The 54,589-nt window shown below is 68.5% G+C and carries 54 protein-coding genes and 1 pseudogene (2 of these 55 only partly in view); 36 read left to right on the forward strand and 19 right to left on the reverse strand.

Features of this window, described 5'->3' with window-relative positions:
* The 4 genes from RXV79_RS26220 to RXV79_RS26235 all read right to left on the reverse strand — a co-directional run.
* Positions 1-110: the 5' end (the start) of a thiolase family protein gene (locus tag RXV79_RS26220; RefSeq protein WP_316701122.1), read on the reverse strand. The gene continues 1,048 nt to the left of window position 1, outside the view; only the first 110 of its 1,158 coding nucleotides appear in the window; the start codon lies at positions 108-110; its stop codon lies off the left edge, out of view.
* 93 nt (positions 111-203) lie between these two features.
* Entirely contained in the window at positions 204-971 is a 768-nt protein-coding gene (locus RXV79_RS26225) for a fumarylacetoacetate hydrolase family protein (protein WP_316701123.1), read from the reverse strand.
* Positions 972-976: 5 nt separating this feature from the next.
* Positions 977-2,599: a GDYXXLXY domain-containing protein gene (locus RXV79_RS26230; protein WP_316701124.1), complete on the reverse strand. Its 1,623-nt coding sequence runs from the start codon at positions 2,597-2,599 to the stop codon at positions 977-979.
* Positions 2,592-3,581: a DUF2157 domain-containing protein gene (locus tag RXV79_RS26235; protein WP_316701125.1), complete on the reverse strand. Its 990-nt coding sequence runs from the start codon at positions 3,579-3,581 to the stop codon at positions 2,592-2,594. The genes RXV79_RS26230 and RXV79_RS26235 overlap by 8 nt, the downstream gene beginning before the upstream one ends.
* Before the next feature lie 136 nt (positions 3,582-3,717).
* On the opposite strand from RXV79_RS26235, the gene RXV79_RS26240 reads away from it, so the two are divergent.
* Together RXV79_RS26240 and RXV79_RS26245 are read left to right on the forward strand one after the other, a co-directional pair.
* Complete coding sequence (locus tag RXV79_RS26240; protein WP_316701126.1) at positions 3,718-4,158, forward strand: CBS domain-containing protein; 441 nt, start codon at positions 3,718-3,720, stop codon at positions 4,156-4,158.
* Between the two features lie 30 nt (positions 4,159-4,188).
* A complete protein-coding gene (locus RXV79_RS26245) occupies positions 4,189-5,106 on the forward strand; it encodes a YihY/virulence factor BrkB family protein (protein WP_316701127.1) in 918 nt (305 codons plus the stop codon).
* Here the strand turns inward: RXV79_RS26245 and RXV79_RS26250 are convergent.
* Both RXV79_RS26250 and RXV79_RS26255 read right to left on the reverse strand, forming a co-directional pair.
* On the reverse strand, positions 5,060-5,998 hold the full coding sequence (locus RXV79_RS26250; protein ID WP_316701128.1) for an NAD(P)H-dependent flavin oxidoreductase: 939 nt from the start codon (positions 5,996-5,998) through the stop codon (positions 5,060-5,062). The genes RXV79_RS26245 and RXV79_RS26250 overlap by 47 nt on opposite strands.
* Before the next feature lie 57 nt (positions 5,999-6,055).
* Complete coding sequence (locus RXV79_RS26255; RefSeq protein ID WP_316701129.1) at positions 6,056-6,928, reverse strand: LysR family transcriptional regulator; 873 nt, start codon at positions 6,926-6,928, stop codon at positions 6,056-6,058.
* An 86-nt stretch (positions 6,929-7,014) separates the two neighbouring features.
* On the opposite strand from RXV79_RS26255, the gene RXV79_RS26260 reads away from it, so the two are divergent.
* From RXV79_RS26260 to RXV79_RS26285, 6 genes are all read left to right on the forward strand, one after another.
* Complete coding sequence (locus RXV79_RS26260; protein ID WP_316701130.1) at positions 7,015-7,317, forward strand: DUF6506 family protein; 303 nt, start codon at positions 7,015-7,017, stop codon at positions 7,315-7,317.
* Between the two features lie 112 nt (positions 7,318-7,429).
* Entirely contained in the window at positions 7,430-7,591 is a 162-nt protein-coding gene (gene napE, locus RXV79_RS26265) for a periplasmic nitrate reductase, NapE protein (RefSeq protein ID WP_316701131.1), read from the forward strand.
* Positions 7,592-7,605: 14 nt separating this feature from the next.
* Entirely contained in the window at positions 7,606-7,929 is a 324-nt protein-coding gene (locus tag RXV79_RS26270; protein ID WP_316701132.1) for a chaperone NapD, read from the forward strand.
* Positions 7,910-10,402: a periplasmic nitrate reductase subunit alpha gene (napA, locus tag RXV79_RS26275; protein WP_316701133.1), complete on the forward strand. Its 2,493-nt coding sequence runs from the start codon at positions 7,910-7,912 to the stop codon at positions 10,400-10,402. The genes RXV79_RS26270 and napA overlap by 20 nt, the downstream gene beginning before the upstream one ends.
* A gap of 61 nt (positions 10,403-10,463) precedes the next feature.
* Positions 10,464-10,886, forward strand: coding sequence for a nitrate reductase cytochrome c-type subunit (locus RXV79_RS26280; RefSeq protein WP_413816714.1), 423 nt, complete (start codon positions 10,464-10,466; stop codon positions 10,884-10,886).
* The gene (locus RXV79_RS26285) at positions 10,883-11,539 is read left to right on the forward strand and encodes a cytochrome c3 family protein (RefSeq protein ID WP_316701135.1); all 657 of its coding nucleotides are present in this window, start codon (positions 10,883-10,885) and stop codon (positions 11,537-11,539) included. Before RXV79_RS26280 ends, RXV79_RS26285 begins: the two co-directional genes overlap by 4 nt.
* Before the next feature lie 3 nt (positions 11,540-11,542).
* On the opposite strand, the gene RXV79_RS26290 is transcribed toward RXV79_RS26285, so the two are convergent.
* On the reverse strand, positions 11,543-12,772 hold the full coding sequence (locus tag RXV79_RS26290) for a class I SAM-dependent methyltransferase (protein ID WP_316701138.1): 1,230 nt from the start codon (positions 12,770-12,772) through the stop codon (positions 11,543-11,545).
* 111 nt (positions 12,773-12,883) lie between these two features.
* Between RXV79_RS26290 and RXV79_RS26295 the strand changes: the two genes are divergently transcribed.
* From RXV79_RS26295 to RXV79_RS26305, 3 genes are read left to right on the forward strand one after another with little or no spacing between them, the layout of a single operon-like run.
* Positions 12,884-13,411 carry a carboxymuconolactone decarboxylase family protein gene (locus RXV79_RS26295; protein WP_316701140.1) on the forward strand — a complete coding sequence of 176 codons (528 nt, stop codon included), beginning with the start codon at positions 12,884-12,886 and terminating at the stop codon, positions 13,409-13,411.
* Between the two features lie 13 nt (positions 13,412-13,424).
* The gene (locus RXV79_RS26300) at positions 13,425-14,282 is read left to right on the forward strand and encodes an SDR family NAD(P)-dependent oxidoreductase (protein WP_316701142.1); all 858 of its coding nucleotides are present in this window, start codon (positions 13,425-13,427) and stop codon (positions 14,280-14,282) included.
* 13 nt (positions 14,283-14,295) lie between these two features.
* Entirely contained in the window at positions 14,296-15,282 is a 987-nt protein-coding gene (locus RXV79_RS26305; RefSeq protein WP_316701144.1) for a quinone oxidoreductase family protein, read from the forward strand.
* 9 nt (positions 15,283-15,291) lie between these two features.
* Here the strand turns inward: RXV79_RS26305 and RXV79_RS26310 are convergent, their stop codons facing one another.
* Entirely contained in the window at positions 15,292-16,326 is a 1,035-nt protein-coding gene (locus tag RXV79_RS26310; RefSeq protein WP_316701145.1) for a LacI family DNA-binding transcriptional regulator, read from the reverse strand.
* Between the two features lie 59 nt (positions 16,327-16,385).
* Here RXV79_RS26310 and RXV79_RS26315 point away from each other — a divergent pair.
* Positions 16,386-16,735 (forward strand): annotated as a pseudogene (locus RXV79_RS26315) (hypothetical protein).
* Here RXV79_RS26315 and RXV79_RS26320 read toward each other — a convergent pair.
* The 5 genes from RXV79_RS26320 to RXV79_RS26340 are packed head-to-tail and all read right to left on the reverse strand — an operon-like array spanning position 16,732 to position 22,297.
* The gene (locus tag RXV79_RS26320) at positions 16,732-17,445 is read right to left on the reverse strand and encodes an NUDIX hydrolase (RefSeq protein ID WP_316701146.1); all 714 of its coding nucleotides are present in this window, start codon (positions 17,443-17,445) and stop codon (positions 16,732-16,734) included. The pseudogene RXV79_RS26315 and the gene RXV79_RS26320 sit on opposite strands and share 4 nt — an antisense overlap.
* A gap of 8 nt (positions 17,446-17,453) precedes the next feature.
* A complete protein-coding gene (locus RXV79_RS26325) occupies positions 17,454-18,500 on the reverse strand; it encodes a bifunctional nicotinamide-nucleotide adenylyltransferase/Nudix hydroxylase (protein WP_316701148.1) in 1,047 nt (348 codons plus the stop codon).
* 8 nt (positions 18,501-18,508) lie between these two features.
* Positions 18,509-20,209, reverse strand: a complete 1,701-nt coding sequence (locus RXV79_RS26330; protein WP_316701149.1) for an NAD+ synthase — start codon at positions 20,207-20,209, stop codon at positions 18,509-18,511.
* Complete coding sequence (gene pncB / locus RXV79_RS26335; RefSeq protein ID WP_316701151.1) at positions 20,209-21,402, reverse strand: nicotinate phosphoribosyltransferase; 1,194 nt, start codon at positions 21,400-21,402, stop codon at positions 20,209-20,211. Before pncB ends, RXV79_RS26330 begins: the two co-directional genes overlap by 1 nt.
* Before the next feature lie 28 nt (positions 21,403-21,430).
* The gene (locus RXV79_RS26340; protein WP_316701152.1) at positions 21,431-22,297 is read right to left on the reverse strand and encodes a cysteine hydrolase family protein; all 867 of its coding nucleotides are present in this window, start codon (positions 22,295-22,297) and stop codon (positions 21,431-21,433) included.
* Between the two features lie 173 nt (positions 22,298-22,470).
* Between RXV79_RS26340 and RXV79_RS26345 the strand changes: the two genes are divergently transcribed.
* The 3 genes from RXV79_RS26345 to gshA all read left to right on the forward strand — a co-directional run bounded on the left by RXV79_RS26345 (position 22,471) and on the right by gshA (position 25,092).
* A complete protein-coding gene (locus RXV79_RS26345; protein WP_316701153.1) occupies positions 22,471-23,148 on the forward strand; it encodes a dienelactone hydrolase family protein in 678 nt (225 codons plus the stop codon).
* A gap of 11 nt (positions 23,149-23,159) precedes the next feature.
* Complete coding sequence (locus tag RXV79_RS26350; protein WP_316701154.1) at positions 23,160-23,477, forward strand: DUF2322 family protein; 318 nt, start codon at positions 23,160-23,162, stop codon at positions 23,475-23,477.
* Between the two features lie 88 nt (positions 23,478-23,565).
* Positions 23,566-25,092 (forward strand): glutamate--cysteine ligase, encoded by a 1,527-nt coding sequence (gene gshA / locus RXV79_RS26355; RefSeq protein WP_316701155.1) that lies wholly within the window; start codon positions 23,566-23,568, stop codon positions 25,090-25,092.
* Between the two features lie 24 nt (positions 25,093-25,116).
* Here the strand turns inward: gshA and RXV79_RS26360 are convergent, their stop codons facing one another.
* On the reverse strand, positions 25,117-25,677 hold the full coding sequence (locus RXV79_RS26360; RefSeq protein ID WP_316701156.1) for a GAF domain-containing protein: 561 nt from the start codon (positions 25,675-25,677) through the stop codon (positions 25,117-25,119).
* 131 nt (positions 25,678-25,808) lie between these two features.
* Here RXV79_RS26360 and RXV79_RS26365 point away from each other — a divergent pair, with 131 nt between their 5' ends.
* From RXV79_RS26365 to RXV79_RS26385, 5 genes are all read left to right on the forward strand, one after another.
* The gene (locus tag RXV79_RS26365) at positions 25,809-26,504 is read left to right on the forward strand and encodes a hypothetical protein (protein ID WP_316701157.1); all 696 of its coding nucleotides are present in this window, start codon (positions 25,809-25,811) and stop codon (positions 26,502-26,504) included.
* 102 nt (positions 26,505-26,606) lie between these two features.
* A complete protein-coding gene (locus RXV79_RS26370) occupies positions 26,607-27,098 on the forward strand; it encodes a hypothetical protein (RefSeq protein ID WP_316701158.1) in 492 nt (163 codons plus the stop codon).
* Positions 27,099-27,144: 46 nt separating this feature from the next.
* A complete protein-coding gene (locus RXV79_RS26375; RefSeq protein ID WP_316701159.1) occupies positions 27,145-28,542 on the forward strand; it encodes an ethanolamine ammonia-lyase subunit EutB in 1,398 nt (465 codons plus the stop codon).
* A complete protein-coding gene (gene eutC / locus RXV79_RS26380) occupies positions 28,539-29,321 on the forward strand; it encodes an ethanolamine ammonia-lyase subunit EutC (protein WP_316701160.1) in 783 nt (260 codons plus the stop codon). The genes RXV79_RS26375 and eutC overlap by 4 nt, the downstream gene beginning before the upstream one ends.
* A 135-nt stretch (positions 29,322-29,456) precedes the next feature.
* Positions 29,457-29,642, forward strand: coding sequence for a CsbD family protein (locus tag RXV79_RS26385; RefSeq protein WP_316701162.1), 186 nt, complete (start codon positions 29,457-29,459; stop codon positions 29,640-29,642).
* Between the two features lie 63 nt (positions 29,643-29,705).
* Here the strand turns inward: RXV79_RS26385 and gyrB are convergent, their stop codons facing one another.
* The 3 genes from gyrB to dnaA all read right to left on the reverse strand — a co-directional run bounded on the left by gyrB (position 29,706) and on the right by dnaA (position 35,084).
* Positions 29,706-32,219, reverse strand: a complete 2,514-nt coding sequence (gene gyrB, locus RXV79_RS26390) for a DNA topoisomerase (ATP-hydrolyzing) subunit B (protein WP_316701163.1) — start codon at positions 32,217-32,219, stop codon at positions 29,706-29,708.
* A 106-nt stretch (positions 32,220-32,325) separates the two neighbouring features.
* The gene (gene dnaN, locus RXV79_RS26395) at positions 32,326-33,432 is read right to left on the reverse strand and encodes a DNA polymerase III subunit beta (protein WP_316701164.1); all 1,107 of its coding nucleotides are present in this window, start codon (positions 33,430-33,432) and stop codon (positions 32,326-32,328) included.
* 233 nt (positions 33,433-33,665) lie between these two features.
* Positions 33,666-35,084, reverse strand: a complete 1,419-nt coding sequence (gene dnaA, locus RXV79_RS26400) for a chromosomal replication initiator protein DnaA (RefSeq protein ID WP_316701165.1) — start codon at positions 35,082-35,084, stop codon at positions 33,666-33,668.
* Between the two features lie 301 nt (positions 35,085-35,385).
* On the opposite strand from dnaA, the gene rpmH reads away from it, so the two are divergent.
* The 7 genes from rpmH to RXV79_RS26435 all read left to right on the forward strand — a co-directional run bounded on the left by rpmH (position 35,386) and on the right by RXV79_RS26435 (position 41,700).
* Positions 35,386-35,520 carry a 50S ribosomal protein L34 gene (gene rpmH / locus RXV79_RS26405; RefSeq protein WP_047486751.1) on the forward strand — a complete coding sequence of 45 codons (135 nt, stop codon included), beginning with the start codon at positions 35,386-35,388 and terminating at the stop codon, positions 35,518-35,520.
* Between the two features lie 54 nt (positions 35,521-35,574).
* On the forward strand, positions 35,575-36,030 hold the full coding sequence (locus tag RXV79_RS26410) for a ribonuclease P protein component (RefSeq protein WP_316701167.1): 456 nt from the start codon (positions 35,575-35,577) through the stop codon (positions 36,028-36,030).
* Between the two features lie 35 nt (positions 36,031-36,065).
* Positions 36,066-36,338, forward strand: coding sequence for a membrane protein insertion efficiency factor YidD (gene yidD, locus RXV79_RS26415; RefSeq protein ID WP_316704212.1), 273 nt, complete (start codon positions 36,066-36,068; stop codon positions 36,336-36,338).
* Entirely contained in the window at positions 36,335-37,984 is a 1,650-nt protein-coding gene (gene yidC, locus RXV79_RS26420) for a membrane protein insertase YidC (protein ID WP_316701168.1), read from the forward strand. Before yidD ends, yidC begins: the two co-directional genes overlap by 4 nt.
* Positions 37,985-38,009: 25 nt before the next feature.
* Positions 38,010-39,395, forward strand: a complete 1,386-nt coding sequence (gene mnmE / locus RXV79_RS26425; RefSeq protein ID WP_316701169.1) for a tRNA uridine-5-carboxymethylaminomethyl(34) synthesis GTPase MnmE — start codon at positions 38,010-38,012, stop codon at positions 39,393-39,395.
* 117 nt (positions 39,396-39,512) lie between these two features.
* On the forward strand, positions 39,513-39,980 hold the full coding sequence (locus tag RXV79_RS26430) for a Crp/Fnr family transcriptional regulator (protein WP_316701170.1): 468 nt from the start codon (positions 39,513-39,515) through the stop codon (positions 39,978-39,980).
* A 235-nt stretch (positions 39,981-40,215) separates the two neighbouring features.
* Complete coding sequence (locus RXV79_RS26435; protein ID WP_316701172.1) at positions 40,216-41,700, forward strand: alpha/beta fold hydrolase domain-containing protein; 1,485 nt, start codon at positions 40,216-40,218, stop codon at positions 41,698-41,700.
* A gap of 61 nt (positions 41,701-41,761) precedes the next feature.
* On the opposite strand, the gene RXV79_RS26440 is transcribed toward RXV79_RS26435, so the two are convergent.
* Positions 41,762-43,765, reverse strand: a complete 2,004-nt coding sequence (locus RXV79_RS26440; protein WP_316701174.1) for a cation:proton antiporter — start codon at positions 43,763-43,765, stop codon at positions 41,762-41,764.
* 110 nt (positions 43,766-43,875) lie between these two features.
* Between RXV79_RS26440 and RXV79_RS26445 the strand changes: the two genes are divergently transcribed.
* From RXV79_RS26445 to RXV79_RS26460, 4 genes are read left to right on the forward strand one after another with little or no spacing between them, the layout of a single operon-like run.
* Positions 43,876-44,877 (forward strand): KpsF/GutQ family sugar-phosphate isomerase, encoded by a 1,002-nt coding sequence (locus RXV79_RS26445; protein WP_316701176.1) that lies wholly within the window; start codon positions 43,876-43,878, stop codon positions 44,875-44,877.
* Positions 44,877-45,449: a KdsC family phosphatase gene (locus RXV79_RS26450; RefSeq protein WP_316701177.1), complete on the forward strand. Its 573-nt coding sequence runs from the start codon at positions 44,877-44,879 to the stop codon at positions 45,447-45,449. Before RXV79_RS26445 ends, RXV79_RS26450 begins: the two co-directional genes overlap by 1 nt.
* A 4-nt stretch (positions 45,450-45,453) precedes the next feature.
* Entirely contained in the window at positions 45,454-46,128 is a 675-nt protein-coding gene (gene lptC, locus RXV79_RS26455) for an LPS export ABC transporter periplasmic protein LptC (protein ID WP_316701178.1), read from the forward strand.
* Complete coding sequence (locus tag RXV79_RS26460; protein ID WP_316701180.1) at positions 46,125-46,904, forward strand: SDR family oxidoreductase; 780 nt, start codon at positions 46,125-46,127, stop codon at positions 46,902-46,904. The genes lptC and RXV79_RS26460 overlap by 4 nt, the downstream gene beginning before the upstream one ends.
* Positions 46,905-46,996: 92 nt before the next feature.
* Here RXV79_RS26460 and RXV79_RS26465 read toward each other — a convergent pair whose 3' ends face one another.
* Positions 46,997-47,488: an RNA-binding regulator gene (locus RXV79_RS26465; protein WP_316701182.1), complete on the reverse strand. Its 492-nt coding sequence runs from the start codon at positions 47,486-47,488 to the stop codon at positions 46,997-46,999.
* A gap of 202 nt (positions 47,489-47,690) precedes the next feature.
* Here RXV79_RS26465 and RXV79_RS26470 point away from each other — a divergent pair, with 202 nt between their 5' ends.
* From RXV79_RS26470 to RXV79_RS26490, 5 genes are all read left to right on the forward strand, one after another.
* On the forward strand, positions 47,691-48,470 hold the full coding sequence (locus RXV79_RS26470; protein ID WP_316701184.1) for a helical backbone metal receptor: 780 nt from the start codon (positions 47,691-47,693) through the stop codon (positions 48,468-48,470).
* An 11-nt stretch (positions 48,471-48,481) separates the two neighbouring features.
* Positions 48,482-49,120, forward strand: a complete 639-nt coding sequence (locus tag RXV79_RS26475; protein WP_316701185.1) for a MarC family protein — start codon at positions 48,482-48,484, stop codon at positions 49,118-49,120.
* A gap of 80 nt (positions 49,121-49,200) precedes the next feature.
* Entirely contained in the window at positions 49,201-50,562 is a 1,362-nt protein-coding gene (gene creD, locus RXV79_RS26480) for a cell envelope integrity protein CreD (protein WP_316701187.1), read from the forward strand.
* Positions 50,563-50,652: 90 nt separating this feature from the next.
* Positions 50,653-52,320 carry a GMC family oxidoreductase gene (locus tag RXV79_RS26485; RefSeq protein WP_316701189.1) on the forward strand — a complete coding sequence of 556 codons (1,668 nt, stop codon included), beginning with the start codon at positions 50,653-50,655 and terminating at the stop codon, positions 52,318-52,320.
* A gap of 22 nt (positions 52,321-52,342) precedes the next feature.
* Positions 52,343-54,589, forward strand: partial view of a putative bifunctional diguanylate cyclase/phosphodiesterase gene (locus tag RXV79_RS26490; protein WP_316701191.1) — the 5' portion only. The gene runs 27 nt beyond the window's last position; the window shows 2,247 of its 2,274 coding nt (coding positions 1-2,247); it begins with the start codon at positions 52,343-52,345; its stop codon lies beyond the right edge, outside the window.

Below are 54,589 nucleotides of genomic sequence, written 5' to 3' on the forward strand. Positions count from 1 at the left end.
GTGGCGGCCAGGTCGTCGGGGCGCACACCGACGAGGCGGCCCTTCTTCGCGAAATGGAAGGGGGTGCGGGCATAGCCGGCGATCACGGCGGAAGTAGCGGCAGCAGTCATGTTCAGCTCCAGAGTGGCATTACATGACGATCATCATACAAAAGATGGTGCGAAGCAACATGCCGCCTTCGCGACACATTCCTCAACGGGGAATCAGAGCTGGACGGCCGTTTCGCCGATGCCGTCGAACAGCACCCGCACCGCATCGCCGGCCTGCGCCTCTAGCGCGCCGCACCAGGTGCCGGTGGTGACCACCGTGCCGGCCGGCAGCGTGGCGCCGTCGGCGGTGGCGTGCCGCAGCCAGGCCGCGAGCACGTAGGCCGGGTCGCCCAGCGTGTGCGTGCCGCGGTACTCATGCACCGCGCCGCCGATGTGCACCTCGCAGCGCTGCTGCGACCAGTCGCGCTTCGCGTCGAACGGCACCCACGCGCCCAGCACCAGCGCACCGTGCGATTGCAGGTCGGCCAGGCGCAAGAGCGGCGGCGCCTGCACCGACTGCACCCAGCGCGAGTCGACGATCTCGATGCTCACGCACATGGCGTCGACCAGCGCCGGGGCGTTCGCCTTGTCGAGCGTCGCCGCCAGGTCGGCATCGACCGCGCGGCCGAGCCGCAGCGCGATCTCGGCTTCGATGAGGCGCAGGCGAAAGGGCCACGGCCGGGCGTCGGCCGGGCTTTGCCACACGCCAGTCGGTGGCAGCGGCGAGTGGCCGAGCCCGGCACTGCGCGAGGCGCCACCCGACTTCCAGTTGAGCGCCACGCCGTCGGCGTCGAACCAGCCCAGCTCGTTGGCCACCGCCGTCTGCACGAGGTAGGCGTCGTCGGGCGCGACGAGGGCTTTCGCAAGCGGCGCGGCATCCGCCGCTTGCAAGGTACGACGGGCGTTCAACAGCGCTTCGACAACGGCATCGGTCGCAGACATCTCTCTCACTCCTTCACAGACTTGATCGGGCGCAGCGTCTCGTCGGCCATGCCCACCAGCAGCGCACGCCCATCGGGCATCACGCGGAACTCGCCGAAGCGGGCCTTGGCCCACAGCTCGGCCTCACCCTCGCGGAAGAACCACGCATCGCTCACGAGGATCCAGCCGCCGCCCTTGGGCGTCAATTCAAACAGGAACTCATCCGGCCCCAGCACCTCCCCGGGCCGGGCCACGCGGTGCAAGGCGGCCACACCCCGCGCGTCGCGCCGGGCCACCACCTTGGGCCGCTCGGCGGTGGCCGAGGGCGGCGCATCGAGCAGCGCCACCGGCACGATGAAGTTGAGCCGCATGTAGTCGCCCTGCATCAGCGAGCGTGGGTCGACCGGCGCGAGCGCCACGAACACCGGCTGGCCGCGCGCGATCAACTCCTGCTTCTGCCAGATGGCGCTGGCCGCAACGAGCAAGGTGATCGCCGTTGCGCCACCCACGTACCACGCATGCCGGCCGAGTGGCGCGCGGGCCACCTCAGCCGCCGGCTCGCGCGGCGCGCGCAGCCACCATACCACCGCCCCCACCACCGCCCCCACGGCCACCAGCACCAGAGCCTTGGTCGCGAGGTCCCAGGCCAGCGCGTAGTAGAAGGCGCCGACGATCCATGCCGCCGCCACGCCGGCCAGCGCCGCCAGCCGCCAACGCCGCTCGACGAGCAACACCGCCAGCGCGAAGAGCGCCCCGCCGAGCGTCGCCATGAAGAACGACAGAGCCGCCGCACACACCGCGACGGCCACGAGCGCCGGGTGGCGTGCCCCCCGCCACGCACGCCAGACCCACGCCACGGCGAGCAAGGCCAGCACGGCGCTCGCGCCCCGCAGCACCTGCATCACCCCCGGGCCCCGCCCCGCCGTGGCGCCCACCTCGCGCGCCACCTCGCCCGCGAGGCCTCCCCCCATCACGCCGCCCACGAGGAAGGTCATGCCGGCGAGCGCCGCCAGGCCGACCAGCACCGTGAGCCACCAGCCCGAGAGCAGCGATTCGAGCGCCGCCCCGCGCCGCCGCCACACGCCGGGCCACCACGGGGCCGTGCAGGCGATGGCGAGCAGCAGGTGGCACACCGTCCACATCAGCTCGGCCGAGTGCCAGCGGAACCATCCGCGCGGCTCCACCAGCGAGAGCCCCACCAGCGAGGCCGCCGCCACACCCAGCAGTGCCTGCAGCCACGCCTGCCGCAGCCCGAGCGCGAGGCCGATGGCCACCGCCGCCATCGCGAGCGAGGCTGCCGCATGCGGCAGGTGCTGGTAGAGGCCGAAGCCCAGCGCCCCGCCGCCCACCAGCACGCCGGGCACTGCCAGCTGCTCGATGAAGAGCGGCACCTGCGCCGAGCGCAGCACCACGGCCGAGCCGACGAGCAGCAACACGCCCACGAAGTAGGGGCCGACCGGGTTGTTGAGGATGGGTCCGAGCAGCAGGCCCACCACGCCCAGCAGCGGCAGTGCGGCGAGCCACGCGCCCAGCGCCGTCAGCAGCACCACCGGCCAGGGCCGCTGCTCGCCCCCGGGCCGTGCGGCGCCCTCGGGCAGCAGCCGCTCGGCGCGGGCCCGCGCCACCGTCTCGTCGAGCGCGTCATGCATGGCCCGTCTCCTGCGCGTGCTCGGTCGCATGGCGACGCGAGAGCTTGAGCACGCCGCTCACCGTGGCCGCCAGCAGCCCCGCCGCCACCATGCCCAGCACGAAGAGCGAGCCGATCGCCTCGCCGCGCATGTCGCGGAACAGGAACCTCGCCAGACCGCACACCAGCAAGGTGTTGAGGCCGAGCGCCACCGCACTGAGTGCGAAGACGTCGAAGCTGTGGCGCTGGGCCGCGAGCACCGCGGCCACGCCGAGCACCAGCAGGCCGAGCGCGTAGTGCGGTGCCACGTCCTGGTGGAAGAGGCCCCCGAGCGCGGTCGCCGTGACCATCACCACCGCGAGCGTCGCGGCGCTGCGCAGGCCCCACAGACCCGCGCCGGTGACGCGCCGCATCGGCGCGCTCAGGGCCGCCACGGTGCAGAGCGCGGCGATCCAGGCGAGGCCGTGCACGGTGAGGTCACCGGGCTCGACCCGCCAGCGGTGGCCGAGGTGCGCATGGGTCCACAGCGAGATGGCCACCATCACCACCAGCGACCACGGCGCCCACAGCACGTCGCTGCGCGCACCCAGGCAGAGTGGCACGCCGAGCGCCGCCCACAGCGCGAAGAGCTGCCACGGGTCGGCCCCGGTCTGGTAGGTCTGGCCGAAATAGGCGAACAAGGCGCCGATGCCGAGGAACGCCAGCAGCCCGAGCGCCGGCCGCGCGCCGGGGCGCAGCGCAGCGCCCAGGCCCGTCACGCCGACCAGCGCCATCAGGAGCGCGAAGCGGCCCATGCGGCCGAGCGTGTCCCAGTTGGCGGCGATCCACATCACCACGCCCAGGCCGGTGAGTGCGGCGGCCACCACGGCCAGGCCGCGCGGCAGCCAGCGTGCGAGCTGCGCGGGTTCTTGCCCCGCACCGCCGAGTGCCAGTAGGCGGCGGCGCTGCGGGTCGTCGAGCCCGTGGGTGTCGGCCAGGGCCTGCAACGCCCATCGAAGGTTCATGCGTCTGTCCTCCAGCTTGGTGGCGCGCATCTTCGCAGAGGCTGTCGGAAGGCTCCCACACCACCCGGCGGCCCGCGCCGACTGACCGGCGCCGAAGCGCTTTCCATACTGGCCCGACATTCCACGAGGAGACCTCATGCCCAAGATCGCTTCCGTCATCACCCGCAACGTCGTGGTGGTGCGCCCCGACGAAACCCTGCAGCGCGCGGCCGAGCTGATGAGCCGGCTCGACGTGGGCGCCCTGCCCGTCTACGACGGCCAGGGCCTGGTCGGCATCGTGACCGACCGCGACATCACCGTGCGCGCCACCGCCTACAACAAGCGCCCCGACGAGACGCTGGTGGGCGACGTGATGAGCGAGCAGACCCTCTCGTGCACCGAGCACGACGAGATCGACGATGTGGCGCACATGATGGGCGAGGCCCAGGTGCGCCGGCTGCCGGTGCTCAACCGCGAAGGCGAGATCGTCGGCATCGTCTCGCTCGGCGACCTCGCCACCCGCCAGGAGGCGGAAGACCTCGACCACACGCTGCGCGACATCTCGCAGCCGAGCGACCAGGCCATTCAGCTGGCGTGACGTGACCGGCATCGCGGAGCGCGTCTCACCATGAAGCTCGCCGCGATGTGGCAACTGGCCAAGAAGGCCGCGGTCTCCTGGCAAGACGACTACGCGCCCAGCATGGGCGCGGCCCTCGCTTACTACACCACCTTCTCGGCGGCGCCGCTGCTCTTGATCGTGGTGTCGGTCGCGGGCCTGGTGTTTGGCGCCGAGGCTGCGCGCGGCGAAATCTTTGCGCAGCTGCGGGGCATGCTCGGCGAAGAGGGTGCGGCCGCCATCCAGGGGCTGCTCGAGAGCGTGTCGAAGCCGAAGGAAGGTGTCTTCGCCACGCTGGTCGGCGTGGTGGTGCTACTGGTGGGCGCCACTACCGTGTTCGCCGAGCTGCAGGACGCGCTCGACCGCATCTGGCGTGCGCCGGTGCGCCAACGCAGCAGCGGGCTGTGGTCGCTCCTGCGTGCGCGCGTGCTCTCGTTCGGCATGATCATGGGCATCGGCTTCGTGCTCATGGTCTCGCTGGTGGTGAGTGCGGCGCTGTCGGCGCTCGGCAACTGGTGGGCGCCGCTCTTCGGTGCGTGGGAGGTGACGCTGCAGCTCGTCAACCTGCTGGTGAGCTTCGGCCTCGTCACGCTCATCTTCGCGATGATCTACAAGATCATGCCGCGCGTGAAAGTGGAGTGGCGCGATGTGTGGATCGGCGCAGCCGTCACCTCGCTGCTCTTTTCCATCGGCAAGCTCCTGATCGGGCTCTACATCGGCAAGAGCGGCATCACCTCCGGCTTCGGCGCGGCCGGCTCGCTGGCGGTGGTGCTGGTGTGGGTGTACTACTCGGCGCAGATCTTCCTGCTCGGTGCCGAATTCACCTGGGTCTATGCACACAGCCACGGCTCGCGCCGCGGCGAGCCGACGCCCGAGCCTGAGATCAGCCGAACGAACGAGCCGCGGCAAGCCCGCCCAGCCGCGACGTGATCTCGAAGAACTGCGCCACCGTCTCGTCGATGATCTCCTGCGCGGTCTTCACGCGGTCGATCAACGCGGCGCTCTGGCCGGCCAACGCGGGCGCGGCCTCCATGTCGCCCTCGAAATAGACGCCGCGGATGCCTTTGAGTGCATCCGGCGCCATCACACCTTCTTCGTAGATCGCGAGCGTGCGCTGCGACTTCAGCGCGCGGATGCACGGCGTCGACTTCTTGTTGAGCACCAGCGTGCCGGTGTCCTTCGCGTCGACGATGGCCTGCTTGTAGTTGGCATGCACCGGGCTCTCGGCACAGCTCACGAAGCGGGTGCCCATCTGCACCGCCTCGGCGCCGAGTGCAAACGCCGCCGCCATGCCACGCCCGTCGCAGATGCCGCCGGCGGCAATCAGCGGCACGTCGGTGCGCGCACGGATGGCCTGCAGCAGCACGAGGGTCGACACCTCCTCCGGGTTCTTGAAGCCGCCGCCCTCGGCGCCTTCGACCACCAGGCCGTCGATGCCGGCGTCCACGCATTTCATCGCCGCGTCGACCGTGGGCACCGCGTGGTAGACGGTGATGCCGGCATCCTTCAGCGGCGCGATGAACTTGGCCGGGCTGCCGGCCGAGGTCGTCACGAACTTGACGCCGCTCGCGCAGACGAACTTCAGCATCGCGTCGTCTTTCAGGAAGCGGATCGGCAGGTTCACGCCGAACGGCAGCCCGGTGGCGCGCATCTTCGTGATCTCGGCCTGGCAGTTCTCGGTTTCGCCTGACGACGTCTCAATGATGCCCAGGCCGCCCGCGCGCGAGACGGCCGAGGCGAGCGGGGTGCGGGCGATCCAGCCCATCGGGGCCTGCAGGATCGGGTAGGTGGCGCCGGTGTGCGCGAGGACTCGGTTTGTCATGCCGGCGATTCTGGCGAGGCACCTCGCCCTCACCTGTCGCCTGCGTTACCCGGCCGCTCAGGAGACCATCATCAGCCGGTGCGCCAAGGGCGAGGGAGAACCCTGGTGCACGCAATGGATCTGCAATCGCAAGGCAAAGGCCTGCGGCAGCTCGCGCAGCACCACCGGCGCGCCCGCGGGCGGCACCAGGCTCTTTTGCACGAAGGCGAGCCCGAGGCCGGCCGCCACCAGGCCCAGCGCGGCGGCGGGGTCGGCGGCTTCGTAGCGCACGTCGGGCGTCCAGCCGAGGTGGGCGCAAGCGGCGAGCAGCTCCTCGCGCGCCGGCCACGAGAGCGGCGCCACCAGCGGCTCGCCGCGGAGGTCGAGCGCCTCGGCCGTGGCGAGCGTGTGGCCTGTCGGCACCGCCAGGCGAAACGGCTCTTCCAGCAGCAGGCAGCTCGCCAGGCCCGACTCGAGCGGCGGCGCGGCGTAGGTGTAGCCGAGGTCCAGCTCGCCACGCTGCAGTGCCGCAAATTGATCGGCCGAGGCGAGGCTGCGCAACTGCAGCCGCGCCCCCGGCACCTGCTGCTGCAGCGCCTGCAAGGCCTTGCCGATCACGCCGGCATGCACCGCACCGGCCACGTAACCCACCACCAGCGTGCCCAGCTTGCCGCGGCCGGCGTCGGCGGCGCGCTGCTGCACGCGCTGGGCGTGCGCCAGCAGGGCCCGCGCCTCGGCGAGGAACTCGCGGCCGGCCGGGGTGAGCCTCAAGCGCTTCTTCTCGCGGGTGAAGAGCGTGAGCCCGAGCCGCGACTCCAGCTGCTGCAGCTGGCGCGACAGCGGCGACTGCGAGATGTGCAGCAGCTCGGCCGCCTGGCCGACGTTCTCCGTTTCGGCCACCGCAACGAAGTAGCGAAGCTGCTGCAGGTCCAACACGGATGAGACGCCCATGGTCTGAACTCAGTCCCCAACGGTCTTGGACGCGAGTATCAGCGTTCCCAAGAATGGTGCCTTCACAAGCTTGGGAAGGATTTCACATGGCGCTCAGCAAGTTCGGCTTCATCGTCACCGGCGCACAGCTCGACCCCACCCGCCACCGCCAGGTGATGCAGTCCCCCGCGTTCGAGATGCTGTCGGTGGGCGTGTCCTCACCGTCGCAGGCCCTGGCGGTCGCCCAGGCGATGGTGGCCGACGGGGTGCAGCTCATCGAGCTGTGCGGCGGTTTCGGCCCGAAGTGGACGGCGCAGGTGCTCGAGGCGGTGGGCCACCGGGTGCCGGTCGGGTCGGTGTCGTACGGGCCGGAAAGCCTCGACGCGATGCACATGCTTTTCAAGAATTAGCAAGAAAACCCGCGTCCGCACGCACAACCCTGGTGCGAACGCGCGTTTTGTTGACGGTGCGCAAGCGTGCGCACCACAGTTCACGCGACAGTGCCCCAAAAGGAGAAGCTGCGTGAGCGATACAACTTCAGAGGCCCTGACCCGCAAGCAGGAGCGGCGAAGCCTGATCTTCCTGTCGGTGGTGATGGCCCCGGTCCTGGCGGTGGGCATCGTCGCGGGCTACGGCTTCCTGGTCTGGGTCTACCAGATGTTTGCCGGCCCGCCGGGCGGCTGAGGGTGGAGCCCCGCATGGTCGCCGCCGACCCCGAACTCCACATCACGAGCCTGGTGGTGCATGCCACCGCGAAACGCGCCCCCGGCATCGCCGCGGCCCTCGACGCCCTGCCCGGCGCGCAGGTGCACGCCGTGACCGAAGGCGGCAAGCTCGTCGTCACCCTCGAGACCGACACCGCCGACGAGATGCTCGGCCAGATCGGCCGCATCCAGCGCCTGCCCGGCGTGCTGAGCGCGACCGTCGTCTACCAGGCCATCGACAGCCTCGAGGCCATGAACCAGTTGATTGAACCGAACAACGAAAGAGAAGGGGTGCCCGATGGCCATCGTCCGTCGTGATTTCATCCGCAACACCGCCGCGGCCACCGCCGCGATGGTGGCCGGCGTGCCGCTGCCCGGCAACGCCCAGCAACCCGCCGCCCCCAACGACCCGAGCGTGAAATGGTCCAAGGCCCCCTGCCGCTTCTGCGGCACCGGCTGCGGCGTGACGGTGGGCGTGAAAGACAACCGCGTGGTCGCCACCCACGGCGACGTGCAGGCCGAGGTCAACAAGGGCCTCAACTGCGTCAAGGGCTACTTCCTCAGCAAGATCATGTACGGCGAAGACCGGCTGACCAAGCCGCTCCTGCGCATGAAGAACGGCCAGTACGACAAGAACGGCGAGTTCCAGCAGGTGAGCTGGGACATGGCCTTCGACACCATGGCCACGCAGTGGAAGAAGGCGCTCAAGGAGAAGGGCCCGACCTCGGTCGGCATGTTCGGCTCCGGCCAGTGGACGGTGTGGGAAGGCTATGCGGCGCTCAAGCTGATGAAGGCGGGCTTCCGCACCAACAACATCGACCCGAACGCACGCCACTGCATGGCCTCGGCCGTGGCCGGGATGATGCGCACCTTCGGCATGGACGAGCCGATGGGCTGCTACGACGACATCGAAGCGGCCGACGCCTTCGTGCTCTGGGGCTCCAACATGGCCGAGATGCACCCGGTGCTGTGGACCCGCGTGACCGACCGGCGCCTGTCGGCCGCGCACGTGAAGGTGGCGGTGCTGTCGACCTTCGAGCACCGCTCGTGCGACCTGGCCGACATCAACATGATCTTCACGCCGCAGACGGACCTGGCCATCCTCAACTTCATCGCCCACCACATCATCTCGACCGGGCGTGTGAACCGCGAGTTCGTCGACAAGCACACCACCTTCAAGGTGGGCAACCCCGACATCGGCTACGGGCTGCGCCCCGAGCACCCGCTGCAGGTGGCCGCCAAGAACGCCAAGGAGCCGGGCGGCGCCAAGGCGAGCAGCTTCGACGAGTTCGCCAAGTTCGTCTCGACCTACACACTCGACTACACCGCGAAGCTCTCGGGCGTGCCGGCCAACCGGCTGCTCGCGCTGGCCGAGCTGTACGCCGACCCGAAGGTCAAGGTGATGTCGTTCTGGACCATGGGCTTCAACCAGCACACCCGCGGGGTCTGGTGCAACAACATGGTCTACAACATCCACCTCCTGACCGGCAAGATCTCGACGCCTGGCAACAGCCCCTTCTCGCTGACCGGCCAGCCGAGCGCCTGCGGCACCGCGCGCGAGGTGGGCACCTTCTCGCACCGACTCCCGGCCGACATGGTGGTGGCCAACCCCGAGCACCGCAAGCACACCGAAGAAATCTGGAAGGTGCCGCAGGGCACCATCCCGACCACGCCGGGCTTCCACGCCGTGCTGCAGAACCGCATGCTGAAAGACGGCAAGCTCAACGCGTACTGGGTGATGGTCAACAACAACATGCAGGCGGGCGCCAACCTGTCGCAGGAAGGCTTCCCCGGCTACCGCAACCCCAACAACTTCATCGTCGTCTCCGATGCCTACCCGACGGTGACCGCCGTCGCGGCCGACCTGATCCTGCCGACCGCGATGTGGGTCGAGAAGGAAGGCGCGTATGGCAACGCCGAGCGCCGCACGCACTTCTGGCACCAGCTGGTGAACGCACCCGGTGAAGCGAAGAGCGACCTGTGGCAGCTGATGGAGTTCAGCAAGCGCTTCAAGATCGAAGAGGTGTGGCAGGCCGAGCTGATCGCCAAGCAGCCGTCGGTGAAGGGCAAGACGCTCTTCGAAGTGCTGTTCCGCAACGGCCAGGTCGACGCCTTCCCCACCTCGCAGATCGAGGCCGGCTACGCGAACGACGAATCGAAGGCCTTCGGCTTCTACGTGCAGAAGGGCCTGTTCGAGGAATACGCGACCTTCGGCCGCGGCCACGGCCACGACCTGGCGCCGTTCGACACCTACCACCAGGTGCGCGGCCTGCGCTGGCCCGTCGTCAACGGCAAGGAGACCCGCTGGCGCTACAAGGAAGGCAGCGACCCGTATGTGAAGGCCGGCACCGGCTACCAGTTCTACGGTCACAAGGACAACAAGGCGGTCATCTTCGCCCTGCCCTACGAGCCGCCCGCCGAGGCGCCCGACAAGGAGTACCCGTTCTGGCTGTCGACCGGCCGTGTGCTCGAGCACTGGCACTCCGGCTCGATGACGCGCCGGGTGCCCGAGCTGCACAAGGCCGTGCCCAATGCCGTCTGCTACATGCACCCGGAAGACGCGCGTGCCCTGGGCGTGCGCCGCGGCGACGAGATCAAGCTGAGCTCGCGGCGCGGGCAGATGAACTCGCGCGTCGAGACCCGCGGTCGCAACAAGCCGCCGCGCGGCATGGTGTTCGTGCCCTGGTTCGACGCCAGCCAGCTCATCAACAAGCTGACGCTCGACGCCACCGACCCGATCTCGTTGCAGACGGACTTCAAGAAGTGCGCCATCAAGATTGCGAAGGTGTGATGCCATGAGACGCCTGCTTTCCCTCCTGCTGGCCACGGTGCTCTCGCTGCCGGCGGTGCCGATGGCGCAGACCGCGGCCTCGGCTCCGGCCAGCGCGCCACTCGGCCTGACCGACGCCGCCCGCGGCCCCACGCCCATCGACGGCACCACCAAGCCACCACGCCTGACCAACAGCGTCAACGACGACCGCCGCCTGCCGCGCAACTACGACATGCAGCCGCCCGTGGTGCCGCACCGGGTCGATGGCTACCAGATCGACAAGAACTTCAACAAGTGCATGGACTGCCACGCGCGTGACAAGGCCGAATTCAGCGGCGCCGTCCCGGTGAGCAAGACGCACTACATCGACCGCAACGGCCGCGTGCTCGACCGCATCTCCACCCGCCGCTACTTCTGCCAGCAGTGCCATGTGTCGCAGGAGCCGGTGGCCCCCATCACCGGCAACCGTTTCCAAGGTTTGACGCCCCAGAGGACCACACCGTGATCAACCTGCTCAAGCGTTACTGGCACGTCATCTCGCGCCCGAGCGTTCACTACAGCCTGGGCTTCCTGACCATCGTCGGCTTCATCGGCGGCATCGTCTTCTGGGGCGGCTTCAACACCGCGATGGAAGCCACCAACACCGAAGCCTTCTGCACCGGCTGCCACGAGATGCGCGACAACGTGTTCGCCGAACTCAAGACCACCATCCACTACACCAACCGCTCCGGCGTGCGCGCCGTGTGCAGCGACTGCCACGTGCCGCACAACTGGACCGACAAGATGGCCCGCAAGATGCAGGCCTCGAAGGAGGTGTGGGGCAAGGTCTTCGGCACCATCGACACGCCCGAGAAATTCCAGGCCAAGCGGCTCGAACTCGCGCAGCACGAGTGGGCGCGCCTGAAGGCCAACGACTCGCTGGAGTGCCGCAACTGCCACCAGTACGACTCGATGGACTTCACCCGCCAGAGCCAGCGTGCGCAGGCGATGCACAGCACCTACCTTGCCAACAAGGAAAAGACCTGCATCGACTGCCACAAGGGCATCGCGCATCGGCTGCCGCACATCCCGCCCGGCCAGGGCCCGAGCGACACGCCGGGGCAGGTGGTGCCCACGCCGCAGAGCGCGGCCGCCGCCTCGGGCGTGGCGGCGAAGTGAGGCTCAGGCGGGCAGCAGCCCGTCGGCCTTGAGCAGCGTCTCGAGGCACTGCTGCTGCACGCGGTAGAAGTCCTTCACTTCGCGCACCTGCTGCAGCACTTCGGCGTTCGACTTCGGCTGCGCCCGCTTCACCGCGAGGATCATCTTGTTCTTCTGCGTGTGCTCCAGCGACACGAACTCGAACACCTGCGTGTCGTAGCCACAGGCGTCGAGCAGCATCGCGCGCAGGCCGTCGGTCAGCATCTCGGCCTCCTGGCCCAGGTGCACGCCGTGCTGCAGGATGGGCGCGAGCGGGTGCGGGCTCAGGAGCTGCGGGCGCAGCTCCTTGTGGCAGCAGGGTGAACAGAGAATGATGTCGGCGCCCGCACGCAGGCCGAGGTGGATCGCGTGGTCGGTCGCGGTGTCGCAGGCGTGCAGCGCGATCATCACGTTGAGCTTGTCGGGCTGGTAATGGCGCACGTCGCCTTCTTCGATGCGCAGGCCGTCGAGCTTGAGTTTTTCGATGGCGTCATTGCAGAGCTTCACCATGTCAGGCCGCAGCTCCACGCCCGTCACCTGCGCGTCGACATGCTTGGTGTTTCGCAGCCAGTCGTGCAGCGCGAAGGTGAGGTAGCCCTTGCCGGAGCCGAAGTCGATCACATGCAGATGCTTCGCGTCGGCCAGCCGCGAGCGCTCCAGCGCGTGCGCAAACACCTCGACGAACTTGTTGATCTGCTTCCACTTGCGCGCCATCGCCGGCACCACCTGGTGGTCGCGCGTGGTGACGCCGAGTTCGACCAGGAAGGGCCGGTTCACGTCGACCCAGCGCTGCTTCTCGCGGTCGTGGCCCGAGGCCGCCGCCTGCGGCGCCGTGGCACGGTGGGTCGCCATCGTGGCCCGCCCCTTCTTGCTCACCGCGAGCTGCACTTCCTCATCCCCATGGAAGAGATGCGCGTTGCCGAACTGCGTGCCGACCAAGCCCAGCAGCAGCGCCCGGCCTTCGTCGAGCGGGTGGTTCTTGGTGATGTCGCGCGTGGCGTGTGTGTAGACGAGCGAGAGCACCGGCTCGCCGCGCAGCATCACACGCCGCGCTGTCACCCGCTGCAGGTCGCCCGCCGCGGCCAGCGGCTTGGCCAGCACCAGCTTTGCGAAGTCGTCACGCGCCAGCACCTCGCCCAGGCGGGCCGCAAAGCGCTGGAAGTCCGCCTGCTCGTGCAGCGTGGCGGTCGATGACGATGGGTGGGGTGCGCTCATGGCGCCGATTGTGTCCCGCAGCGGACAGCCCCCGCTCGGGCTTGCCCGCAATGAAACGTTTCACTCCTGCGGTAGCATCGCGGCCAGAACCCACACCACAAAGGAGCCTGCGTGGCCCGCATTCCCTATTTCGACATGAGCCAGGCCAGCGAGCAGTACCAGGCGCTGCTGAAGTCTCGCAACCCGCTCAACCTGTATCGCATGCTGCCGCACGCCGGCGAGGCGGCCTCGTCGGGGTTCCTTGCGCTCGGCAGCGCGCTGCTGCGCCACAACGAGCTCGACTCGCAACTGCGCGAGATCGCCATCCTGCGCGTGGGCATCCTGAGCCGCGCGAGCTACGAGGTGCACCAGCACAAGCGCGTGGCGAAGAGCGTGGGCATGAGCGACACCACCATCGCCGCGCTCGAAGTCGGCGCCGACACCTCGGTGCTCACGCCGGACGAGAAGCTCGTGCTGGAGTTCACCGACGTGGTGTTCCGCGAGGTGAAGGCGCCCGATGTCTTGTTCAACCAGGTCGCCGAACGTTTCGGGCACCGCCAGACCGCCGAGCTGGTGCTGACCATCGGCTTCTACATGCTGGTGAGCCGCTTCCTCGAGAACTTCGAGGTCGACATCGAAGCCCCCGGCACCGTCACGTGAGAGGCCGCACGCCATGAACCTCGCCCCCACCGACCTCGACCCGAGCCGCGCGATGCACCCCGAAACGCTGGGCCATGCGCCCGGACGGGGGCGCCTGCACGGCCGCCGTGTGCTGGTCGTCGGCGCCGGCCAGCGGGTGATCCCCGAGGAAGACCCGCCCATCGGCAACGGCCGTGCGATCTCGGTGCTCTTCGCGCGTGAAGGCGCGCAGGTGGCCTGTGTCGACGTCAACGCCGAGGCTGCGCAGGCGACCGTCGACCAGATCACGTCTGAAGGCGGCAAGGCCTTCGCCGAGATGGCCGACGTGCTCGATGTCCAACAGATCGCCCCGCTGGTCGCGCGCGTCGCCGAGAAGATGGGCGGCCTCGACGGCCTGGTGCTCAACGTCGGCATCTCGCACGGCCTGCCGCTCGACCGCATCACGCCCGAGACCTGGGACAAGGAGTACGGCGTCAACGTCAAGAGCCACATGTTCTTCAGCCAGGCCGCGCTGCCGCTGATGTCACCGGGCGGCAGCATCGTGCTGATGTCGTCGCTCGCGAGCCTGCGCAATGCGAGCCGCAATCCGACGTATGAGTCGGCCAAGGCGGCGCAGGTGTCGCTCGCACGGGCCATCGCCGTCGCAGGCGAACCGAAGGGCATCCGCTGCAATGCCGTGCTGCCCGGCCTCATGGACACGCCGATGGGCCGCGACGCGAGCCGCCGCCGCCCCAACCGAGCGCTGGCCGTGCCCTTCGGCCGCCAGGGCACCGGCTGGGAGGTGGCGTATGCCACGCTCTTCCTCATCTCGCACGAATCCACCTACGTCAACGGCCATGCGCTGCTGGCGGATGGCGGACTGAGCATCGGTGTCATACGCTCGCCGGGTTGAACAGGAGAACCCCATGAGCACGATGAAAGCCGCCGTCCAGGCAGGCGCACAAGGCCTGCAGATCCAAAGCGTCGACGTCCCCGAGCCGGGGCCCGACGAGGTGCTGGTGAAGGTGCGCGCCTGCGGCCTCAACCGCGCCGACATCGGCATGGCCGCCGGCCACGCGCACGGGCCACAAGGTGGGCCCGGCACACGGCTCGGCATGGAATGGGCGGGAGAGGTCGTGCGCTGCGGCGCGAACGTGCGCGAGTTCAAGCCCGGCGACCGGGTGATGGGCTCAGGCCGCGGGGCGTTCGCCGAATACGCGGTGTCCGACTTCGGGCGGGTGATCCCGATCCCCTCGGCCACGATGAGCTTCGAGCAGGCGGCCACCCTGCCCGTTGCACTGCAGACCATGCACGACGCCGTCGTCACCAATGGCCGCCTGCAGAAAGGCGAAGCGGTGCTGATCCAGGGCGCCTCGTCCGGTGTCGGCCTGATGGGCCTGCAGATCGCGAAGCTGATGGGCGCGGGCTTCGTCGCCGGCAGCTCCACCACCCCGGCCCGCCGCGAGCGATTGAAAGACTTCGGCGCCCAACTCGCCATCGACACCACGCAGGCCGACTGGCCGAAGCAGGTGCTCGACGCGACCGACGGCCAGGGCGTGCACCTCGTCGTCGACCAGCTCTCGGGCGCGCAGGCCAACCAGAACCTCAAGGCCACCCGCGTGCTCGGCCGCATCGTCAACGTGGGCCGGCTGGCCGGCACGCGCGCGGAGTTCGACTTCGACCTGCACGCGCTCAAGCGCATCCACTACATCGGCGTCACCTTCCGCACCCGCAGCGTGGAGGAGGTGCGGGAGCTCAACCGCCGCATGCGCGCCGACCTCGGCACCGCGCTCACCGCGGGGCAACTGGCCTTGCCCATCGACACCACCTTCCCCTTCGACGACGCCGCACAGGCGCTCGCCCACATGGCGCGCAACGCGCACTTCGGCAAGATCGTGCTCACGCTCGGCTGAGCGGGCGCCTCAGGTCTTCTTCGGCGCCGGCCCGCACGAGCCGCGGGGGATGAAGTCGCTCACGAGCGTCACGCTCTTCGGCGGCCCTTCTTCGCCGCGCATGCGCGCGAGCAGCAGCGCGGTGGCTTCGTCGGCCGCCTTCTCCAGGTCGATGCGCAACGACGAGATCGCCGGCACATGGCCGGCCGCGAAATCGGGGTCACCGAAGGAGACCACCGACACGTCGTCCGGGATGCGCAGGCGTTGTGCGCCAATGGCGTTCAGCGTGTCGTTGAGGATCGTCGTGCCCATCACCAGGAGCGCGGTCGGCCGGTCGGTGCGGCGCAGCAGCGTGCTCACCGCCTCGAAGGCCGAGCTCGTGGCCGAGGGCAGGTGCACGATGAACTCTTCGTTGACCTCGAGCTTGGCCAGCTTGTAGCCCATGCGGTAGCCCTCGGTGCGGCGGCGGATCGGCCGGTTGGGCGACTGCGACAACACCATCGCGATGCGCTTGTGGCCGAGGCCCGCGAGGTACTGCACCAGGTTCTTCACGCCCGGCACGTGCTCGAACAGCACGCTGTCGGTGGGCGAGTCCATGTCGCGGTCGAGGATCACGGTGGGCACCGGCAACGAGCGCACCGCGGCGAGCACCTCGCGGTCGCGCTCGTTGCCCGGGGCGATCAGCAGGCCGTCCATGCCACGGCTCACGAAGGTGGAGAGGATCTCGATCTCGCGCTCGGCCTGGTTCAGGCTGTTGGCCAGCAGCATCATGTACCCGTGCGGGCGCAGGCGCTCCTCGAGCCCACGGTAGAGCTTGGCGTAGAGCGGGTTCGCCACGTCGGTCAGCAGGCAGCCCACGGTGCGCGAGCTGCGCAGGCGCAGCGACTGTGCCGCGTGGTTGGGGCGGTAGCCGAGCTGCTTGATGGCACGCTCCACCTTCTCGCGCGTGCCCTCGCTCACGTTGGCCACCTTGTTGATGACCCGCGAGGCACTGCCGAGCGACACGCCCGCCAGTTCGGCCACGTCGCGGATGCTGAGGTTCTTGGGTTTGGAGGCGCGTGGCATCGGTGTGAACCTCGCAAGAGAGGCCCGTGGAGTGAGGCGCGAGAATTGTAGGGACGCCCATGCCGCGCAAACCCCGCACCTCCACGCCACGCTCGCACCAGTACCACGTCTACGTGGTGGAGCTCGACGACCGCGTCTGGAACCACGCGCGTTTCCGCGCCGCCAACCCCGACTACCAGCTCGGCAAGCCCTTCGTCTACGTCGGCATGACCGGGCTCGACCCCGACCTGCGCTTCGACAAGCACAAGGCCGGCATCCAGGCCAACCGCTACGTGCAGGAGCACGGGCTGCGCCTCTTGCCCGAGGTGTACGAGGTCTACAACCCGATGCGTATGACGGGGCGAAGGAGATGGAGGTGGAACTCGCGATCGGCTTGCGCGAGAAGGGTTGGGGGGTGTGGCAGGCCTAGCCGCGTGGGCTGAAGGTGCGCGGGAAGAACACGGCCTTCTCGCGATCCTTCAGCCGGTAGCCCATGGGCGGCCGGTTGGAGTCGCTCTCGACGACACCTACTTCCTCGAGGAAGTCCGCCGCCAGCATGCGGGTGCGGAAGCCGCTCTTGTCCACGGCGCGGCCGAGCACGATCTCGTACATGTGCTGCAACTGCGGCAGGGTGAACGGCTCGGGCAGCAGGAAGGCGGGCAGCGAGGTGTATTCGACCTTGCTGCGCAAGCGCTCGACAGCGGCCTGCAAGAGCTCGTGGTGGTCGAAGGCCAGCCGCGGGCGCTTCTTCAGCACCGCCTCGACCTCGAACCATGCCACGTCGGCGGCATTCGCGCCCTTGGCCAGCGCCAGGTCGTCGCTCGGCAACAAGGCGAAGTACACATGCGTGGCCGACCAGCCGCGCGGGTCGCGGGTGGCGTTGCCCCAGCTGCCGAGTTGCTCCAGGTACGGGCTCGCGACGGCGGTCTTCTCACGCAGCTTGCGGCGTGCGCAGTCGAGCAACGAGTCGTCGCGCGTGACGTCGACATACCCCCCGGGCAAGGCCCACTGGCCCGGAAAGGGTTCGCCGGCGTCCGACGGACGCTGCACCAGCAGCACCTGCAAGGCGTCGTCGCGCACGCTGAAGATCGCCACGTCGACGGTGGTGTAGGGGCGCGGGAAGTCCGCGCCCGCGCTCATGCGCCGGCTCATGTCTCCGTCAAGTCCAGGAAGTGATCCAGCATGTGGAAGTGATCGTCGTGAAACCGATCCTCCATCGTCGCCAGTCGCGCGATCGGCACCCACTCGACCGACTGCGCATCGTCGTCGGCCTGCACCTCCGGCAGCTCGCGCTCGCCGAGGTCGAAGTAGTGCGCGTGGGTGATCACGCGCCCGCGCTGGCTTCGGTCGGGGTGGTCGAAGACGGCCACGTCGACGAGGCTTGAGCGCATCGTGAGGTCGAGCAGGGTCAGGTGCGTCTCTTCCTTCAGCTCGCGCAGGCAGGACTGGTAGACGGTCTCGCGCTGTTCGATGAAGCCGCCGGGCACGGCGTACAGGCCCTTGCCGGGCGCCTTGCCACGCTGGATCAGCAACACGTGGTTGGCGCAGCGCACCACCGCGTCGACCGTCACGAAGACGGGCGCGTACGGCGAGCCGGCCCACTTGGCCTTCTCCTCGCGCAGCAGGCGCCATTCCTCGCGCAGCGCGTCGAAGTGCGGCAGGCGCACCCAGGCGCGCAGGAAGTCGAGCGTGCTCGGCGGCGCCTGGCCGACGAGCGCGGCGAGCGTCGCCTCGATGTTGTGGGCACCTTCCGCATAGAGCGCATCGCGCAGGCCCGTGCCATCGGCACCCGGCACGCGCTCGACCGAGATCACGGTCCAGCCCTGGAAGCTGCGCAGGTACTCGCTCGTCGCATCCTTGTAGTGGCCGACGAGCGCCACGCTCGCACCATCGCCGCACAGGTCGGCCACGCCGCGTTGCACGGCCTGCACCCAGCGCGCTTCGTCGTAGTGGTCGCGCATGGGCAAGAACTTCACACGCTCGCGCTCCTCGGCGTTGAGCGCCAGGCGCACGACCTCGGCGCGCTCCTGCCAGGTGAGCGGGTTCTTGGGCGTGCGCGCCTGCCAGGCCGAGCCGATTACGAGCACCACGGTGGGCGCGATCTCGAGCGCGTGTTTCAGCAATGCGAGGTGCCCCAGGTGAAAGGGCTGGAAGCGGCCGACGTAGACCGCGACATCGGGAGTGGGAGTGGTCATCGTGGGGCTCACACGTGTTTGGCGGCAATCGGCATCTGCCGCCCGGTGCCGAAGGCGCGTGCACGCACGCGGATGATGGGCGGCGACTGGCGCCGCTTGTACTCGTTGCGCGCGATCATCATGCGCACCTTCTGCAGCAGGGCCGCGCCGTCGGGCGTGGCGGTCAGCTTGTCGACGAAGGCGGTCGCTTGCGCGAACTCCCAGGCCGCCAGCCGCGGGCCTTCGATCAGCACCTTGAGCACTTCGTCGAGCACCTCGTAGGGCGGCAGGCTGTCGGTGTCTTTCTGACCGGGGGCGAGTTCGGCCGAGGGCGGCTTGTCGATGATGGCGTGGGGAATGAGTTCGCGGCCGGCGGCTTCGTTCACATGCCGCGAGAGCGCGAACACCTCCGTCTTGTAGAGATCACCCAAGAGGCCGAGGCCGCCGTTGGTGTCGCCGTACAGCGTGCAGTAGCCCACCGAGATCTCCGACTTGTTGCCCGTGGTGAGCAGCAGGTGGCCGAAGTGGTTGCTGTACTCCATGAGGATGGTGCCGCGGATGCGCGCCTGCAGGTTCTCCAGCGGCAGGCCTTGCAGCGGTGCGCCGAAGCTCGCGTCGAACTGCGCCGCGTAGCCGTCCACCAGCGCCTTGATGGGGTGGGTGTGCAGCGCGATGCCGAGGTTGCGGCTGAGCAGCACCGAATCGTCGACCGATCCCGACGACGAGAACTTCGAGGGCATGGTCACGCCGACCACGTTGTCGGGCCCCAGCGCCTCGGCGGCGAGCGCCAGCGTGAGCGCACTGTCGATGCCGCCGGAGGAGCCCACCACCACCTGGCCGAAGCCGCAGCGGCGGGCGTAGTCGCGCAGGCCCAGCACGATCTGCGCGCGGTAGAAAGCCATGGTCGGCAGGCCCTTGGGGTCGACCGGCGGCAGCGCCTCACCGGCACGGGTGAGGAAGTGGCCGTTGTCGAAGCGCAGCACGCGCACGTCTTCCACGAAGCGCTGCGCCTCGTAGACCACGCCGCGCTCGGGCTCCACCGCAAACGACGCACCGTCGAACACGACCTGGTCCTGCCCGCCCACCTGATTGACGTAGAGGATGGGCAGGCCGTGGCGGCGGCTCGCATCGCCGAACACCTGGTGCCGCTGCTCGCGCTTGCCGATGTTGGAGGGGCTCGCGTTGATGCTCACCACGAGGTCGGGCGCCGCATCGCGCATGCGCTGGAAGGGGTTGACCGTGTAGTCGAGGCCTTCGTCGTTCCAGCCGTCCTCGCAGATCATCACGCCGACCTGCGTGTGACCGATGCGCAGCACGCGTGCCACGTCGGGCCCCGGCTCGAAGTGGCGGTGCTCGTCGAAGATGTTGTAGGTGGGCAGCAGTTGCTTGGCGTACTGCAGCACCACCTCGCCCGCATGGATCACGAGCAGCATGTTGTGCAGGCGCTTGCCCGGCCCGACACGCGGCACCGGCGCCCCCAGCACCCAGTGCAGGTTACGCAGCTGGCGCGAGGCGCTGCGCAACTCGTCGATGCCGGCGGCCACTCGGTCCATGAAATGCAGCTCGTCGAGCAGGTCGCCGGGGTAGTAGCCGGTGAGCGAGAGTTCGGAGAACACGATCAGCTCGGCGCCGTCGAGCGCGGCCTGCTGCGCGGCCGCGATCATCTTCTGCGCATTGCCTTCGATGTCGCCGACGAAGTAGTTGAGCTGGGCGACGGCGATGTTCAGCATCAGGTCACCTCCTTCACGTTGAACACCTGGCGCAGGTAGGCCAGGAAGGTGTGGTCCTCGCACAAGGTCTTGCCCGGCGAGTCGGAGAGTTTCGCCACCGGCTGGCCGTTGCAGTGGGTCAGCTTCATCACGATGTTGAGCGGCACGAGGCCCACGTCGTTGCTGAGCGAGGTGCCGATGCCGAAGCCGGTCTGCGTGCGGTCGGCGAAATGGCGGTAGAGCTGGAAGGCGGTGGGCAGGTCCAGCCCGTCGCTGAAGACGAGGCGCTTGGTGCGTGCGTCGATGCGCAACTTCGCGTAGTGGGCCAAGGCTTTTTCGCCCCACACCACCGGGTCGCCCGAGTCGTGGCGCAGGCCGTCGAAGAGCTTGGCGAAGTAGAGGTCGAAGTCGGCGAGGAAGGCGTCCATGCCGACCACGTCGGTGAGCGCCACGCCGAGGTCGCCGCGGTATTCCTGCACCCAGTCTTCGAGCGCAGCCTTCTGGAAATCGCGCAGGCGCACGCCGAAGGCCTGGTAGGCCTGCAGGTACTCGTGCGCCATGGTGCCGATGGGCACGAGGCCCAGCGTGCGGGCGAGGTGCACGTTGGAGCTGCCCTTGAAGAACTGCGGCACGTTCTCCTTCAAGGTGGCCACCACCTCTTCCTGCCACGCCCCGCTGAAGCGCCGGCGCACGCCGAAGTCGAAGAACTCGAAGGGGTTGGCGCGAACCGGCTCGGACTCGAAGGCACGCAATTGCGCGAGCTTGGCCTGCAAGCGGCGGCGGCCCTCGGCCAGTGCAGTGGCCTGCTCGAAACGGCGGAAGTACAGCTCGTTGACGATCGCGAGCACGTAGATCTCGAAACCCATCACATGCACCTGCGGCCCCTTGGCCACGATCTCCAGCACCGGGCCCGTGGCGCGCGCCTCGATGAAACGGCGCTGGAAGCGGAAGATGCGCAGGAAGTCGACGAAGTCGCTCTTGATGAAGCGCAGGCCGCCGAGGTAGGCCAGCTCTTCCTCGCGGAACGACAGGCTGCACAGGTGGTCGAGCTGCGCATTCACCTCGGGCAACAGCTCGGCCAGCGGGTAGGCGGGCTGGTTGCGGCAGACGAAGCGGTACTCGGCCTGGGCCTGCGGGTGGCCATGCAGCAAGGTTTGCCACATGGTGAACTTGTAGAGGTCGGTCTCGAGCAGGTGCTGGATGACGGGGGTCATGGTGAGCTCTCTATTTCAGTCCGCTTCTTCAGCGTGAGCCGGCCAGCAGTTCGGGCAGCAGGTCGGCGGTGGTGGCCAATTGGACGCCCCGCCCGCTCATGTCGGCGAGGAAGGCCTCGTGCTGCGCCTGGAATCCGCCCACCGGGCTCATGCAGTCGGTGAGGAGCACGATGCGTTCCGGCCGGCCGCCGGGCAGGTTCTCGACGATGTCTTCGGTCGTCGCCTTCACGCAGTGGCTGCTGGCCTCGCCGGCGATCACCAGCAGGCCCGCCGTGTCGAGCGCGGCGAGCAGCGTGCGGTTGAGCAGCGTCTCGGGGTCGGCTTCGTCGGGCACTTCGGCCTGCAGCGCGCTGTAGTGCTCGGTGAACGTGTTGCCACCCTTCATCACCTTGCGCACCACCTTGAGCTGCTGGGTCTCCCACACGTTGTAGGCGTTGCGCACGTCGGGGTGCACGTTGTGGCCCCAGCTGCCCACCTCGCAGTGCACCGGCCACACCATCAGCGTGTAGCGGCCTCGGGCGTCGAGCGCGTCGAGGTAGGCCAGGGCGCGCGGCAGCATCGCGGGGTCGCGCGGCACGAACTCACCGGCGCGCACCTGCGCGGCCTTGATGGCGGTGAACGGCGCGACCGCGCCACCATCGCCCTTCTGCCAGAAGGTGGGGTGGGCGATGTGCAGGCGGTTGTGCGAGTCGAGGGTGATGGCGATGTCGCTCCACACGGCACTCGTGTCGCGGATGAACGCCGCCAGGCGCTGCATGTCGGCGTGCGCGCCGGCCACCGGCAGGGTGGGCGCCACGCGCTGGCCGGTCAGCGCATCGGCCGGGCGGTAGGCCTCGGGCAGGTCGCAGAAGTCGTTTTGCGGATCGATGACGAGGAGCTGGAGGCGGCGGGTCATGGTCTTCTCCTGATGAAGTGAGGCCAGCATAGCGCAATAAGTTGGTCTGTGCAACTTGTTGTCTTTGTTTCATGCGTTTCCGCAGGCAGACCGGGCTTGGGCCGCCGCCCAGCAATGTCATGGACGAGGCCGTATATTGCTGGCCCGCCCCATCCAACCCCCGGAGACAGCCCATGAGCACACGCGGCAGCATGATCCAGATGACCATGAGCGACGGCGCCACCATCGGTGTCTACCACGTCGAGCCCAAGGGCCAGCGCCGCGGCGGGCTGGTGTTGATTCAGGAGATCTTCGGCGTCACCGAGCACATCAAGGAGCAGGCCGACCGTTTCGCCGACCAGGGCTTCGAGGTGCTCGCGCCCGCCATCTACGACCGCGAGGCCCCGGGCTTCCAGGCCAGCTACTCCGACGAAGACCGCGCCAAGGCCGTCAAGGTCGCGCGCGAGCTGCACCCGTTCAGGCTGTCGGTCGACGACGCGCAGACCTGCATCGACGCGCTCGGCAAGCGCGGCAAGGTCTTCATCACCGGCTACTGCTACGGCGGCTCGGTGGCATGGGCCGCGGCCTGCCGTTGCACCGGCCTCGCCGCCGCCTCGGGCTACTACGGCAGCCTGGTGCCGCAGTTCGCCAATGAAACGCCCAAGTGCCCGACCATCCTGCACTTCGGCAAGCACGACGCGGGCATCCCGCTCGACGGTGTGCAGAAGGTGATCGATGCGCACCCCGAGGTGCCGGTCTACCTCTACGACGCCGGCCACGGCTTCCAGTCCGACCGCCGCAAGGACTACGAGCCCGAGAGCGCCCGCCTCGCGTTCGAGCGCACGCTGGCGCTCTTCCAGTCGGTGACCTGAGGCTTGCAACCATGGCGTTCGCGGACAACCTCAAGACCCTGCCGCCGGTGAACCACCTGGCCGGCCTGCAACTGCTCGACGAACACGGCGCCACCGTGGCCACGCTCGACAACAAGCCCGGCTCCGCCGGCTCGGTGGCGGTCTACCACGCGCTGGCGCAGCGCTTCGGGGCCATCACCGTCGAGGCCGCGCACGAAGGCCTCACGCTCTACGCCGAGCACACCGCCGACGCGCGCGCCCACCCCGGCAAGCACCCCAACATCGACCGCCTGCTGCAGCTCGTGGAGCGTGGCGGGCGCCTCACGGTCAAGCTCTTGCCGGCGAGTTGACTTAACACAGCTTCGATCAACCCGCTGGCCGGCGCCCAAGCCCAAGCTCTGATACCTTCCGCTCCCCGAGAGGATTGAGGAGACGCGCATGAGCGACCTGCAAGACCGCCTGCGTGCACTGCCGAAGAGCGTGCTCACCGGCATCCGGCGCGGCATCGAAAAAGAAAGCCTGCGGGCCCGCCCCGATGCGGCGCTCGCCCTCACGCCGCACCCGGCTGCGCTCGGCTCGGCCCTCACCCATCCGCACATCACCACCGATTTCAGCGAGTCGCAGCTCGAGCTCGTGACCGGCGCGCACGCCAGCATCGAAGGCTGCCTGGGCGAGCTCACGCAGATCCACCAGGCGGTCTACCGCGTGATGCAGGCCGCGGGCGACGAACTGCTGTGGGTGTCGAGCATGCCCTGCGAGCTGCCGACCGACGAGACCATCCCGCTCGGCCGCTACGGCAACTCCAACGTGGGGCGTGCCAAGAGCGTCTACCGCATGGGCCTCGGCCACCGCTACGGCCGGCGCATGCAGACGATCTCGGGCATCCACTACAACTGGTCGCTGCCGGGTGTGTCGGACGAAGGCTACTTCTCGCTGATCCGCAACTTCCGCCGCCATTCCTTCTTGCTGCTCTACCTCTTCGGCGCCTCGCCTGCCGTCGGCGCGAGCTTCGTCGAAGGCCGGCCGCACGAGCTGCAGCAGCTGTCCGAACGCACGCTCTACATGCCGCACGGCACCTCGCTGCGCATGGGCCGGCTCGGCTACCAGAGCGATGCGCAGGCAAGCCTCGCCGTCAGCTACAACGGGCTCGCCAGCTATGGCGCGTCGTTGCAGGACGCCCTCACCCGCCCCTACCCGGCCTATGCGGCCGTCGGCATCCACAACCCGGGCGGCGAGTACAACCAGCTGGCCACCAGCCTGCTGCAGATCGAGAACGAGTTCTACGGCACCATCCGCCCCAAGCGCGTGATCTTCCCCGGCGAGCGCCCGCTGCACGCGCTGCGCGAGCGCGGCGTCGAATACGTCGAAGTGCGCCTGATGGACCTGAACCCCTTCGTCCCCATCGGCATCACCGCCGAGACGGTTCGCTTCCTCGACGTCTTCCTGCTGCACTGCCTGCTGAGTGCGAGCCCGCCCGACACACCCGACGAGATCGCCGCCCTCGGGCGCAACCAGCACCGCACCGCCGCCTGCGGGCGTGAGCCCGGCCTGAAGCTCGAGCGTGGCAAGCAAGAAGTGACACTCGTCGAGTGGGGCTTGCAGATCGTCGACGAATGCCGGCCCATCGCCGCCGCGCTCGATGCCGCCCATGGCGGCGAGCTGCACCAGGCCGCGCTCGTGGCCGCGCGCGAGCTGCTGGCCGACGCCAGCCTCACGCCCTCGGCGCGGGTGCTCAACGCGATGGCGCTCGACTTCCAGCACAGCTTCGCGCAGTTCACGCTGGCACAAAGCCGCCAGACGCAGGCCAGCCTGCTCGCGCTGCCCTTCAGCGCCGAGCAGGCGATGCACTACGCGCAGATGGCGCAGGCATCGGTGGAAGAACAGAAGCGCGTCGAGGCCAGCGACACCCTGCCCTTCGAGGTCTACCGCCAGCAGTACCTCTCGCCGCAACGGCTCGGGCTGTAAGCCGGCGCTCGCCGAACCCGCGGCCTAGGTCTGCAGCAGCCGCTGCGCCAGCGACTTCGCCTCGGCCTCGCGCCGGTGGCGCCGCGCGCGGCGCAGCGAGATCGCGTCGGCATAGGCCTTGAGGGTGCGGATCTCCCCCGCCGTCCAATGACGCGTGCGCCCCCGTTCGGCGCAGGCCAGGATGGCAGTAGTGGCCCCGTTGGCGCCGATGGTGGCGTAGAGCACCGAGCGCAGGTCCAGCGGCTTCAGGAAACTGTCGCGCAGGGCGCCCAGGCGCTCGTCGGCCCAGGCGTCGTCGCTCGCGAACACACCCTGCTGCGTGAGCTCCTGCACGTAGGGCAGGATGTCGGCATGGCAGATCGAGTCGGTGGCGATCAGCACCCGCGCCGCCGGCCCGTCGTAGCCGATCTGGTGGCGCATCACCGGGCCCTCCGGCCGCTCGTCCAGCAGCCAGATGCTCACTTGCGAACACCCCAGCTCCGCCTGCACGTGGCGACACACCAGCTCCGAGGACTGTTCGAGGTTGTAGGTGCGGTTGTCGAGGCCCAGCGTGAGCTGGTCCAGCAAGGCTTGGAATCTTTTCATGGCCAGTCGGCAAGTCGGTTCAAAGGGTAGCCGGTGCGTAGAACAGATCAAGCCGTCGAGCCCCTGAAAAGTCGTGCTTAGTCCGCACTCTTCGAAGCTTGACCGCGCGTGCAGCCCGCTCCAATGGCGGCATGTGGAAGTCCGCCCTGCTCGCCTGCGCCCTGCTGGCCTCGCTCCCGGCCCGTGCCGACGGGGGTCTCACCGCCCTTGAACGCCGCTGGCTGCAGCTGGCCTGGCCGGTCGTCGTCTACGCGCGCGAGCAAGGTCTGCCGCTCGACATCGTGGTGCAGCCGCAGCCCGCAGCGGGTGAAGCGCCGCTTGCGATGGCGTATGTCAACGAGCGCTGCAAGCTCGTGCTCACGATGCGCGGCAACCCCGAGGCCGAGCGCACGCTGAGCGAGATTCCCGCCCCCTTGCTGGTGCCGGTGGTCGAGGCCATGGCCGCGCACGAACTCGGCCACTGCTGGCGTTATGTGCGCGGCGCCTGGCACACCGTGCCCGCCGGCTTCAGCGCCACGCGCGAAATCGAAGACGTTGCCCTGCAGGCGCAATGGCAGTCGATGCAGCAGACGCGCCGCGAGGAAGGCTATGCCGACCTCGTGGGCCTGGCCTGGACGCAGCGCCAGCACCCGCAGCACTACGCCGCCGTGCACGCATGGCTCGTCGCCTTTCGCGACGACGGCGCCCCGCCAGGCAACCACCACGACACGCTCGCCTGGGTCACGCTCGTGCGCGACCCGCTGCGCTTCGCGTCGTCCGCCACGCCGTTCGAGGCCGCGTGGCCGCTCTGGCAGGCGGGGCTGGCGTCGGCAGGGCTGTCCAAGTAGGCAATCGCCGACAGTCCCTTGCGCCGCCGTCCGGGTGACGCGCCGCGCCCACGTGGGGACCATGCATCGGAAACGGCCCGCCGGGCCGGCAAGGAGCATGTCATGGACAGCAAGTCCCACCCCGAGACCCTGGGCGTCTTCGCGCCCGTCGGCCACGTGATCGTCTCGTTCCCCACCCAGCAGGACATGGAGGCAGCGGCCGACGCGCTGCGGCAAGCCGGCTTCGCCGACGAGCACCTCACCCGCTACACCTCCGACCAGATGCGCGAGCAGGTCGATCGCGACCTGGCCAAGGCGAGCCCCCTCGCCAACCTGGGCCAGGAGATCAACCTCGCCCGCGCCCATGGCGAGCTGGCCGACCAGGGCTACAGCTTCCTGGTCGTGAAGGCGAAGGAAGAGGCGGAATGGACACGGGTCGGCGACATCGCCCGCCGCTTCCACGCCGAGCGGGCGCAGCGTTATGGCAACTTCATCATCGAAGAGCTGATCGAGCCGAGTGGCGACGAACAGCAAACCTTCGAGTCGCCCGACCGCGGGCTCGACGCGCAGACCCGCTCCGGCGAAGAGAAGGACCACGCGCCCCATCGCCGGTGAGGGCGCGCCGCTGGCGCATTCACACGCGATGGCGTAGGGTGCCGCCATGCCCTACCGCCACCGCATCGGCCCGCAGACCTGGCAGTTCGCCGACCTGAAGACGGTGATGGCCAAGGCCACGCCCGAACGTTCGGGTGACCGGCTGGCCGGCATCGCGGCCGAGAGTGCCGCCGAACGCATGGCCGCGCGCATGTGCCTGGCCGAGCTGCCGCTGTCGCGCTTTCTCGACGAGGCGCTGATCCCCTACGAAGACGACGAGGTCACGCGCCTCATCGTCGACACGCACGACCGCACCGCGTTGGCGCCGGTGTCGCACCTCACCGTGGGCGGTTTCCGTGACTGGCTGCTGAGTGACGAGGCCGACAGCGCCACCTTGTCGCGCCTGCACGCCGGCCTCACGCCCGAGATGGTGGCCGCGGTGAGCAAGCTGATGCGGCAGCAGGACCTGATCCTCGTCGCGCGCAAGTGCCGCGTGGTCACGCGTTTTCGCAACACCATCGGCCTGCCCGGCCACCTGTCGGTGCGGCTGCAGCCCAACCACCCGACCGACGACCCGCGCGGCATCGCCGTCTCCACGCTCGACGGGCTGCTCTACGGCGCCGGCGATGCGGTGATCGGCATCAACCCCGCCGGCGACAACGTGCCGGCCATCGTCTCGCTGCTGCAGCGGCTCGACGAGCTGATCGCGCGCTTCCAGATCCCCACCCAGTCCTGCGTGCTCACGCACGTCACCAACACCTTGCAGGCCATCGAACAGGGCGCGCCGGTCGACCTCGTCTTCCAGTCGATTGCCGGCACGCAGCAGGCCAATGCCTCGTTCGGCATCGACCTCGCGCTGCTGAAGGAAGCGCGCGAGGCCGCGCTGTCGCTCAAGCGCGCCACGGTCGGCGATCCCACGAGCGCCAACGTCATGTACTTCGAAACTGGCCAGGGCTCGGCCCTCTCGGCCGGCGCGCACCACGGCGTTGATCAGCAGACCTGCGAAGCGCGCGCCTATGCGGTGGCCCGTGCGTTCTCGCCGCTGCTCGTCAACACCGTCGTCGGCTTCATCGGGCCCGAGTACCTCCACAACGGCAAGCAGATCATCCGCGCCGGGCTCGAAGACCACTTCTGCGGCAAGCTGCTCGGGCTGCCGCTCGGCTGCGACGTCTGCTACACCAACCATGCCGAAGCCGACAGCGACGACATGGACACGCTGATGACCCTGCTCGCCAACGCCGGCTTGAGCTTCCTGATGGGCGTGCCCGGCGCCGACGACGTGATGCTCAACTACCAGAGCACCTCCTTCCACGATGCGCTCTACCTGCGCGAGCTGCTGGGCCTGAAGCGTGCGCCAGAGTTCGAGGCCTGGCTGCAGCGCATGGGCATCACCGATGGCGAGGGCCGTGTGCGTGCGGTGCCAGCCAGCCATGCGCTCATCGAGCAGATCGGGCGCTCGCCATGAGCCGCGACCCGGTCACGCTCGATCCCTGGCAGGCGCTGCGCGCCCACACCCCGGCGCGTGTCGCGCTCGGCCGTTCCGGCGTGAGTGTGCCCACGCAGGAGCTGCTGCGCTTCGGCGCGGCGCATGCGATGGCACGCGATGCGGTGCACCTGCCGCTGGACGTGGCAACCCTGGGTGCGCAACTCGAAGCCGACGGCTGGCCCACCTTGTGCGTGCACAGCGCCGCCCCCGACCGCGCGACCTACCTGCTCCGGCCCGACCTCGGGCGCCGCTTGAGCGACGCCTCTGCCGAGGTGCTGGCGCAGCACACCCCACCCGGCGGCTGCGACCTGCTGCTGGTCGTGGGCGATGGCCTGTCGTCACTGGCCGTCACCCGCCACGCCGCGCCCCTGCTCGCGGCGCTGCGCCGCCTGGCACCCACCGAGTGGCGCATCGGCACCGTGGTGATGGCCGAGCAGGCCCGCGTGGCCCTCGGCGACCCGATCGGCGAGCAACTCGGCGCCCGCCTCGTCGCGGTGCTGATCGGCGAGCGACCCGGTCTCAGCTCGCCCGACAGCCTGGGCGTCTACCTCACCCATGCGCCACGCCGGGGCCGCACCGATGCGGAACGCAACTGTCTGTCCAACATCCGGCCGGAAGGCCTGGGCTACGAGGCCGCCGCCCACAAGCTCGTGTGGCTGTGCAGCCAGGCCTTGCAGCGCGGGCTCACCGGCATCGGCCTGAAGGACGAGAGCGGCGCACTGCCACCACCCGGGCAAGGCCCCACGCTCGGCCGATGACGTAGGAGCGGTCCGACCCCAAACTGCGTCGCGCGCTCGCAGTCACCGCCAAGTGATGGGCGTAGCCTTCATCTCACGGTGAAGCACAGACGAGACATGTGCTTCGTATGGCAACCCACCGATGAAGGAGTTCACATGAACAAGGACCAAGTGAAGGGCGCCGTGAAGGACGCCGCAGGCAAGGTGCAACGCAAGACCGGTGAAGCGATCGGCAGCCCCAAGCACGAAGCGCGGGGTGCGGCCAAGCAGGTCGAAGGCAAGGCCCAGAAGGCGCTCGGCAATGCGCGCGAGGCTGTGAAGGGTTCGCGCGACCGCGTCTGAGCGATCACCGCACCATGACAAAGGCCCCTCGCGGGGCCTTTTTCGTTGGAGGGCGTGCGCCCGTCAGACGTCGATGTTGGCCGCCCGCAGCGCGTTGGCCTCGATGAAGTCGCGCCGCGGCTCGACCTCGTCGCCCATCAGCATGGTGAACACCCGGTCGGCCTCGATCGCGTCGTCGATCTGCACCTTGAGCAGGCGGCGCACGTTCGGGTCCATCGTCGTTTCCCACAGCTGCTCGGGGTTCATCTCGCCCAGACCTTTGTAGCGCTGGCGACCCACGGCGTTTTCGGCCTGCTGGATCAGCCACGCCATGGCCTGGCGGAAGTCGGTGACCTTGGCTTCCTTCTGCTTCTCGCCTTCGCCGCGCTTGACCACCGCCTCGGCGCTGACCAGGCCCTTGAAGGTGCGGCCGGCGGTGCTGAGCGCTTCGTAGTCGGCGCCGTGCACGAAGTCGGCGGTGATCACGCTGCTCTTCACGTTGCCGTGGTGCATGCGGCTGATGCGCAGGATGTGCTTGTCCATGCGGGTGTCGAACTCGGCCGTGACCTCGGCGTTGTGCAGCGCGGCCTTCAAGGCCGTCGCCGACTGTTCGGCGGCTTCGAGCGTGTCGAGCTGGATCTCCAGGCCGTTGGCCATGGCGCGCAGCGCTTCCACGTCCATCCACTTGGCCAGGCGGTCGACCACGTTGTTGGCCAGCACGTATTGGCGGGCCAGGGTGTCGAGCGTCTCGCCGGTCAGCACCGCGCCGCCCATGCCGGTCTCGAGCTTGGCGTCTTTCAGGGCCACCTTGAGCAGGTAGGCATCGAGCTCGTGGCCGTCCTTCAGGTACTGCTCTTCCTTGCCGAGCTTGACCTTGTAGAGCGGCGGCTGCGCGATGTAGATGTGGCCCCGCTCGACGATCTCGGGCATCTGCCGGTAGAAGAAGGTGAGCAGCAGCGTGCGGATGTGGGCGCCGTCCACGTCCGCGTCGGTCATGATGATGATGCGGTGGTAGCGCAGCTTGTCGGGGTTGAACTCTTCCTTGCCGATGCTGGTGCCGAGCGCCGTGATCAGCGTGAGGATTTCGTTGCTGGTGAGCAGGCGCTCGAAGCGTGCGCGCTCCACGTTGAGGATCTTGCCGCGCAGCGGCAGGATCGCCTGGAACTTGCGGTCGCGGCCCTGCTTGGCAGAGCCACCGGCGGAGTCACCCTCCACGATGTAGATCTCGCACAGCGCCGGGTCTTTCTCCTGGCAGTCGGCGAGCTTGCCGGGCAGGCCCATGCCGTCGAGCACGCCCTTGCGGCGCGTCATCTCGCGCGCCTTGCGGGCCGCTTCACGGGCACGGGCCGCCTCGACGATCTTGCCGCAGATGATCTTGGCGTCGTTCGGGTTCTCGAGCAGGAAGTCGGCCAGCGACTTGCTCACCACGTCTTCCACCGGGCCGCGCACTTCGCTCGACACCAGCTTGTCTTTCGTCTGGCTCGAGAACTTGGGCTCCGGCACCTTCACGCTCAGCACGCAGCACAGGCCTTCGCGCATGTCGTCGCCGGTGACTTCGACCTTCGCCTTCTTGGCCAGCTCGTTGTCTTCGATGTACTTGTTGATGACGCGCGTCATCGCCGCGCGCAGGCCGGTGAGGTGGGTGCCACCGTCACGCTGCGGGATGTTGTTGGTGAAGCACAGCACCGACTCGCTGTAGCCGTCGTTCCACTGCATCGCCACTTCGGTGGTGATGGTGGTGCCTTGCTCGCTGTTCTTCTCACCCGTCGCGTGGAACACGGTCGGGTTCAACACCTTCTTGCCGGTGTTGATGAAGTCGACAAAGCCCTTCACGCCACCGGCGAAGGCGAAGTTGTCTTCCTTGTTGTTGCGCTCGTCGACGAGGCGGATCTTCACGCCGTTGTTGAGGAACGAGAGTTCGCGCAGGCGCTTGGCGAGGATGTCGTAGTGGAAGTCGGCGTTCTGCTGGAAGATCTCGTCGTCGGGCAGGAAGTGCACCTCGGTGCCGCGCTTCTCGGTCTCGCCGGTGATCTTCATCGGGCTCACTTCGAAGCCGTCACGCATCTCCAGCACACGGTCTTGCGGCACACCCTTGCGAAACTCGATGTAGTGCTGCTTGCCGTCGCGGCGCACCGTGAGGCGCAGCCACTTCGAGAGTGCGTTCACGCACGACACGCCCACGCCGTGCAGGCCGCCCGAGACCTTGTAGCTGTTCTGGTTGAACTTGCCGCCTGCGTGCAGCTCGGTCAGCGCGATCTCGGCCGCACTGCGCTTGGGCTCGTGCTTGTCGTCCATCTTCACGCCGGTCGGGATGCCGCGGCCGTTGTCGATGACGGAGATGGAGTTGTCGCTGTGGATGGTGACGACGATGTCGTCGCAATGGCCGGCCAGCGCTTCGTCGATGGAGTTGTCGACCACCTCGAACACCAGGTGGTGCAGGCCGGTGCCGTCAGACGTGTCGCCGATGTACATGCCGGGGCGTTTGCGCACGGCTTCCAGGCCTTCGAGGATCTGAATGCTGCCTTCGCCGTAGCCGGCGCTGATCTCGGCAGCGGTCTTCTTCGGGGGTTCTTCAGGAAGGTTTTGAACGTCGGTCATGGTCACAGGCGACTCGGTGATCGGGGCTTTCACCCCTTCTTAGAAACGGTGAAGCGGGCCTGAGCCCGCTTGTGGGTGGCGACGGCCGCAGGGCCGCAACGGCGGATCAGATCCTCATCGGCATCACGACGTACTTGAAGCCCGCCTGCTCGGGCACGGTGATCAGCACGCTGGAGTTGGTGTCCTGCAGCTCGAGCTTGACCATGTCGACGCTCATGTTGGCCAGCACGTCCATCAGGTAGGTCACGTTGAAGCCGATCTCGATGGCGTCGCCACCGTAGTCGATCTCGAGCTCTTCCTTGGCTTCTTCCTGTTCGGCGTTGCTCGACGCGATACGCAGGCTGCCGGGCTCGAGGTTGACGCGCACCCCCTTGAACTTCTCGCTCGTCAGGATGGCAGCACGCTGCAGGCTCGCCAGCAGCGGTGCGCGGCCGAGGGTCACGCTGTTCTTGTGGTTCTTCGGGATCACGCGGTTGTAGTCGGGGAACTTGCCCTCGACCAGCTTGGTGACGAACTCCATGCCGCTGAAGCTGAACTTGGCCTGGTTGCCGGCGAAGCGCATCTCGATGGGCGTGTCTTCGTCTTTCAGGAGGCGCTGCAGCTCGAGCACGGTCTTGCGCGGGAGGATCACCTCCTGCTTCGGGATCTCGACGTCGAGGTTGGCCTGCGCGAGCGCCAGTCGGTGGCCGTCGGTGGCCACGAGCGTGAGGCTCTTGCCTTCGGCGACGAAGAGGATGCCGTTCAGGTAGTAGCGGATGTCGTGCACCGCCATGGCGAAGTGCACCTGGTTGATCAGGGTCTTCAGCGTCTTCTGCGGCACGCTGAACATCGGGCCGAAGTCGGCGGCTTCCTGCACCAGCGGGAAGTCGTCGGCCGGCAATGTCTGCAGCGTGAAGCGGCTCTTGCCGCCTTGCAGCGTGAGCTTGTTCTGGTTGGCACTCAGGGTCACGTTCTGGTCGCTCGGCAGCGAACGCAGGATGTCGATCAGCTTGCGTGCACCGACCGTGGTGCTGAAGTTGCCGGCATCGCCATCGAACTCGGCCAGGGTGCGCACCTGGATCTCGAGGTCGCTGGTGGTGAACTCGATCGACCCCCCGGTCTTGCGGATCAGCACGTTGGCCAGGATCGGCAGCGTGTGCCGACGCTCGACGATGCCCGAGACGGCTTGCAGCGCACTCAATACTTTTTCTTGTGCTGTCTTCAAGACAATCATGTGAACCTCTTAATTTAGTCGTCTTAGTAGAGGAAGACGTTTTCTGTGGAGAACGCCATTTTCCCCTTTTCCATCAACCGCTTATCTTGCCGCGAACCCTGTGTGCCGATGGGCTGGCATGGCGGGACGGATCGACAACAACTTTCGGCTTTCATCGAAGGCTGTGGACAGCTCCCGAGTTGTCATGGACTTGTCCCCAGGGTTGTGAGTTGACATGCGAACAGCGCTCAGGCTCAGCCTTTCAGGGTCTGTTCCAGCACATGCAGCTGCTGATTGAGCTCGGTGTTCTTCTGGCGTTCGGCAGCGATCTTGCGCACCGCATGCAGCACCGTGGTGTGGTCGCGGCCGCCGAAGAGCTCGCCGATCTCGGGCAGGCTCTTCTGCGTCATTTCCTTGGCGATGTACATGGCGATCTGACGCGGCCGGGCGATGCTCGCCGGGCGCTTCTTGCTGTACATGTCGGCGACCTTGATCTTGTAGAAGTCGGCCACGGTCTTCTGGATGTTCTCGACGCCGATCTGCCGGTTCTGGATCGACAGCAGGTCCTTCAGCGCCTCGCGCGCCAGCTGGATGTTGATGTCCTTCTGCGAGAAACGTGAATAGGCCAGGATCTTGCGCAGCGCACCTTCCAGCTCGCGCACGTTGGCGCGCACGTTCTTCGCGACGAAGAAGGCCACGTCTTCGGGCATCGGCGTGCCTTCGAGGTCGGCCTTACGCATCAGGATGGCCACACGCATTTCCAGCTCGGGCGGCTCGATGGCGACCGTCAGGCCGGCGTCGAAGCGGGAGGTGAGGCGCTCGTCGATGTCCACCAGTCCCTTGGGATAGGTGTCGCTGGTCATGATGATGTGGGCGCGCTTGGCCAGGAGCGCCTCGAAGGCGTTGAAGAACTCCTCCTGCGTGCGCTCCTTGCCGGCGAAGAACTGCACGTCGTCGATCAGCAGCAGGTCGAGCGAGTGGTACTTGGCCTTCAGCTCGTCGAAGGTCTTGCGCTGGTAGTTCTTCACCACGTCGGTGATGAACTGCTCCGCGTGCAGGTAGAGCACGCGCGCATCGGCCCGGTCGGCCAGCAGGGCATTGCCGACCGCGTGCACCAGGTGGGTCTTGCCCAGGCCGACCCCACCGTAGATGAAAAGCGGGTTGTACATCTGGCCCGGGGCGCCGGCCACATGCAGCGCGGCGGTGCGGGCCATCTGGTTGGCGCGGCCCGGCACCAGCGTGTCGAAGGTCAGGGCCGGGTTGAGGCGGTGGCGCGGCAGGTGGGCGCTGGTGGGGCTTTCGGAAGCGGGGCGTGTCGGGTGAGGCGCCTCGTTGGGGGCTGGTGTCTGGCGCAACGCCTGGGCGAAGGCGCGTGGGCCCGCTGCGCGCACGGCGGTGCCTGCAGCCTGCGGCTCCCGGGCGGCCAGCGTGAGGTCGAGGCGCACCGGCTTGCCGGCCAGTTCGCTCAGCACGGCCTCGATGCGGCCGGCATATTGGTTGCGGATCCAGTCGAGCTTGAAACGGTTGGGTACCTGCACGCTGGCCACCGCCATGTCACCACCCTCGTCGGTGACGTCGGCGGCCGGCAGCGGCCGGATCCAGGTGTTGAATTGTTGTTCGGGCAACTCCGCCGCGAGTCGTTCGCAGCCACGTTGCCAGAGGTCAGCGCTCATTTGTGGAAAAGTCTTTTTGGGAGCGGCGGGATTCTACGTGCCCCTGGTTGCGGGAGACGCGGTTATCCACAGTTTCGAGACGATGGTCAATCCCTTCACGAAAGCGCTGGCAGGCGCATGTTGCCGTGCAAGTCTTTGACTTCAAAAGGCCTTTTTGGTGTAATAGTGGGTTTCCCGAAGGCTTGGTCGATCGGTCGGCACCGCGGCACAAAGCGGCGCTTGCGAGTGTGACTCGTGAGCGTCTCAGCGCAGGTCTTCATCTCTACTTCCAGACCTTCATACAGACCAGCAGGATTGCCCCATGAAACGCACCTACCAAGCTTCCAAGACCCGCCGCGCCCGCACCCACGGCTTCCTCGTGCGCATGAAGACCCGCGGTGGCCGCGCCGTCATCAACGCTCGCCGCGCCAAGGGCCGCAAGCGCCTGGCCGTCTGAAGACGGCACCCGCGCTGCACACGGCCGCGCCTTGACCCTGGACACGGCAACGCCGTGATCGGTCGCATCGTGCGATCTGCCGACTTCGAACGCGTGCTGGGCACCCCTGCCCACGCACGCAGTTTGCACTTCGCGATCCACTACCTGCGGTCCGCGCCGAGCACGGCACGAAAACCCGCTTCGGCGGCAGTTGCCAGCAAGTTGTCAACAGGCCAGGCACCGGAATTGGGCAAGCCTGTGGATGAATCCCCTTCCGGCTGCTGGTTGGGGGCGGTGGTGCCCAAGCGCCACGCCCGTCGTTCGGTGACCCGCAACCTGCTCAAGCGCCAGATCCGCGAAGCCGCGGGCGCTCAGGCCAGTCTGCAAGCCGGGCTGTGGGTGGTGCGCCTGCGCTCGCCGTTCGACAAGAACCGTTTCGCGAGCGCCGCCTCTGATGCCCTGCGCGACGAGGCCGGCCGCGAACTCTCACGTCTGATGGCCGACGCGGTGCGACGCGCGGCCGAGGCGTGAGCGAGGGCACCGCCATGCGCGACGCCGTTCTGGCCCTGCCGCAGCGCCTGTTGATGGGCCTGGTGCGGGGCTACCGTTTTTTCCTGAGCCCGTGGCTGGGCAGCGCCTGCCGGTTCGAGCCCACCTGTTCCGCCTATGCCTTGCAGGCACTGGCGCAGCACGGGGCCGCGGCGGGTAGCTACCTCACACTGGCCCGGCTCGCTCGCTGCCACCCGTGGTGTGCCGGTGGGCACGACCCGGTGCCGGCCCAGGCGCCGCGCCTCTTCTCCCGTCTTCTGACTTCCTCTCGCGAAAAGACCTCCCCATGACCGATATGCGCCGCACCCTGCTGTGGGTGGTGTTCCTGGTGTCGCTGACATTCCTCTGGAACAACTGGAACATGCACAACGGCAAGCCGTCGATGTTCGCGCCGACGCCGGCCAAGCCCGCGGCAACGGCGACAGCCGCGTCCGGTGTGCCGGCCCCAGGGCAGGCCGGCGTGGCGGTGTCGCCTGCCGGAGCGGCCAGTGCCGCCGTGGTCGCCAGCGAGCAGCGCACGGTCAAGACCGACCTCTATGAAGCCACCTTCGACACCAAGGGGGCCGACCTGGTGAAGCTCGTGCTGCTCAAGCACCCGAGCGATGCCGATCCCAAGCAACCGCTGGTGCTCTTCGACCGCAGCGGCGCCCGCACCTACACCGCGCAGACCGGCCTCATCGCCCAGCAGCCGGGCGTCAACCTGCCCAATCACCTGACGCTGCTGAAGATGCTGCCCGGCGACACCACGCTGAAGGACGGCCAGGACACGCTGACCGTGAGCTTCGAAACGCCAGAGCCTGCTGGCGTGACGCTGCGCAAGAGCTACGTGTTCAAGCGCGGGCAGTACACCATCGGCGTGCGCCATGAGGTCACCAACCGTGGCACGGCACCGGTCCAGCCCGAGCTCTACCTGCAGCTGCAGCGCGACGGCACCGTGCCGCCGAGCAGCATGTTCATGGCGCCGACCTCGTTCACCGGCCCGGCGATCTACACCGAAGAAAAGCACTTCCAGAAGGTCGAGTTCGCCGACATCGAGAAGGGCAAGACCGACTACGTGAAGAAGGCTGACAACGGCTGGATCGCGATGGTCCAGCACTACTTCAATTCGGCCTGGCTGGTGCCTGGCAAGGCGCAGCGCGAGTTCCGTACCCAGAGCCTGGGCAACAACCTCTACACGGTGGCGATGGTGCTGCCGCTCGGCAGCATCGCGCCCGACGCCACCGTCACGCACGAAGCGCAGCTCTACGCCGGCCCGCAGGAAGAGAACAAGCTGCAGGCCCTCGCGCCCGGCCTCGAACTGGTGAAGGACTACGGCTGGTTCGCCGTCATCGCCAAGCCGCTCTTCTGGCTGCTCGACAAGCTGCACTCGATGATCGGCAACTGGGGTTGGGCGATCGTGGCACTCGTCGTGCTGCTCAAGATCGCGTTCTACTGGCTCAACGCGAGCGCCTACCGCTCGATGGCCAAGATGAAGGCCATCAACCCGCGCGTCATGGAAATGCGCGAGCGCCTGAAAGACAAACCGCAGCAGATGCAGCAGGAGATGATGCGCATCTACCGCGAAGAGAAAGTCAACCCGCTCGGGGGCTGCCTGCCCATCCTCGTGCAGATGCCGTTTTTCATCGCGCTGTACTGGGTGCTGCTCTCCAGCGTGGAGATGCGCAACGCGCCGTGGCTCGGCTGGATCACCGACCTGTCGGCGAAGGACCCGTACTACATCCTGCCCTTGCTCATGACCGGCTCGACGCTGCTGCAGACCTGGCTCAACCCGACGCCGCCGGACCCGGTGCAGGCCCGCATGATGTGGATCATGCCGCTCATCTTCAGCGTGTTCTTCTTCTTCTTCCCGGCAGGCCTGGTGCTGTACTGGCTGACCAACAACATCCTGGGCATCGCGCAGCAGTACATCATCAACAAGCGCCTGGGCGTGACCTGATCGAGCGCGCGGGGAGCATTCGGCGATGCTGCCGCGCCATCACCAGCCCATCGTGGCCATCGCCACCGCCGCGGGGCGGGGCGCGGTGGGCATCGTGCGGGCCTCGGGGCGTGACCTGCAGCCGTTGATCGCCGGCGTGTGCGGCCGGGCGCTGGGCCCGCGCCACGCGACCTACCTCCCCTTCCTCGACGCGCAGGGCCAGGCCATCGACCGTGGCCTCGCGATCCATTTCCCCGCGCCGAATTCGTACACCGGCGAGGACGTCCTCGAACTCCAGGCCCACGGCGGGCCGGTGGTGCTGCAACTGCTGCTTGCCCGCTGCCTCGAACTCGGCCGCGACATCGGCCTGCGCCTGGCCGAGCCGGGAGAGTTCACCGAGCGTGCCTACCTCAACGACAAGCTCGACCTCGCGCAAGCCGAGGCGGTGAGCGACCTCATCGATGCCAGCACCGAAGCGGCCGCCCGTTCGGCCAGCCGCTCGCTCTCAGGTGCGTTCTCCAGCGAAGTGGAAACCCTGCGCGAACAGGTCGTGCGCCTGCGCATGCTGGTCGAAGCCACGCTCGACTTCCCCGAGGAAGAGATCGACTTCCTGCGCCAGGCCGACGCGCAAGGCCAGCTCGATGCGATCAATGCCCAGCTCGCCAGCGTGCTCGACCACGCCCGCCAGGGGGCGCTGCTGCGCGAAGGCATTCGCGTCGTGCTCGCGGGCCAGCCCAACGTCGGCAAGAGTTCGCTGCTCAATGCGCTGGCCGGCGCGGAGCTGGCGATCGTCACGCCCATCCCCGGCACCACGCGCGACAAGGTCAGCCAGACCATCCAGATCGAAGGCGTGCCGTTGCATGTGATCGACACCGCCGGCCTGCGCGAGCTGGGCGCGGCGGGCGACGAGGTCGAGCGCATTGGCATCGCCCGCAGCTGGGACGCGATCGGCCAGGCCGACGCCGTGCTCTTCCTGCACGACCTCACGCGTGTCGGCGAGCCCGCCTACGACGCCGACGACGCCGCGATCGCACAACGCCTCTCGCCCCTGGCCCCACGGGTGGTGCACGTGTTCAACAAGAGCGACCTGCGCGCCGCGCCCGAGGGCGATGGCGATGGCGATGGCGTGGCCATCTCCGCACAGACCGGCCACGGCCTCGACACGCTGCGCCACACCCTGCTCAGGCTGGCGGGCTGGCACGCGCAACCCGAAGGCGTCTACATCGCACGCGCCCGGCATGTCGACGCCCTGCAGCGCACCCGCGAGCACCTGGCGATGGCCCATGCGCAACTGCAGCTGGCGCAGCCCGCCCTCGACCTGCTGGCCGAAGAGCTGCGGCTGGGCCACAACGCGCTTGCCGAGATCACCGGCGCCTTCACGCCCGACGACCTGCTCGGTGAGATCTTCAGCCGCTTCTGTATCGGCAAGTAAGGCGAGTGAGGACCCGCCGCCCGCGGGTTGCCCTTCGTTGTTGACGCGACGAGGCGGGCCGATAATCGCCCCACGCGGCGCCTCCCGCGCCCACTCACTCCGTGGCCGACTCACATCATGGACTTCAACGAACTGGTCAACGCCATCCAGACGCTCAACACCGACGACGCGTTCCGGGCCCGGCTCAACGCCGAAAACTGGCGCACCATCGGTCCTTACTTCACCCAGCACGACATCCGCGCCGGCGACCTGCTCATCAAGCAGGGCGACACCGACCGCACGATGTATTTCCTCGGCCGCGGGTCGCTGCAGGTGTTCGTGACCGGCGGCCCCCCGGGCAGCAACCGCATCGCGATCCTGCGCCCCGGCTCCGTGGTGGGCGAGCCCGGCATCTTCGGCGACGGCGCCCGCATGGCGAGCGTCGAAGCGGTCACGCCCTCGATGGTGTGGGCGCTGCGCGGCCCGCGCCTGGAAGAGCTCGCCCAAAGGTCACCCGCCCTGGCGCTCGAGCTCGTGCGCGCGGCCGGCGCCGTGATGGCGCAGCGCATGCGCGCCAACATGGCCAACAAGATGCCCTTCGCCTGAAGGTGCCGTCCCCGGCCACCCTCGGCCGGGGCGCTTCGAACTGCCGTTTCGTGCCACGGGAGTGGCAGCTTCGGCCAAGTTCTCAGTCTGTTCCGACTTGCAGAACCGTTTGTCCCTCACGTGACGAGCTGTAACGGGTATCCCCGCTGATCGCACAAAAGCACGCCCGGATACCGTCGGGCAGAACGCGCTCACGACGCGCGTTTGCAAAAGCAAATCGATCACAGGAGACCCCATGCAGCAACAGTTTTCACCTTTCCGGCTGGCGGCCATCGCCGCGGCCGTGGTCCTGGCCTCTTGCGGCGGCGGCGATGACGATGCGCCGGCGCCGGAGGAAACCCGTGCCCAGGACGCCCGCGTCTTCACCCCGGTGCCGCTCGACAACACCACGGTCTACCCCGACTACGCCGCAGGCGCGAACGGCCCGAGCTTCACCGCCATGGCGGGTGTCGCCGTGACGACCGACCGCTGGGCCGGCGTGCTCAACGGCGCGTCCTACCGCATCGAAGTGCCGACCACCGGCTGGAACGGCAAGCTGGTGATGTACGCCCACGGCTACCGTGGCACCACCCTCACCCCGACCACCGGCAACCCGTCGATCCGCCGCTACCTGATCGAGAACGGCTATGCCTGGGCCGCGTCCAGCTACGCGAAGAACTGGTACGACGTGCGGGCCGGCGTCGAAGACACCAACGCGCTGGCGCTCGAGTTCACCCGCATCGCTGCCGCCAACGGCCGCACGCTGACCGCGCCGACCAAGACCTACATCATCGGCCACTCGATGGGCGGCCACATCGCCGCCGCTGCGGTCGAAGCCGAAACGCTGGCGACTGCGAGAAACCGCGTGCGCTACGACGGCGCCGTGCCGATGTGCGGCGTGACGGGCGACACCGAACTCTTCAACACGTTCGCCGCGATGCAGGTGGCCGCGCAGGCGGTGGCCGGCGTGCCGCGCTACCCGACGCAGAACTGGGCCGACATCTCGGCCGCCGTCACCGGCAACCTGTTCAGCACCTTCAGCGCCAGCAGCGTGGTCCCCACGACGAATGGCGCGCGCTTCGCCTCCATCGTCGAGAACCTGACCGGCGGCGACCGCCCGCTGTTCGACCTGGCGCTGGCGGCTGGCCGCAGCTTCCAGTCGGCCTATGGCACCTTCGGCTCCGACGGCACGGTCAACGGCATCCTGAACCGCAACGTGCTCGACACCAACGCCTACACCTACACGATCACCGGTGATGCCGCCGGCAGCACGGCGATCAACAACGTGGCGTTGAAGCTCACCGCCGACCCCGACGCCAACCGCATGCGCCGCGATGGCCTGCGGTGGGTCCCGAAGGTCAACGGCGAGTTCAGCGTGCCGGTGCTGACCATCCACACGCTGGGTGACCTCTTCGTGCCCTTCAACATGGAGCAGATCTACCGCCAGCGTGCGGTGGCCAAGGGCAATGGCGACCGCCTCGTGCAGCGCGCCATCCGCGGCATCAGCCATTGCGACTTCACGCTCGCCGAGCAGGTGGAAGCCTTCAGCGACCTGGTCGCCTGGGCCGAAGGGGGCCCCAAGCCCGCAGGCGATGACGTGCTGACCCCCGCGACCGTGGCCGCCCCGACCTACGGCTGCACCTTCACACGGGCGGCAACGGCCGAGGACGCGGCGGCTGGCGCAGCGGCCGCCCTGTTCCGCCCCTTGATCGCCAACAATGGCGGTGCCTGCCCACCCTGAACGCCGCGCGATCCGGCAACGACAAAGGGGCCTGCGGGCCCCTTTGTCATGGCAGCGAGGATCACCCGCGCCCGAGCAGCTTGCCTTCCGCGAGCGCCAACGCTTCGGGCAAGCCCGACAGCACCAGCGTGTCGCCGGCATGCAAGGTGACGCTGTCGTCAGGCTGCTGGGTGACCGAGCCGGTGGCACGCCGCACCGACACCACGCTCACCCCCACCGCGTGCAGGGCGAGGTCGGCCAGCGGCTGGCCGAGGCTGGCGGCGGCGGGTGGCAGGCTCACGCTCAGGAGCCGCGCCTGCTGCAGGTCGTCGACGGTGTCGTCGTCGGCGCCGTGGAAGTAGCCGCGCAAGAGGCTGTAGCGCGCATCGCGCTGGTCCTGCACCACGCGGATCACGCGCCGCATCGGCACGCCCACGAGCGCGAGCGCATGGCTGGCGAGCATCAGCGAGCCCTCCACCGCTTCTGGCACCACCTCGGTGGCGCCCGCGGCGCGCAGGCGTTCGATGTCGGCATCGTCGATCGTGCGCACCACCACCGGCACCGTCGGGGCGTGCTCCTGCACCAGATGCAGGATCTTCAGCGCCGACGGTGTGTCGTGGTAGCTCACCACCACGGCGCTGGCGCGCGCCAAGCCGGCCGCCATCAGGCTTTGCAGGCGCGCCGCGTCACCGAACACCACGCTCTGCCCGGCGGCCGCGGCCTGCCGCACCCGGTCGGGGTCGAGGTCGAGCGCCATGTACGGGATGCGCTCCAGGTCGAGCAGGCGCGCGAGGTTCTGGCCGCTGCGGCCATAACCGCAGATGATGACGTGCGCCTCGGTGTTGATCGCACGCTTGGCGATGGTCGTCATGGCCACCGACTGCATCAGCCAGTCGCTGGACGACAGCCGCATCACGATGCGGTTGCTGTACATCACGATGAACGGGGTGGCGAGCATCGAGAGCACCATGCTCGCCAGCACCGCGCTCTGCAGCGTGGGCGACAGCAGGCCTTCGCCCTGCGCCAGGTTGACGAGCACGAAGCCGAACTCGCCCGCCTGCGCCAGGTACAAGCCGGTGCGCAACGCCGTGCCCGTGGCAGCGCCGAAGAGTTTGGCCAGCGCCGCCACCAGTCCGAACTTGAACACCACCGGGATCAGGCTCAGCACCAGCACCAGCGGCCACTGCGACAGCACGATCTCCATGTCGAGCTTCATGCCGATGGTGATGAAGAAGAGCCCGAGCAGCACGTCGTGGAAGGGCCGGATGTCGGTCTCCACCTGATGCTTGTATTCGGTCTCGGCGATCAGCATGCCGGCGACAAACGCGCCCAGCGCGAGCGACAGGCCGGCGTGTTCGGTCATCCATGCGAGTCCCAGCGTGACCAGCAGCAGGTTGAGGATGAAGAGCTCTTCGCTCTTGCGGCGTGCCACGAGCGTGAGCCACCAGCGCATCACGCGCTGGCCGCCGACCAGCAGCACCGTCAGCAGCGCCGCCGCCTTGAGCGTGGCGAAGGCGAGCTCGCGCGCCAGTTCTTCCGGTGAGGACCCCAGCGCCGGGATCAGCACGATGAGCGGCACCACCGCCAAGTCCTGGAACAGCAGCACACCCATCACACGCCGGCCGTGTTCGCTCTCGAGTTCCAGCCGCTCGGCCATCAACTTGACCACGATGGCGGTGCTGCTCATGGCGAGCGCGCCGCCCAGCGCGAAGGCGCTGCGCCAGCTCAGGCCCCACTCCCGCCCCACGGTGGCGAACGCTGTGGCCAGCAGCGCGTTGCCGGCGAGTGCGATCAGCACGGTGAGCACCACCTGGCTCAGGCCGAGGCCGAACACCAGCTTGCGCATGCTCTTGAGCTTGGGCAGGTTGAATTCCAGCCCGATCACGAACATCAGGAACACCACGCCGAATTCGGCCAGGTAGCTCACGCTGGGCGAATTCTTCGCCAGCGCCAGCGCGTTCGGGCCGATCAGCACGCCGACGGCGAGGTAGCCCAGCATCGGCGGCAGGCGCAGCATGCGGCAGGCCACCACGCCCAGCACGGCGGCAATCAGATAGAGCAGGACCAGTTCAAGGGTGCTGACCATGTGGGCGCGGCGGGCGGCACGGGGGTGCGAGCGTGGACAAAAAGGGGCACAGGCCACGTGCCTACAATCGCCCGATCCTACTGGACAGCCCTGCCCGCGCAGCCCCTCTCGTGTCCTCTGCCACCCCTCTTTCTCCGAGCTTCGATGTCGACCGCGCGCTGCAGCTCGCGCGCAAGACCATCGATATCGAGGCCGCCGCACTGGTCGGCCTGAAGGGCCGCCTCGGCGACGATTTCGGCCAGGCGATGTCGGCCATCCTGCGTTGCACCGGGCGCGTGGTGGTGATGGGCATGGGCAAGAGCGGCCACGTGGGGCGCAAGATCGCGGCCACGCTCGCCTCGACCGGCACGCCCGCGTTCTTCGTGCACCCGGCCGAGGCCAGCCATGGCGACCTCGGCATGGTCGCGCCTGGCGACGTGGTGCTGGCCATCTCCAATTCCGGCGAAGCCAACGAACTCACGGCCATCCTGCCGGCCATCCGCCGCATCGGCGTGACGCTCGTCGCGATGACCGGCCGGCGCGACTCCACCCTCGCCCAGCACGCCGACATCGTGCTCGACAGCGCAGTCGATGCCGAAGCCTGCCCGCTCAACCTCGCGCCCACCGCCAGCACCACCGCGCAGATGGCGCTCGGCGATGCGCTCGCCGTCGCGCTGCTCGATGCGCGGGGCTTCCGCGAAGAAGACTTCGCGCGCTCGCACCCGGGCGGCAGCCTCGGCCGCAAGCTGCTCACGCACGTGCGCGACGTGATGCGCAGCGGCGATGACGTGCCGCGTGTGGCCCCCGACACGTCGTTCGTCGACATGATGCGCGAGATGACGCAGAAAGGCCTGGGCGCCACCGCCATCACCGATGCGCAAGGCAAGGTGCTGGGCATCTTCACCGACGGCGACCTGCGCCGGGGTGTCGAAAGCGGCCGCGACCTGCGTGCGCTCGCCGCGGCCGACGTGATGCACAAGGCGCCGCGCACCATCCGCCCCGACGTGCTCGCGGTCGAAGCCGCCGACCTGATGGAAGCGCACCGCATCACCAGCGTGCTCGTCGTCGAGACCGATGGCCGGCTGGTGGGCGCGCTCAACTTCAACGACCTGATGCGCGCCAAGGTCATTTGATGCAACCACTGACCCCGGTCATGAGCTTCGCGCCCGAGCTGCTGCTTCGGGCGCAGGCCGTGCGCGCGGCGATCTTCGACGTCGACGGCGTGCTCACCGACGGCCGCATCTACATCAGCGAGCGCGGCGAGGAGTTCAAGGCCTTCAGCACGCTCGACGGCCACGGCCTGAAGCTGCTGGCGCAAGGCGGCATCACGCCCATCGTCATCACCGGCCGTGATTCGCCGGCGGTGCGCCGCCGGGTGGCCGACCTCGGGATCGCCCATGCCGTCTATGGGGCACACGACAAACTCGCCGCGGCCCATGGCATCCTCCAGCAGCTTTCGCTCGACTGGCCGGCACTCGCCGCGATGGGCGACGACTGGCCCGACCTGCCGCTGATGACCCGCGCCGGCTTCGCCTGCGCCCCCGCCAACGGCCACGCCGAGGTGCGTGCCATCGCGCACCATGTGACCGGCGCTGCCGGCGGCCATGGTGCCGCGCGTGAGTTCTGCGATCTGCTGCTGATGGCCGCCAACCGCTACGCGGCCCTGCTGCACGGCCACCTCGTCACGCTCGATGCGGCGGGGTGAACCGATGGCCGCGTCTCCAGCCGGCGTGACGACGCCTGCGTCCGACCCCAAGCCGGCCCAAGGCGAACAGCCCTGGCGCTGGCGCGTGCTGGAATTCTTTTCAGCCTACCTGCCGTTGCTGCTGATGGCGTTGCTGGCGCTCGGCACCTGGTGGCTCGTGAAGAACACCCCGGTGATCGACCGCGACCGCGCCGCCGCCCCCTTGCGCCACGAGCCCGACTACGAGATGCGCAACTTCTCGGTGCAACGCTTCGGTGCGCTCGGGCCTCTCAAGGCGCAGATCGACGGCGACGCCTTGCGCCACTATCCCGACACCGACACCGTCGAGATCGACAACGTGCGGCTGCGTGCCATCGGCGCCGATGGCCGCATCACCTATGCGAGCGCACGCCGCGGCATTGCCAACGGCGCCGGCACGGAGGTGCAGCTGCTCGGCGGCGCCCAGGTGGTCAGCGAAGCCACGCCCACGACCCCGGCACTCGATTTCCGTGGCGAGTTCCTGCATGCCTTTCTCGACACCGAGCGGGTGAAGTCGCACCTGCCGGTCACCGTCACGCGTGGCGACACGCAGGTGTACGCGGAGGGCATGGAGTACAGCCACCTCGACCGCCTGATCCAGTTCAGCGGGCGCATGCGCGCGAGCTTCCTGCCCAAATCCAACAAGGAGCCTGCACGATGAGCACCCTCCCCCTGGCCTACATCACGGGTGCCTCCAGCGGCATCGGCCAGGCCCTGGCCCTGCGCTACTACCGCGCGGGCTATCGGCTGGCGCTCGTCGCCCGGCGCGAGGCGGAGCTTCGCCAATGGGCCGAACGCGAGAAACTCGACGCGTCGCGCGTGGCCGTCTACGGCGCCGATGTGCGCGACATCGCCAGCATCACCGGCGCCGGCCGCGCCTGCATCGAATCGCAGGGCCTGCCCGCCGTGGTGATCGCCAACGCCGGCATCAGCATCGGCATCGACACCGCCATCTTCGAAGACCTCGAGATGATGCGCACCGTCTACGAGACCAACAACATCGGCATGGCCGCGACCTTCCAGCCCTTCGTCACGCCGATGCGTGCACGGCGCTCGGGCACGCTGGTGGGCATCGCGAGCGTGGCCGGCATCCGCGGCCTGCCCGGCCATGCGGCCTACTGTTCGAGTAAGGCGGCGACCATCAGCTATTGCGAGAGCTTGCGCGGCGAGCTGCGCGACGCGAACGTGAAGGTCGTGACCATCGCGCCGGGGTATGTGGAAACGCCGCTCACGCGCCGCAACCGCTACCCCATGCCCTTCCTGATGAAGGCCGAGACTTTCGCCGACCGCGCCTTCCGCACCATCGCCGGTGGCGTGAGCTACCGCGTGATCCCCTGGCAGATGGCCGCCGTGGCCAAGCTCTTGCGCCTGCTGCCCAATGCCGTCTTCGACCTCGCGTTGGCGGGCCGGCCGCGCAAGCAGCGCCAGGGCGAATAAGACGCGCCGGGCCTCAGCGCCCCCATGAAAAAAGCGGTGGACGCTTTCGCATCCACCGCCTTGTGTCTGAATCGGCTTGTGGGCCGAGGGGCTCAGTAGCCGCCGCGGCCACCGCCGCCGCCGCCATAACCGCCGCCACCACCACCGTAGCCGCCGCCACCGCCGGAGCGGCCACCGCCGCCACCACCGTAGCCGCCACCACCGCCGGAGCGACCACCGCCGCCGTAGCCGCCGCCACCGCCGGAGCGGCCACCGCCACCACCGCCGTAGCCGCCACCACCGCCGCCGCCGAAGCCGCCGCCACCACCACCGGAGCGGAAGCCACCCGGGCGCTCTTCACGCGGGCGGGCTTCGTTCACCACGAGCGCACGGCCTTCGAGGGCCTGGCCGTTCATGCCGTTGATCGCGGCTTGCGCTTCGGCATCCGAGCCCATCTCCACGAAGCCGAAGCCCTTGGAGCGGCCGGTGTCGCGGTCCATCATGACCTTGGCCGACGACACGGTGCCGAATTGCGCGAACGCTTGTTGAAGATCGTCGTCGCGCACGCTGTAGGCGAGGTTGCCGACGTAGAGTTTGTTGCCCATGGAGAGCGCCTTTCTTTCCTGATGACAGAGAACAATCTGGAGCTTTTACCTATCCTCGAAACATTCGAGTAGAAACATTCAAGCGAAGGCGCTGCATCCAATACCGGGAATTTCCATTATCAAGTCATTGTGCAAACCCACGCAAATAGTGGAAAGCCCTGCAATTCGCTCAAGGTGAAACTGTTGTTTTGAGACCTGCCTGATGCAAAACCTGCAGGACATTCGTATTGCAAGCCTGGTGCCCAGCCTCACGGAGCTGGTAGTAGAGCTGGGTTTGGAAAGCCATCTGGTCGCCCGCACCGGGTTTTGCATCCACCCTGCACCGCAGCTGCGCGAGGTGCCCAAAGTCGGTGGCACCAAGGATGTGAATCTCGCCAAACTGCGGCAGCTCGCGCCCACGCACGTGCTGGTAAATGTCGATGAAAACCGGGCCGACATCGTGCCGGCGCTGCAGGCGATGGGGGCCGAGGTGGTGGTCACGCAGCCAAACGGGCCCGAAGACAACCTGTCGCTCATCGACCAGCTCGTACAGGCCTTCGGCCACCTGCCGGGCGTGGCCGAACGCGCCGTGCGCCTGGATCGGGCCTTGCGCGACGAGCTGGTGCACAGCCGTGCGTTTGCGTCCTCGCCGCAGCATGTGCTCTATCTCATCTGGCACGGCCCATGGATGACGGTCGCGCGCGACACCTACATCTCGCGCATGCTGGCCACCGTCGGCTGGAGCACTTTGCCGGCGGTCGAGGGCGGTGCGCACGGTGCGGCGCGCTACCCGGTGGTGCGGGGCGACGAGCCCTGGCTCACCTCGGTGCAACGGGTGCTGCTGAGCTCCGAGCCCTTCCGCTTCGACGACGCGCACGTGCGTGAGGCGCAGGCGCTGTGCCCGCAGGCGATCGTGCAGCGGGTCGACGGCGAGCTCGTGAGCTGGTACGGTCCACGCGCCGTGCCCGGGCTGCGCTACCTGCGTGCGTTGGCCGCGGCCTGACCGGAGCCTCGATGGACCTTCTCAAACCGCTGATCGCGCTCCTGGCCATCGTCAACCCGATCGGGGTGATTCCCTTCTACATCCACTTCACCGAAGGCTTCAGCGCCGAGCAGCGCCGCCGCACGGTGCGGGTGTCGGCCTTCAGCGCTTTCCTCGTGATCGCCATCAGCGCACTCGCGGGCCTGAAGATCATCGAGTTCTTCGGCATCTCGCTCGCGTCGTTCCAGGTCGGTGGCGGCACGCTGCTGCTCATCTCGGCGCTGCAGATGCTCAACGCCCGCCCGGCCGAGAGCCGCGACGAAGACGTGACCGAAGGCGACGACAAGGTCGATGCCGGCGACAGCATCGCGGTGGTGCCGCTCACCATCCCCCTGCTCACCGGCCCGGCCACCATCTCGACGATGGTGATCTATGCCGACAAGACCCGCCACTGGTGGGAGCTGGGCTACCTTGTCGGCTACGGCGTGGTGATCGGCGTGTCGGTGTGGCTGGCCTTCAGCGCGGCCGGGCGCATCGCGCGTGTGCTGGGCAAGACCGGCATCAACGTGATGACGCGGCTGATGGGGCTCATCCTCGCGGCGCTTGCGGTCGAGGTGATGTCGGATGGGCTCATCAAGCTCTTCCCGGTGCTCGCGGCCACCCTGCGCTGACTCACTTCACGCAGGCTTCATCCCGGCTTCACCGCGGGCTTTGACAGTGCGGCGCTTCCATCCACAAGGGAGCCGCACCCATGAAACTGAACCCCCTCCTCGCCAAGGCCCTGGCCCTGGCCGCGATCGTCGGCCTGCTGATGCTGGGCCTCGGCCGCATCGGCAGCCTGGCCGACGAGCGCCAGCAGCGTTTCCAAGAGGCCGTGGCCAGCGTCGAGCAGAGCCAGGCAGGCCGCCAGGCGGTGCTCGGCCCGGTGCTGCACAGCCAGTGCAGCGAGGAATGGGACAGCACCCTGGGCGAAGGCCGCGAGCGCAGCACCACCACGCACCGGCGTGAGTTCCAGCTGACGGCCACGCCGCGCCAGCTCTCGGTGCAGGCGGTGGTGTCGATGGAGCCGCGCTACCGCGGCCTGTTCAAGGTCAACACCTACGTGAGCCGCACGCAGCTCACCGCCCAATGGCCCACGCTCGCCGCGCTGCGCCCGGTGGCCGAGCATGCCGGCTCGCGCCTGGCGTGCCAGCCGCCGACGCTGATGGTGGGCGTGAGCGACGCGCGCGGCATCCGCCAGGCCAAGGTGCAGGTCGCCGGCGACAGCCTCGTGGTGGCCGCCGGCACCGGCCACAAGAGCCACCCGCGGGGTTTCCACGCGCTGCTGCCGGAGGCGCTGCGCCAGGCGAATGCACCCGTCACCGCCGAGGTCACGCTCGAACTCGTGGGCACGGCCGACCTTGCCATCGCCCCCGTCGCCGACGACACGCGCATGAAGCTCGACGCCAACTGGCCGCACCCGTCGTTCGGCGGGCGCTTCCTGCCGGTGGCGCGCGAGATCCGGCCCGATGGCTTCAGCGCCACCTGGCAGATGTCGTCGCTCGCCACCACCGCCCCGCTCGACTTCGCCCGCGGCGCGGGCCTGTGTGGCGGGCAGGACGGCCCGGAAGGCAAGTGCATCGAGAGCTTCAACGTCTCGTTCATCGACCCGGTGAATCCCTATTCCATGAGCGACCGCGCCATCAAGTACGGCCTGCTCTTCATCGCGCTCACCTTCGTCGCCGTCGGCATGGTGGAGGTGATGCGCCGCCTGCGGGTGCACCCGATCCAGTACCTGCTGGTGGGCAGTGCGCTCTCGATCTTCTTCCTGCTGTTGCTGAGCCTGTCGGAGCACCTGTCGTTCGGGCCGTCGTATGCGCTGGCGAGCGCGGCCTGCGTGGCGCTGCTGGGCTTCTACGGGCGCTACCTGCTCGGCGGTGTGCGGGCCGGGGCGCTCTTCGCGGCGGGCATCGCGGGCCTGTACGGGGCGCTCTACCTGCTGCTGCAGATGGAGCAGACCTCGCTCGTCATCGGCGCCCTGCTGCTCTTCGTCGTGCTGGCCGCGGTGATGGTGATGACACGCCGTGTCGACTGGTATGCATTGCTGCGTGCACCGACACCTGCGAACAATTGAAACCAACGCATTCGCCACACCCCGGGTCAAGACGGGGGTGGAAGGCACGAGGCGGCGGCTAGACTTTGCGGCGAACCGCAGGGCGCCGTCTTGAACCCTTCCTCTCCTCCTGTCTACGACTACATCATTTGCGGCGCCGGCACGGCCGGCTGCCTGCTGGCCAACCGGCTGAGTGCCGACCCGAAGAAGCGCGTGCTGCTGATCGAAGCCGGCGGCAAGGACGACTACCTCTGGATCCACATCCCGGTCGGCTACCTCTATTGCATCGGCAACCCGCGCACCGACTGGCTCTACCAGACCGAAGCCGACCCGGGCCTGAACGGCCGCAAGCTGCGCTACCCGCGCGGCAAGGTGCTCGGTGGCTGCTCGAGCATCAACGGGATGATCTACATGCGTGGCCAGGCGCGCGACTACGACCACTGGGGCGCGCTCGGCAACGACGGCTGGAGCTGGCGCGAGTGCCTGCCCGCCTTCATGAAGCACGAAGACTTCCACAAGGGCGCCGACGAGTTCCACGCCGCCCCCGGCTTCGACCCGGTGGGCAAACGCCCCGGCGGCGAGTGGCGCGTCGAAAAGCAGCGCCTGCGCTGGGACGTGCTCGATGCGTTTGCCGAAGCCGCGCAGCAGGCGGGCATCCCGCACAGCAACGACTTCAACCGTGGCGACAACGAAGGTGTCGGCTACTTCGACGTCAACCAGCGCCGTGGCATCCGCTGGAACGCTGCGAAAGCCTTCCTGCGGCCGGCGCTCGACCGCGACAACCTCCAGGTGTGGACGGGCGCGCACGTCTCGCGCGTGCTGTTCGACGACAGCGAAGGCGGCGACCCCCGCCGTGCGATCGGCGTCGAGGTGCTGCCGCACGGCGGCGGCCAGCCCGAGATCGCACATGCGCGCGGCGAGGTCATCCTCGCCAGCGGCGCGGTCAACACGCCGCAGATCCTCCAGTTGTCGGGCCTCGGCGCGGCGAGCCAGCTGCAGCACCACGGCATCGCGGTGCGCCACCACCTGCCCGGCGTGGGCGGCAACCTGCAAGACCACCTGCAGATCCGCGCCGTCTTCGGGGTCACGGGCGTCAACACCCTCAACATCCAGGCCCGCCGCTGGTGGGGCAAGGCCTTGATCGGCCTCGAATACCTGCTGAAGCAGACGGGCGCGATGAGCATGGCGCCCTCGCAGCTGGGCGCCTTCACCCGCAGCGACCCGTCGCAGCCGCACCCCAACCTCGAATACCACGTGCAGCCGCTGTCGCTCGACGCCTTCGGCGAGCCGCTGCACCCGTTCAACGCCTTCACCGCCAGCGTGTGCAACCTCAACCCGACGAGCCGCGGCCACGTGCACCTGCGCAGCGCCTCGCCGCTCGATGCGCCGCTGATCCAGGCCAACTACCTGAGCACCGAGGCCGACCGCCACATCGCCGCCCAGTCGCTGCGCCTCACGCGCCGCATCGTGGCGCAGCCGGCGCTCGCGAAATACGCGCCGAAGGAGATCAAGCCCGGCACGCAGTTCGAGACCGACGAGGAGCTCGCGCGACTGGCTGGTGACATCGGCACCACCATCTTCCACCCGGTGGGCACGGCCAAGATGGGCCCCGAGGCCGACCCGCTCGCGGTGGTCGATGCGCGGCTGAAGGTGCACGGCGTGCGAGGCCTGCGTGTGGTCGACGCGAGCGTCATGCCGACCATCACGAGCGGCAACACCAATTCGCCCACGCTGATGATCGCCGAGCGTGCCGCCGGCTGGATCCTGGCCGGCACATAAGAAGAAGCCACGCGGCACCCCCTTGGACTACACCCTCTCCTTCGGCTTCACCACGGCCATCAACCTCATCGTCGGCCTGTCGCTGCTGCTCACGTGGTGGCGCGACCCGCGGCAGGTGTTCACGCGCGACCTCGGCTGGGCCTACCTGGCGCAGACACTGGTGCCGGTGGCCTACATGCTGAGCACGCGGGCGCCCGGGCCGGCCAGCCGGGGCGTGGGCACGCTGCTGGTGGTGGTGGTGTCGGCGCTGTACGTGGGCCTGCTGATGCTGGGCAGCGCGCGGCTGGCCGGCTATGTGCCGACGCGCCGACACATCCTCGGTCTATTCGGCGGCCTCTTCGTTCTCGGCATCGGGCTGATCCAGATCGACGCGCGCTGGGCGCAGGCCTCGAGCGCCACCTTGCACATGGCGGCCGGCATGGTCGCGCTCGGCTGGCTGTGGCACCGCGGCTTCGCCGAGCGGCTGGTCGGCATGCTGCTGGTGCTGGTCGGCGTCAACCAATACATCTTCGTGGTGGTCGGCGAGGCCGGACTCGGCGTGCAACTCGCGATCGCCGGTGTGCTGCGGCTGATCCTCGGGCTCACGCTCTTGCACACCGCGGTCACCCGCTCGTCGGAGGAGTCGCGCCGCCTGCGCCTGCGGTTCCAGCAGCTCGTCGAGCATTCCCACCAGGGCGTGGCGGTGGTGCAGGGCGAGCGGGTGCTGTACGCCAACCCGGCGCTGCTGCGCATCTACGGCCTCAACTCGCTGGCCGACCTCAACACCTTCTGGCGTGGCCCGGCCGCGCTCACCGAAAGCGAGCGCCTCGCCTCGCGCGAGCGCCACCGCCAGGTGATCGACGGCGTGATCCCGCAGGCGAACTGGGACGGCGTGCGCGTGCGCGCCGACGGCACGCCGATCCAGCTGCGCTTCACCGCCTGGCGCATCGACTGGGACGGCCTGCCCGCCGAGCAGGTGGTGGTGACCGACGAGACCGTGCAGCACAACGCCGCACGGGCCTTGCAGCACCAGGCCACGCACGACGGCCTGACCGGCCTGCCCAACCGCAACGCGCTGCGCGAGCGCTTGCGACAGCTGTGCGCGCAGCCCGGCAAGCGTTTCGCGCTGATGCTGCTCGACGTCGACCGCTTCAAGCTCTTCAACGAAGCCCACGGCCACTCGCTCGGCGACGAGGTGCTGCGCACGCTGGCGAGCGCGCTGCAGCAGGCGGTGAATGGCGACGCCCAGGTGCTGCGCCTGGGCGAAGACGAGTTCGCGCTGATCTCGCCCAGCGCCGACGACGAGCCCAGCGTGCGGGGGCTCGGTGCGCTGGTGCGCGAGCGACTGGCGCAGGCGCTAACGGTGCAGTCGTCGAGCGATGGGCAGCATGAGTTCTTCCTCGACGTCTCGATGGGCGCGGCGCTGCACCCGGTCGGCCCCGGCACGCCCGAGGCGCTGCTGCGCGCGGCCACCGCCGCCATGCACCGCGCCAAGGCGGTGCCGGGCACCTCGCTCCAGTTCCCGCCCGAAGGCTTCGAGCGCGGCTCGGGCCAGGTGCTCGACGCCGAGCAGGGCCTGCGCGCCGGGGTGAGCAAGGACGAGTTCGTGCTCTTCTACCAGCCGAAGGTCGATGCGGCCAACGGTGCACTGCTGGGCTTCGAGGCACTGGTGCGCTGGGACCGGCCGGGCCTCGGCCGCATCGCGCCGAGCGATTTCATTCCTGCGGCCGAACGCACCGGCCTCATCGGCCCGCTCGGCCGCCTGATCCTCGCGCAGGCCTGCCAGCAGATCGCCCGCTGGCGCGCCGAGCATGGCGAGGCCTTCCCGGTGGCGGTGAACGTGTCGCCGCTGCAACTGATCGACACGCAGTTCCCGCAGCTGGTGGCCGACACGCTCGCGCAGCACCGCGTGCCGCCCGCCCTGCTCACGCTCGAGATCACCGAGAGTGCCGCCGTCACCCACCTCGAGCAGGCGCGCGACCAGATCCGCCAGATGCGCGAGCTGGGCGTGCGGGTGGCGCTCGACGACTTCGGCACCGGCTTCTCGTCTCTCAACCTCCTGCGCAGCCTGCCGGTGAGCACGGTCAAGATCGACCGCTCGCTGATCGAGCCGCTGCCGGCGCCCGATGCCGCCGCGGTGATCAAGGCGATCTGCCAGCTCGCCGCGGTGCTGCAGCTCGACGTGGTGGCCGAAGGCGTGGAGACCGACGCGCAGGCGCAGGCCGCGCGCCACGCCGGCTGCCAGGTGCTGCAAGGTGCGCTCTACGCGCCGCCGCTCACCGTCGACGAC

Source organism: Piscinibacter gummiphilus, assembly GCF_032681285.1.
In the GTDB taxonomy this organism is placed as follows: Bacteria; Pseudomonadota; Gammaproteobacteria; order Burkholderiales; family Burkholderiaceae_C; genus Rhizobacter; species Rhizobacter gummiphilus_A.

What these genes read in the sequence shown, in the direction of transcription:
- RXV79_RS26225 (WP_316701123.1), bottom strand. Translation starts at nt 971, where the DNA reads ATGTCTGCGACCGATGCCGTTGTCGAAGCGCTGTTGAACGCCCGTCGT.
- RXV79_RS26230 (WP_316701124.1), bottom strand. Translation starts at nt 2,599, where the DNA reads ATGCATGACGCGCTCGACGAGACGGTGGCGCGGGCCCGCGCCGAGCGG.
- RXV79_RS26235 (WP_316701125.1), bottom strand. Translation starts at nt 3,581, where the DNA reads ATGAACCTTCGATGGGCGTTGCAGGCCCTGGCCGACACCCACGGGCTC.
- RXV79_RS26240 (WP_316701126.1), top strand. Translation starts at nt 3,718, where the DNA reads ATGCCCAAGATCGCTTCCGTCATCACCCGCAACGTCGTGGTGGTGCGC.
- RXV79_RS26245 (WP_316701127.1), top strand. Translation starts at nt 4,189, where the DNA reads ATGAAGCTCGCCGCGATGTGGCAACTGGCCAAGAAGGCCGCGGTCTCC.
- RXV79_RS26250 (WP_316701128.1), bottom strand. Translation starts at nt 5,998, where the DNA reads ATGACAAACCGAGTCCTCGCGCACACCGGCGCCACCTACCCGATCCTG.
- RXV79_RS26255 (WP_316701129.1), bottom strand. Translation starts at nt 6,928, where the DNA reads ATGGGCGTCTCATCCGTGTTGGACCTGCAGCAGCTTCGCTACTTCGTT.
- RXV79_RS26260 (WP_316701130.1), top strand. Translation starts at nt 7,015, where the DNA reads ATGGCGCTCAGCAAGTTCGGCTTCATCGTCACCGGCGCACAGCTCGAC.
- RXV79_RS26270 (WP_316701132.1), top strand. Translation starts at nt 7,606, where the DNA reads ATGGTCGCCGCCGACCCCGAACTCCACATCACGAGCCTGGTGGTGCAT.
- napA (WP_316701133.1), top strand. Translation starts at nt 7,910, where the DNA reads ATGGCCATCGTCCGTCGTGATTTCATCCGCAACACCGCCGCGGCCACC.
- RXV79_RS26280 (WP_413816714.1), top strand. Translation starts at nt 10,464, where the DNA reads ATGGCGCAGACCGCGGCCTCGGCTCCGGCCAGCGCGCCACTCGGCCTG.
- RXV79_RS26290 (WP_316701138.1), bottom strand. Translation starts at nt 12,772, where the DNA reads ATGAGCGCACCCCACCCATCGTCATCGACCGCCACGCTGCACGAGCAG.
- RXV79_RS26300 (WP_316701142.1), top strand. Translation starts at nt 13,425, where the DNA reads ATGAACCTCGCCCCCACCGACCTCGACCCGAGCCGCGCGATGCACCCC.
- RXV79_RS26305 (WP_316701144.1), top strand. Translation starts at nt 14,296, where the DNA reads ATGAGCACGATGAAAGCCGCCGTCCAGGCAGGCGCACAAGGCCTGCAG.
- RXV79_RS26310 (WP_316701145.1), bottom strand. Translation starts at nt 16,326, where the DNA reads ATGCCACGCGCCTCCAAACCCAAGAACCTCAGCATCCGCGACGTGGCC.
- RXV79_RS26320 (WP_316701146.1), bottom strand. Translation starts at nt 17,445, where the DNA reads ATGAGCGCGGGCGCGGACTTCCCGCGCCCCTACACCACCGTCGACGTG.
- RXV79_RS26325 (WP_316701148.1), bottom strand. Translation starts at nt 18,500, where the DNA reads ATGACCACTCCCACTCCCGATGTCGCGGTCTACGTCGGCCGCTTCCAG.
- RXV79_RS26330 (WP_316701149.1), bottom strand. Translation starts at nt 20,209, where the DNA reads ATGCTGAACATCGCCGTCGCCCAGCTCAACTACTTCGTCGGCGACATC.
- pncB (WP_316701151.1), bottom strand. Translation starts at nt 21,402, where the DNA reads ATGACCCCCGTCATCCAGCACCTGCTCGAGACCGACCTCTACAAGTTC.
- RXV79_RS26340 (WP_316701152.1), bottom strand. Translation starts at nt 22,297, where the DNA reads ATGACCCGCCGCCTCCAGCTCCTCGTCATCGATCCGCAAAACGACTTC.
- RXV79_RS26345 (WP_316701153.1), top strand. Translation starts at nt 22,471, where the DNA reads ATGAGCACACGCGGCAGCATGATCCAGATGACCATGAGCGACGGCGCC.
- RXV79_RS26350 (WP_316701154.1), top strand. Translation starts at nt 23,160, where the DNA reads ATGGCGTTCGCGGACAACCTCAAGACCCTGCCGCCGGTGAACCACCTG.
- gshA (WP_316701155.1), top strand. Translation starts at nt 23,566, where the DNA reads ATGAGCGACCTGCAAGACCGCCTGCGTGCACTGCCGAAGAGCGTGCTC.
- RXV79_RS26360 (WP_316701156.1), bottom strand. Translation starts at nt 25,677, where the DNA reads ATGAAAAGATTCCAAGCCTTGCTGGACCAGCTCACGCTGGGCCTCGAC.
- RXV79_RS26365 (WP_316701157.1), top strand. Translation starts at nt 25,809, where the DNA reads ATGTGGAAGTCCGCCCTGCTCGCCTGCGCCCTGCTGGCCTCGCTCCCG.
- RXV79_RS26370 (WP_316701158.1), top strand. Translation starts at nt 26,607, where the DNA reads ATGGACAGCAAGTCCCACCCCGAGACCCTGGGCGTCTTCGCGCCCGTC.
- RXV79_RS26375 (WP_316701159.1), top strand. Translation starts at nt 27,145, where the DNA reads ATGCCCTACCGCCACCGCATCGGCCCGCAGACCTGGCAGTTCGCCGAC.
- eutC (WP_316701160.1), top strand. Translation starts at nt 28,539, where the DNA reads ATGAGCCGCGACCCGGTCACGCTCGATCCCTGGCAGGCGCTGCGCGCC.
- RXV79_RS26385 (WP_316701162.1), top strand. Translation starts at nt 29,457, where the DNA reads ATGAACAAGGACCAAGTGAAGGGCGCCGTGAAGGACGCCGCAGGCAAG.
- gyrB (WP_316701163.1), bottom strand. Translation starts at nt 32,219, where the DNA reads ATGACCGACGTTCAAAACCTTCCTGAAGAACCCCCGAAGAAGACCGCT.
- dnaN (WP_316701164.1), bottom strand. Translation starts at nt 33,432, where the DNA reads ATGATTGTCTTGAAGACAGCACAAGAAAAAGTATTGAGTGCGCTGCAA.
- dnaA (WP_316701165.1), bottom strand. Translation starts at nt 35,084, where the DNA reads ATGAGCGCTGACCTCTGGCAACGTGGCTGCGAACGACTCGCGGCGGAG.
- rpmH (WP_047486751.1), top strand. Translation starts at nt 35,386, where the DNA reads ATGAAACGCACCTACCAAGCTTCCAAGACCCGCCGCGCCCGCACCCAC.
- yidC (WP_316701168.1), top strand. Translation starts at nt 36,335, where the DNA reads ATGACCGATATGCGCCGCACCCTGCTGTGGGTGGTGTTCCTGGTGTCG.
- mnmE (WP_316701169.1), top strand. Translation starts at nt 38,010, where the DNA reads ATGCTGCCGCGCCATCACCAGCCCATCGTGGCCATCGCCACCGCCGCG.
- RXV79_RS26430 (WP_316701170.1), top strand. Translation starts at nt 39,513, where the DNA reads ATGGACTTCAACGAACTGGTCAACGCCATCCAGACGCTCAACACCGAC.
- RXV79_RS26435 (WP_316701172.1), top strand. Translation starts at nt 40,216, where the DNA reads ATGCAGCAACAGTTTTCACCTTTCCGGCTGGCGGCCATCGCCGCGGCC.
- RXV79_RS26440 (WP_316701174.1), bottom strand. Translation starts at nt 43,765, where the DNA reads ATGGTCAGCACCCTTGAACTGGTCCTGCTCTATCTGATTGCCGCCGTG.
- RXV79_RS26450 (WP_316701177.1), top strand. Translation starts at nt 44,877, where the DNA reads ATGCAACCACTGACCCCGGTCATGAGCTTCGCGCCCGAGCTGCTGCTT.
- lptC (WP_316701178.1), top strand. Translation starts at nt 45,454, where the DNA reads ATGGCCGCGTCTCCAGCCGGCGTGACGACGCCTGCGTCCGACCCCAAG.
- RXV79_RS26460 (WP_316701180.1), top strand. Translation starts at nt 46,125, where the DNA reads ATGAGCACCCTCCCCCTGGCCTACATCACGGGTGCCTCCAGCGGCATC.
- RXV79_RS26465 (WP_316701182.1), bottom strand. Translation starts at nt 47,488, where the DNA reads ATGGGCAACAAACTCTACGTCGGCAACCTCGCCTACAGCGTGCGCGAC.
- RXV79_RS26470 (WP_316701184.1), top strand. Translation starts at nt 47,691, where the DNA reads ATGCAAAACCTGCAGGACATTCGTATTGCAAGCCTGGTGCCCAGCCTC.
- RXV79_RS26475 (WP_316701185.1), top strand. Translation starts at nt 48,482, where the DNA reads ATGGACCTTCTCAAACCGCTGATCGCGCTCCTGGCCATCGTCAACCCG.
- creD (WP_316701187.1), top strand. Translation starts at nt 49,201, where the DNA reads ATGAAACTGAACCCCCTCCTCGCCAAGGCCCTGGCCCTGGCCGCGATC.